Source organism: Actinoplanes sp. GCM10030250, assembly GCF_042666575.1.
Classification (GTDB): Bacteria; Actinomycetota; Actinomycetes; order Mycobacteriales; family Micromonosporaceae; genus Actinoplanes.
Map to the genome: position 1 here is coordinate 1 of NZ_JBHTDO010000054.1, position 57,671 is coordinate 57,671.

General features: G+C 70.0%; 46 protein-coding genes (1 of these 46 running past the window's edge). 24 read left to right on the forward strand and 22 right to left on the reverse strand.

Features of this window, described 5'->3' with window-relative positions:
- Positions 1–206 precede the first annotated feature (206 nt).
- The 5 genes from ACFQV6_RS41040 to ACFQV6_RS41060 all read right to left on the reverse strand — a co-directional run bounded on the left by ACFQV6_RS41040 (position 207) and on the right by ACFQV6_RS41060 (position 12,011).
- Positions 207–8,180: a hypothetical protein gene (locus ACFQV6_RS41040; protein WP_378033134.1), complete on the reverse strand. Its 7,974-nt coding sequence runs from the start codon at positions 8,178–8,180 to the stop codon at positions 207–209.
- A gap of 106 nt (positions 8,181–8,286) precedes the next feature.
- Complete coding sequence (locus ACFQV6_RS41045) at positions 8,287–8,850, reverse strand: dihydrofolate reductase family protein (RefSeq protein ID WP_378033135.1); 564 nt, start codon at positions 8,848–8,850, stop codon at positions 8,287–8,289.
- Between the two features lie 101 nt (positions 8,851–8,951).
- Positions 8,952–9,305, reverse strand: a complete 354-nt coding sequence (locus tag ACFQV6_RS41050) for an STAS domain-containing protein (RefSeq protein WP_378033136.1) — start codon at positions 9,303–9,305, stop codon at positions 8,952–8,954.
- A 216-nt stretch (positions 9,306–9,521) separates the two neighbouring features.
- Complete coding sequence (locus tag ACFQV6_RS41055; protein WP_378033137.1) at positions 9,522–10,745, reverse strand: cellulose-binding domain-containing protein; 1,224 nt, start codon at positions 10,743–10,745, stop codon at positions 9,522–9,524.
- An 81-nt stretch (positions 10,746–10,826) separates the two neighbouring features.
- Complete coding sequence (locus tag ACFQV6_RS41060) at positions 10,827–12,011, reverse strand: spore photoproduct lyase family protein (protein ID WP_378033138.1); 1,185 nt, start codon at positions 12,009–12,011, stop codon at positions 10,827–10,829.
- Between the two features lie 79 nt (positions 12,012–12,090).
- Between ACFQV6_RS41060 and ACFQV6_RS41065 the strand changes: the two genes are divergently transcribed.
- From ACFQV6_RS41065 to ACFQV6_RS41075, 3 genes are all read left to right on the forward strand, one after another.
- On the forward strand, positions 12,091–12,375 hold the full coding sequence (locus tag ACFQV6_RS41065; RefSeq protein ID WP_378033139.1) for a hypothetical protein: 285 nt from the start codon (positions 12,091–12,093) through the stop codon (positions 12,373–12,375).
- Positions 12,376–12,448: 73 nt separating this feature from the next.
- The gene (locus tag ACFQV6_RS41070; protein WP_378033140.1) at positions 12,449–13,378 is read left to right on the forward strand and encodes a MerR family transcriptional regulator; all 930 of its coding nucleotides are present in this window, start codon (positions 12,449–12,451) and stop codon (positions 13,376–13,378) included.
- Positions 13,360–14,013, forward strand: a complete 654-nt coding sequence (locus tag ACFQV6_RS41075) for an alpha/beta fold hydrolase (RefSeq protein ID WP_378033141.1) — start codon at positions 13,360–13,362, stop codon at positions 14,011–14,013. Before ACFQV6_RS41070 ends, ACFQV6_RS41075 begins: the two co-directional genes overlap by 19 nt.
- A gap of 99 nt (positions 14,014–14,112) precedes the next feature.
- On the opposite strand, the gene ACFQV6_RS41080 is transcribed toward ACFQV6_RS41075, so the two are convergent.
- Both ACFQV6_RS41080 and ACFQV6_RS41085 read right to left on the reverse strand, forming a co-directional pair.
- Complete coding sequence (locus tag ACFQV6_RS41080; protein WP_378033142.1) at positions 14,113–14,952, reverse strand: NAD(P)-dependent oxidoreductase; 840 nt, start codon at positions 14,950–14,952, stop codon at positions 14,113–14,115.
- A 10-nt stretch (positions 14,953–14,962) separates the two neighbouring features.
- Positions 14,963–16,222, reverse strand: coding sequence for a saccharopine dehydrogenase family protein (locus ACFQV6_RS41085; protein WP_378033143.1), 1,260 nt, complete (start codon positions 16,220–16,222; stop codon positions 14,963–14,965).
- A 54-nt stretch (positions 16,223–16,276) separates the two neighbouring features.
- On the opposite strand from ACFQV6_RS41085, the gene ACFQV6_RS41090 reads away from it, so the two are divergent.
- Positions 16,277–16,975, forward strand: a complete 699-nt coding sequence (locus ACFQV6_RS41090) for a TetR/AcrR family transcriptional regulator (RefSeq protein ID WP_378033144.1) — start codon at positions 16,277–16,279, stop codon at positions 16,973–16,975.
- A gap of 6 nt (positions 16,976–16,981) precedes the next feature.
- Positions 16,982–17,683, forward strand: a complete 702-nt coding sequence (locus tag ACFQV6_RS41095) for a hypothetical protein (protein WP_378033145.1) — start codon at positions 16,982–16,984, stop codon at positions 17,681–17,683.
- A 142-nt stretch (positions 17,684–17,825) separates the two neighbouring features.
- Here the strand turns inward: ACFQV6_RS41095 and ACFQV6_RS41100 are convergent, their stop codons facing one another.
- Entirely contained in the window at positions 17,826–19,172 is a 1,347-nt protein-coding gene (locus tag ACFQV6_RS41100) for a beta-xylosidase (RefSeq protein ID WP_378033146.1), read from the reverse strand.
- A gap of 39 nt (positions 19,173–19,211) precedes the next feature.
- Positions 19,212–20,225, reverse strand: a complete 1,014-nt coding sequence (locus tag ACFQV6_RS41105; protein ID WP_378033147.1) for a LacI family DNA-binding transcriptional regulator — start codon at positions 20,223–20,225, stop codon at positions 19,212–19,214.
- 131 nt (positions 20,226–20,356) lie between these two features.
- Between ACFQV6_RS41105 and ACFQV6_RS41110 the strand changes: the two genes are divergently transcribed.
- From ACFQV6_RS41110 to ACFQV6_RS41120, 3 genes are all read left to right on the forward strand, one after another.
- A complete protein-coding gene (locus ACFQV6_RS41110) occupies positions 20,357–22,060 on the forward strand; it encodes an amylo-alpha-1,6-glucosidase (protein ID WP_378033148.1) in 1,704 nt (567 codons plus the stop codon).
- Positions 22,061–22,560: 500 nt separating this feature from the next.
- Positions 22,561–23,406, forward strand: a complete 846-nt coding sequence (locus ACFQV6_RS41115) for an NAD-dependent epimerase/dehydratase family protein (protein ID WP_378033149.1) — start codon at positions 22,561–22,563, stop codon at positions 23,404–23,406.
- Between the two features lie 469 nt (positions 23,407–23,875).
- Positions 23,876–24,346, forward strand: coding sequence for a hypothetical protein (locus tag ACFQV6_RS41120; protein WP_378033150.1), 471 nt, complete (start codon positions 23,876–23,878; stop codon positions 24,344–24,346).
- 114 nt (positions 24,347–24,460) lie between these two features.
- On the opposite strand, the gene ACFQV6_RS41125 is transcribed toward ACFQV6_RS41120, so the two are convergent.
- Positions 24,461–25,837, reverse strand: coding sequence for a BNR-4 repeat-containing protein (locus ACFQV6_RS41125; protein WP_378033151.1), 1,377 nt, complete (start codon positions 25,835–25,837; stop codon positions 24,461–24,463).
- A gap of 128 nt (positions 25,838–25,965) precedes the next feature.
- Between ACFQV6_RS41125 and ACFQV6_RS41130 the strand changes: the two genes are divergently transcribed.
- The gene (locus tag ACFQV6_RS41130) at positions 25,966–26,775 is read left to right on the forward strand and encodes an NAD-dependent epimerase/dehydratase family protein (RefSeq protein ID WP_378033152.1); all 810 of its coding nucleotides are present in this window, start codon (positions 25,966–25,968) and stop codon (positions 26,773–26,775) included.
- A gap of 3 nt (positions 26,776–26,778) precedes the next feature.
- Here the strand turns inward: ACFQV6_RS41130 and ACFQV6_RS41135 are convergent, their stop codons facing one another.
- A complete protein-coding gene (locus ACFQV6_RS41135; RefSeq protein WP_378033153.1) occupies positions 26,779–27,603 on the reverse strand; it encodes an IclR family transcriptional regulator in 825 nt (274 codons plus the stop codon).
- Between the two features lie 123 nt (positions 27,604–27,726).
- On the opposite strand from ACFQV6_RS41135, the gene ACFQV6_RS41140 reads away from it, so the two are divergent.
- Genes ACFQV6_RS41140 through ACFQV6_RS41165 form a run of 6 tightly spaced genes read left to right on the forward strand, consistent with a single transcriptional unit; the run spans position 27,727 to position 34,184 of the window.
- Entirely contained in the window at positions 27,727–29,064 is a 1,338-nt protein-coding gene (locus tag ACFQV6_RS41140; RefSeq protein WP_378033154.1) for a sugar ABC transporter substrate-binding protein, read from the forward strand.
- On the forward strand, positions 29,061–30,011 hold the full coding sequence (locus ACFQV6_RS41145) for a carbohydrate ABC transporter permease (RefSeq protein WP_378033155.1): 951 nt from the start codon (positions 29,061–29,063) through the stop codon (positions 30,009–30,011). The genes ACFQV6_RS41140 and ACFQV6_RS41145 overlap by 4 nt, the downstream gene beginning before the upstream one ends.
- A complete protein-coding gene (locus ACFQV6_RS41150; RefSeq protein ID WP_378033156.1) occupies positions 30,011–30,886 on the forward strand; it encodes a carbohydrate ABC transporter permease in 876 nt (291 codons plus the stop codon). Before ACFQV6_RS41145 ends, ACFQV6_RS41150 begins: the two co-directional genes overlap by 1 nt.
- Before the next feature lie 45 nt (positions 30,887–30,931).
- Positions 30,932–31,882 carry a 5-dehydro-4-deoxyglucarate dehydratase gene (locus ACFQV6_RS41155; protein ID WP_378033157.1) on the forward strand — a complete coding sequence of 317 codons (951 nt, stop codon included), beginning with the start codon at positions 30,932–30,934 and terminating at the stop codon, positions 31,880–31,882.
- Entirely contained in the window at positions 31,879–33,105 is a 1,227-nt protein-coding gene (locus ACFQV6_RS41160; RefSeq protein ID WP_378033158.1) for a glucarate dehydratase family protein, read from the forward strand. The genes ACFQV6_RS41155 and ACFQV6_RS41160 overlap by 4 nt, the downstream gene beginning before the upstream one ends.
- Positions 33,099–34,184, forward strand: a complete 1,086-nt coding sequence (locus tag ACFQV6_RS41165) for a hypothetical protein (protein WP_378033159.1) — start codon at positions 33,099–33,101, stop codon at positions 34,182–34,184. Before ACFQV6_RS41160 ends, ACFQV6_RS41165 begins: the two co-directional genes overlap by 7 nt.
- Positions 34,185–34,323: 139 nt before the next feature.
- Here the strand turns inward: ACFQV6_RS41165 and ACFQV6_RS41170 are convergent, their stop codons facing one another.
- Complete coding sequence (locus ACFQV6_RS41170; RefSeq protein ID WP_378033160.1) at positions 34,324–35,769, reverse strand: cellulase family glycosylhydrolase; 1,446 nt, start codon at positions 35,767–35,769, stop codon at positions 34,324–34,326.
- 178 nt (positions 35,770–35,947) lie between these two features.
- Here ACFQV6_RS41170 and ACFQV6_RS41175 point away from each other — a divergent pair, with 178 nt between their 5' ends.
- Positions 35,948–37,417: a hypothetical protein gene (locus tag ACFQV6_RS41175; protein WP_378033161.1), complete on the forward strand. Its 1,470-nt coding sequence runs from the start codon at positions 35,948–35,950 to the stop codon at positions 37,415–37,417.
- 28 nt (positions 37,418–37,445) lie between these two features.
- Here the strand turns inward: ACFQV6_RS41175 and ACFQV6_RS41180 are convergent, their stop codons facing one another.
- From ACFQV6_RS41180 to ACFQV6_RS41190, 3 genes are all read right to left on the reverse strand, one after another.
- Complete coding sequence (locus tag ACFQV6_RS41180; protein WP_378033162.1) at positions 37,446–38,768, reverse strand: lipase family protein; 1,323 nt, start codon at positions 38,766–38,768, stop codon at positions 37,446–37,448.
- Between the two features lie 436 nt (positions 38,769–39,204).
- Positions 39,205–39,630 carry a type II toxin-antitoxin system VapC family toxin gene (locus ACFQV6_RS41185; RefSeq protein WP_378033163.1) on the reverse strand — a complete coding sequence of 142 codons (426 nt, stop codon included), beginning with the start codon at positions 39,628–39,630 and terminating at the stop codon, positions 39,205–39,207.
- Positions 39,630–39,878, reverse strand: a complete 249-nt coding sequence (locus ACFQV6_RS41190; protein WP_378033164.1) for an Arc family DNA-binding protein — start codon at positions 39,876–39,878, stop codon at positions 39,630–39,632. Before ACFQV6_RS41190 ends, ACFQV6_RS41185 begins: the two co-directional genes overlap by 1 nt.
- Positions 39,879–40,091: 213 nt before the next feature.
- Between ACFQV6_RS41190 and ACFQV6_RS41195 the strand changes: the two genes are divergently transcribed.
- Positions 40,092–40,796: an energy-coupling factor ABC transporter permease gene (locus tag ACFQV6_RS41195; RefSeq protein WP_378033165.1), complete on the forward strand. Its 705-nt coding sequence runs from the start codon at positions 40,092–40,094 to the stop codon at positions 40,794–40,796.
- A 150-nt stretch (positions 40,797–40,946) separates the two neighbouring features.
- Positions 40,947–41,333 (forward strand): PDGLE domain-containing protein, encoded by a 387-nt coding sequence (locus ACFQV6_RS41200; protein ID WP_378033166.1) that lies wholly within the window; start codon positions 40,947–40,949, stop codon positions 41,331–41,333.
- Positions 41,334–41,355: 22 nt separating this feature from the next.
- Here the strand turns inward: ACFQV6_RS41200 and ACFQV6_RS41205 are convergent, their stop codons facing one another.
- From ACFQV6_RS41205 to ACFQV6_RS41225, 5 genes are all read right to left on the reverse strand, one after another.
- Complete coding sequence (locus ACFQV6_RS41205) at positions 41,356–42,342, reverse strand: aldo/keto reductase (protein WP_378033167.1); 987 nt, start codon at positions 42,340–42,342, stop codon at positions 41,356–41,358.
- Positions 42,343–42,420: 78 nt separating this feature from the next.
- Positions 42,421–42,861, reverse strand: coding sequence for a Fur family transcriptional regulator (locus ACFQV6_RS41210; protein ID WP_378033168.1), 441 nt, complete (start codon positions 42,859–42,861; stop codon positions 42,421–42,423).
- Positions 42,862–43,035: 174 nt separating this feature from the next.
- Positions 43,036–44,385: an endo-1,4-beta-xylanase gene (locus ACFQV6_RS41215; protein WP_378033169.1), complete on the reverse strand. Its 1,350-nt coding sequence runs from the start codon at positions 44,383–44,385 to the stop codon at positions 43,036–43,038.
- A gap of 121 nt (positions 44,386–44,506) precedes the next feature.
- Complete coding sequence (locus ACFQV6_RS41220; RefSeq protein ID WP_378033170.1) at positions 44,507–46,840, reverse strand: beta-L-arabinofuranosidase domain-containing protein; 2,334 nt, start codon at positions 46,838–46,840, stop codon at positions 44,507–44,509.
- A 67-nt stretch (positions 46,841–46,907) separates the two neighbouring features.
- Positions 46,908–48,983 (reverse strand): family 43 glycosylhydrolase, encoded by a 2,076-nt coding sequence (locus ACFQV6_RS41225; RefSeq protein ID WP_378033171.1) that lies wholly within the window; start codon positions 48,981–48,983, stop codon positions 46,908–46,910.
- 339 nt (positions 48,984–49,322) lie between these two features.
- On the opposite strand from ACFQV6_RS41225, the gene ACFQV6_RS41230 reads away from it, so the two are divergent.
- From ACFQV6_RS41230 to chrA, 5 genes are all read left to right on the forward strand, one after another.
- Positions 49,323–50,717: a glycoside hydrolase family 43 protein gene (locus tag ACFQV6_RS41230; protein WP_378033172.1), complete on the forward strand. Its 1,395-nt coding sequence runs from the start codon at positions 49,323–49,325 to the stop codon at positions 50,715–50,717.
- Between the two features lie 122 nt (positions 50,718–50,839).
- Positions 50,840–52,453, forward strand: a complete 1,614-nt coding sequence (locus ACFQV6_RS41235) for a sigma-70 family RNA polymerase sigma factor (protein ID WP_378033173.1) — start codon at positions 50,840–50,842, stop codon at positions 52,451–52,453.
- Between the two features lie 172 nt (positions 52,454–52,625).
- Positions 52,626–53,195: a Chromate resistance protein ChrB gene (locus ACFQV6_RS41240; RefSeq protein WP_378033174.1), complete on the forward strand. Its 570-nt coding sequence runs from the start codon at positions 52,626–52,628 to the stop codon at positions 53,193–53,195.
- On the forward strand, positions 53,192–53,623 hold the full coding sequence (locus ACFQV6_RS41245) for a chromate resistance protein ChrB domain-containing protein (protein WP_378033175.1): 432 nt from the start codon (positions 53,192–53,194) through the stop codon (positions 53,621–53,623). Before ACFQV6_RS41240 ends, ACFQV6_RS41245 begins: the two co-directional genes overlap by 4 nt.
- A 10-nt stretch (positions 53,624–53,633) precedes the next feature.
- Complete coding sequence (gene chrA, locus ACFQV6_RS41250; RefSeq protein WP_378033176.1) at positions 53,634–55,031, forward strand: chromate efflux transporter; 1,398 nt, start codon at positions 53,634–53,636, stop codon at positions 55,029–55,031.
- Positions 55,032–55,283: 252 nt separating this feature from the next.
- Here the strand turns inward: chrA and ACFQV6_RS41255 are convergent, their stop codons facing one another.
- Positions 55,284–56,201: a manganese catalase family protein gene (locus ACFQV6_RS41255; RefSeq protein WP_378033177.1), complete on the reverse strand. Its 918-nt coding sequence runs from the start codon at positions 56,199–56,201 to the stop codon at positions 55,284–55,286.
- A 113-nt stretch (positions 56,202–56,314) separates the two neighbouring features.
- On the opposite strand from ACFQV6_RS41255, the gene ACFQV6_RS41260 reads away from it, so the two are divergent.
- Positions 56,315–57,556 carry an Nramp family divalent metal transporter gene (locus tag ACFQV6_RS41260; protein WP_378033178.1) on the forward strand — a complete coding sequence of 414 codons (1,242 nt, stop codon included), beginning with the start codon at positions 56,315–56,317 and terminating at the stop codon, positions 57,554–57,556.
- Between the two features lie 86 nt (positions 57,557–57,642).
- Here ACFQV6_RS41260 and ACFQV6_RS41265 read toward each other — a convergent pair whose 3' ends face one another.
- Positions 57,643–57,671, reverse strand: the 3' end of a protein-coding gene (locus tag ACFQV6_RS41265; protein ID WP_378033179.1) for a response regulator. The gene runs 595 nt beyond the window's last position; only the last 29 of its 624 coding nucleotides appear in the window; its start codon lies beyond the right edge, outside the window — the gene reads right to left on this strand; its stop codon occupies positions 57,643–57,645.

A 57,671-nucleotide genomic window follows, 5' to 3' on the forward strand; every position in this document is an offset into this window, starting at 1 on the left:
CATCCACCAATGATCTCAAACATGCATAAAAGTATCTATACGCCTGAACCCGCCGAAACCAAAAAGCAACAGGCTCCAGGGGCCATGTCACAGCGCACGCAACCCCAACATGTGCGGTTACCAACGCCAGAACCGGGCCCGCGCGGTGGTTGAGCGGGGCTGGTCGGTGGGGAGGGCGTCATGCGCGGCGGTGGGTGGGAGGGGTGTCATGCGCGGCGGTGGGCGCCACCGGAGCGGCGACGGGTGAGCAGGAGGAGGACCATGCCCGCGGCTAGAAGGCCGGCGCCGCCGAGGACCATGCCGGCGATGTTGCTGCCGGTGGTGGGCAACGGGGAGGCGCCGTCGGAGCCGCCGGGGCCAGGCGTCGAGGTAGCGGTGTCGCTGGGAGCAGGCGTGACGGAGAAGGTGGGGTCGGCGGTGGGAGTCGAGGGGCCGCCGGTGGGAGCTGAGGGGGCCGAAGTGGGTGCGCCGGTGGCGGTGCTGGTCGGGGTGGCGGTTGCGGAGCGGGTGGAGGTGGGTGTGCCGGTCGCGGTTGCTGAGGAGGTCGGTGCGGGCGCCACGATCGTCGCCGGTGCCCTTCCCTGGACTTGGGGCCCGGCCTGCGTACTGCCGGTGACGGTGGCCTCGTTGCGGTGCACGCCCTCGGCGATCTGAGCGGCCGTCAGGTGGTACGGCAGGGACACGCACGTCGCCCGCTCACCCGGCGCGAGCACGGTGGGGGAGCAGGTCACATCGGCGGGCAGGCCGGCGACGGTCAGCGCGCGGACGGTCACGTTGCCGGTGTTGACCACGACCAGGGTGGAGGTGATGACGTCGGCCGGGCCGAGGATGCCGTCGCCGTCCATGTCCTGCCAGACGGCGTTCTGCTCGGCGGTGAGCTTCGGCGCGGGCGGGGTCAGCGGGACGCTCGCCGAGTGGGGCGCGAACGACGCCGGAGCGGTGGCGCCGGGCCGGACGCCGGTGGCCGCCGCGGTGCGCTGCAGTGCCAGGCCGGCGTCGAGGTCGGCCTGGGTGACCAGGTAGGTGCGGGTGGCGGTGCAGGTCATCGAGGCACCGACGGCCAGGGTGGTGGCCGGGCACTCGACGTCGCCGCCGAACGCGTCGGCCACGGCCACGCTGCGCATGGTGACGTTGCCGTCGTTGGTGACCACGTACTCATAGGTGACCCGGTCACCGACCACCGCGGCGTTCCGGTGTGCGGCCGGGGTGACCAGCGGGTTCACCTTGACGGCCAGGTCGGGTGCGGCGGCGACGACGGGGGTGTCGGTGCGCGTCGGGCCGTACGTCTGCGGTGCGCTGCCGCCCGTCGGCACGCCGGTGACCGTGGCCGAGCGGGGCAGCGCCAGGCCGGCGTCGATGTCGGCCTGGGTGACCGGCCGCGAACCCACCGAGGTGCAGTTCATCGAGTCACCGACCCCGAGCGTGGTGGCCGGGCAGTCGACCGCCGGCGCGGCGGTTTTGATCTTGCGGGACGCTGCGGAGACGAGAGATGCGCCAGTGGTGTCGTTGACGACGATGTCGTTCATCGGCCGAGTGCCGTTGTTGGTGACCAGGTAGCGATAGGAGACCCGGTCACCCGCCTGCACGGCATTCTGGTGCTCGGCCGGTGAGACCACCGGGAAGATGAGCACGGTCAGCGACGGCGACCCCTGCACCACGGCAACCGCGGCGCTGAACGGCCCGAACCGCTCCGGCGTGGACGAACCGGCGGGACGGCCCTGTGCGTGCGCGTCGTTGCGGATCAGCTCTCCGGACTCCACATCGGCGGCGCTGACCCGGTAGCCGGTCGGTGAGACACAGGTGACCGAGGCACCGGCGGCCAGGGTGGTGACCGGGCAGTTCGCCGCGCCGACCCGGGCGTCGCCCACGCCGACCCCGGTCATCGTGACGTTTCCGGTGTTGGTGACGACGTACTCGTACGAGATGGTGTCACCGGCCTCGGCGGCACCCTGGTGGGACGCCGGGCCGACCACCGGGTGGACGGTGACGGTCAGCTCCGGCGCGGCGGCGGCGACAGTGACGCTGGTCGTGACCGGCGCGAACGTGGTGGCGGTGACCACGCCCGGCTTGCGCCCGGCCGCCGTCGCGGTCCCGGTCAGCGGCGCCGCGGCGTCGACGTCGGCCGGGGTGACCCGGTACGCGCCACCCGACACACAAGTCACCGACACTCCCACGGCCAGCACCGTGACCGGGCAGGACGCGGCACCCGTACGGCTGTCCTGAACACCGACCCCGCTCATCGTGACGTTCCCGGTGTTGATGACCCGGTACGAGTAACCGAGCTGATCCCCGGCCCGCAGCCCACCCGGGATCGACGCGGTGACGGCGAGGCTGAGCCGCTCGGCAGCCGCCACGACGCCGGTGCCACCACTGGCCACCGGCGATGCGGTGGGCAGCACGGCACCCGGGGCGTACGCCTCAGCGGTCGCGCTCCGGCTGATCCGCTGTCCGGCGTCCACATCGCTCTGGCCGACCTCGTGTGCCAGCGTCGAGGTGCAGGTGACCGTGGCGCCGACCCGCAGCACACCGGTGGGGCAGGTGACAGCGGCACCGGCCGAGTCGGTCACGCCGACCGTACGCATGCTGACGTTGCCTGTGTTCGTGACCAGGTATCGGTAGGCCACGGTGTCGCCGTGCTCAGCGGCGTCCTGATGCGCGGCCGGAGCAACGACCGCCTCGACCGCGACGGTCAGGGCCGGACCGGTGGCCACGACCGGCACATCGGCGGTCACCGGGCCGAACGTGGTGCCACCCGGTGCGCCCGGCGCCCGGCCGGTCGCCCAGGCGGTCTCCTCCACCGGCCGCCCGGCGTCCACATCCTCCTGGGTGACCACGTGTGGCTGGGCCGCGGTGCAGGTCGCCGACCCGGCGGCAGCCAGCGACGTCTGCGGGCACATGACGGTGCCACCGAGTCCGGCGTCGACAGTGATCGCGCTCATCGTGACGTTGCCGGTGTTGGTGATGACGTACTGGTAGTCGATGGAGTCACCGACCGCGACCGGCCCCGCCACCGACGGCGTGATCGTGATGTTCAGCGCCGGTGCGGCCGCGGCGACCGCGGTGCCGGTCGTGAACGGGCCGAAGCTGCGGGCGACGGCCGAGCCGGGGATGCGGCCGGTGGCGTAGGCCGAGCCCGCGATCGGCAGCTGGGCGTCGATGTCGGCGCCGGTGACCAGGTAGGTGCCGGTCGAGGTGCAGGTCATCGAGGCACCCACGGCCAGCGGTCCCGCCGGGCAGATGGCCGCACCTGTCGACGCCTCACCGACAGTGATGGTGTTCATCGTGACGTTGCCGGTGTTGGTGACCGCGTACTGGTAACCGATGGTGTTCCCGGCCGCGACCGGACCGGACCGGGTCGAGGTGACGACCACGTTCAGCTGCCCGGTGGCCGGGGCGATCGACACCACGCCGGTGAATGGGCCGAACGAGGTGGTGCCGCCCGCGTTGGGCTCCCGGCCGGCGGCGGTCGCACTCTCCGTGATCGGGGCGCCGGCGTCCAGGTCGGCCTGGGTGATCGTGTAGGTCTGCGCTCCGGTGCAGGTCACCGCCGCTCCGACGGCCAGGGGTGCGGCCGGGCAGCTGGCGGTGCCGCCGTGGCTGCCGGTGACGCCGACCTGAACCATCGTCACGTTGCCGTTGTTGGTGACCGCATAGGTGTAGGTGACGACGTCGCCGATGGCGGCGGCGTTCTGGTGCGCGGCGGGCGCGACGGCCGGGTGGACGATCACGCTGAGTGCGGCGGCGCCGATCGCCAGCGGGACGCTGCCGGTGGCGGGCAGCGACGTGGTCACGCCGAGGGCGCCCGGCGCCATGCCTGAGGCAGATCCGGTACGGGCGATCGCCTGCCCACCGTCGATGTCGCTCTGCAGCACGGTGTGCACCTGGGTGGAGGTGCAGGTCATCGTGGCACCGATGGCGAGCGACGTCGCTGGGCAGGTGACCGGCGCGCCGGCCGAGTCGGTGACCGCCACGCCGGTCATCGTGACGTTGCCGTTGTTGGTCACCGAGTACCGGAAGGTGATCGTGTCGCCGACGTCGGCCGCGCTCTGGTGCGAGCTCGGCGTGACCGACGGGGTGACGGCCACGATCAGCGACGGGACCGCGTGTGCCACCGCGACAGCGGCGCTACCGGTGCCGAAGGTGCTGGTCACGCCGGTGGGCGTGGTACCGGTGGGCGCGGCGGTCTCGGTGATCGGCGAGCCGGCGTCGATGTGGGCCTGAGTGACCGGGTACGCCGTGGTGCGGACGCAGGTCATCGAGGCGCCGACGGCCAGGGTGGTCGCCGGGCAGGTGAGGGTCCCGCCCAGCGAACCGCTGACGCCGATGGTGTTCATCGAGACGTTGCCGCTGTTGGTGACGACGTACTCGTAGCCGATGGTGTCACCGGCCTCGGCGGCGCCCTGGTGCACGGCCGGTGCGACGGCCGGCTTGACCGTGACGGTCAGGGCCGCGGCGGCGCCGGCGAGCACGACCGAGCTGGTGCCGGTCCCGGTGGCCGTGGTGCTGCCGGGGCCGTGCGCGGTGGCGGTGGCCGTGTCGGCGAGCGGCTGACCGGCGTCCACCTCGCCCTGGGTGACCTGGTAGGGCTGTCCGGTACAGGTGGTCCCGGCGCCGGCCGCGAGAGGGCCGGCGGGGCAGGTCGCGGTGCCGCCACGGGTGCCGTCGACCGCGACGGCGGTCAGCGTGACGTTGCCGGTGTTGGTGACCCGGTAGTGCGCGGTGACGGTGTCACCGGTCTCGGCGGCGTTCTGGTGTGCCGCCGGTGCGACGACCGGGTCGACCACGACGGTGACGGCGGGGGCCGGTGCGGCGACCGGCACGGAGGCCAGGGTCGGCCCGAAACTCGAGGCGCTTGTCGCGCCGGGCGCGAACCCGGAGGCGAAGACCGTATCGGAGACCGGTTGCGCGGCGTCGATGTCGGCCTGGCGGATCAGGTACGGCGTACCGGAGGTGCACGTCATCCGATCGTCGGCGGCCAGGGAGCTCTGCGGGCACGAGACGGTGCCGCCGAGCCCGGCCGTGACGGCGATCGTCGACATGGTGACGTTGCCGGTGTTGCGCACCAGGTAGGCGAAGCTGACCGCGTCGCCGGCCTCGGCGGCGCCCTGGTGCGCGGCCGGGGACACCGTCGCGGTGACGGTGACGGCCAGGGACGTGGCGGACGGGTCGATGGTGACAGTGCGTACGGCGGTGTCGTTCGAGCTGTCCGGGTCGGTGCTGTCGGCGGAGAGCACCTGCACGGTGTTGCTGCCGGTCCCGGCGGTCTGCGCGACCCCGCTCAGCGTCAGGGTGGCGGTGGCGCCGGCCGCGAGCACCGGGATCTGCCAGCGGCGCTGGGCGTCGTCGTAGGTGCCGGTGCTCGGTGTGCCGCCGCTGATCGCCAGGCTGCTCTGCGGCTGCTCCCGCACGATGACACCGGTCGCGTCGGACGGGCCGTCGTTGCGGATGGTGACCTGGAACTGGACCGGGCTCGACTGGATCACCTGCGGGGTGCTGGTGGTCTGGGTCAGGGCCAGGTCGGCGACGTGGGCGACCGGGGTATTGGCCGTCACCGAGTTGTCCGAGCTGTCGGAGTCCGGTGACGACGAGGTCAGGACTGCCGTACGAGAGAAGGTGTTGCCGTTGAAGTTCGCCGGGAGGTGTCCGGTGAAGGTGATCTGCCAGCTGGACTGGTCGGCGAGGGCGGAGAGCGTGCAGATGAAGTTGCCGCCGTCCGGGGTGATCGTGCCGGCGGCTCCGGTGCCGAGGAAGTCGCAGTGCCCGGCCCCGGCCGAGACCGACGGTACGATCGCGCCGGCCGGGATGGACTGGCGCAGGACCAGGCCCTCGGCGCGGGTCGGGCCGTCGTTGGCGACCGTGATCTGCTCCCGCATCCGCTCGCCGGCGACCGCACCGCCCGGGTGGTCGAGGTTGGTGAGCGTCTCGGCGACGCGCAGGCCGGCGTCGAGCAGGATCGTCAGGTGGACGGTGTCGGTGTCGTTCGCACTGACGTTGTCGGTGGTGGGCGACACGACGGTGGTGCTCGTCGAGCCGGGCCCGGAGGCCGCGCCGGCCTCGATCCGTGCCTTGCCGGTGATGACCACGGTGCTGCTCGGATGCGGCGCGGGAGGCAGCGCCGGAATGGTGCAGCCGGAGGTGGTGCAGATCGAGCTGGGCGTGCGCAGGATGGTGACACCCGGCGGGACGACGGTGTTGAACGAGACGTTGCGGGCCACCGACGGGCCGTGGTTCGTCACGGTGAGCGTGTAGTCGACGAGGTCGCCGGGCTTGGCGGTGGCGTCGGTGATGTTCAGGTCCACGCCGACGTCGGCGATCTCGGTGCCCGCGGTGCTCACCGAGGCGTTGTTGTTCGCGATGACCGGGTCGGGCGTCGACGAGGCGATCGAGACCGCGTTGTTGATCGCGCCGCCGGCCGGCAGCTGGAACCTGACGGTGACCGTGCTGGTGGCGCCCGGTGCGAGGTTCGGCAGTGCGCAGTCGAGGGTGCGGGCGCCGGTGACGTAGACGCAGGTTCCGCCGGTCACCGTGGCGGCCGGGTCGGGCGCGCCGGCGTCGAGCGTGGGCACCGGGTTGGCCAGCGTGATGCCGCGGGCGGTCGACGGGCCGTTGTTGGTGACGACGGCCTGGTAGGTCGCCATCGCCCCGGCGACCGGGGCGGCCGGCGGGGTCAGCGTGACGGCGAGGTCGGCGCTGGTGGTGACCGCGTTGCTCAGCGACGTCGTGTTGTCGACGCTGTTCAGCTCGAAGGTCGGTGAGGCGACGGCGGCGGAGAGCTGGTACTGGGCGCCGGGGGTGGCGGCGGCCGGTGCCGTGCCGGTGATCGTCATGGCCCGGTTGGTGCCGGTGGCCACCGACGGGTAGGTGCACTGCGCTGTGGTTCCGCCGACCGTGCAGGTGCCGCCGGGGGAGGTGGCGGTCACGCCGGTGAGCCCGGACGGGACGTCCCCGGTCAGCTGGACGGCCGACGCGCTGCTGGGGCCGTTGTTGGTGCCGGTGACCGTGTAGGTGACCGGGCTGCCCGCCACCACCGCCGAGCCGGACAGGGCGGCCGTGACGACCAGGTCCGCGGCCGGGTTGACGGTCGTACTGACCTCGTTGGAGGTGGACGTCCTGGCGGCCCCGGCCAGCGGGTCGGTGTAGGTGCTCACGGCGTCGTGGACGATCGCCGTACCGGCGGCCGCAGTGTTCACCCTGACCTGGTACGACATCGTGCGGGACTCGCCGGGCAGCAGGGTGCCGCCGGTGGCCGGGGACGCGCCGGTGCCGACACGTACCTTCACGGTGCGCCCGGCGGCGTCGTACTCGCCGGTGTCGTCGCCGGCGGCATCCGTCGGCTTGACCGTGGTGGATCCATTCACCGATTTGAGCGAGCCGGGCACATAGGTGGTGCCGGCCGGCAGGACGTCGGCCATGCTGCTGACGTTGGCCGGGTTGCCGCCGTCGTTACGGGCGGTGACCGTGTAGGTGAGGACGTCGCCCGGGTTGGCGGTGGCCGCGCCGGCGCCGTTGGCCACGGCGGTGGTGGTGACCAGGCAGGCCGCCGTACCGAACGAGATGGTGTCGAGGAAGTTGCCGAAAGTCGGGTCGCCGTTCGCCGACGCGATCGACTTGAACGCGAAGCGGGTGGTGGTCTGCCCGGCCGGCACGATGTAGATGCCGGAGTAGGAGCCCCACGCGGTGTTGCCGTCCAGCATGTTCGCACCCTGCTGGACCAGCGTGCCCGTGGGCTTGCCGATCTGCAGGGACATCGTGTCGACGCCGGTGCGGCCGCGGTGCTTCAGCTCCCACCGCAGGACCTGGTTGCTCGCCGTGGGCAGGTCCTGGTAGAGCGTGGAGACCTGGTTGGCGTTCAGCTCGGCGTGCTGGCTGCCGGTGGCGGACGGCGTGTTGTTGTAACCGCGCCAGAGTTCGATCTTGGCATCGGTCGCTGTGGTGAGCCAGCCGGGTACCGACGCCTGCGGCATGATGTTGACGGTGCCGTTGGCGATCACCGGTGTCTCGAAGTCGCCGTTGGCCAGGCTCACCATGTTGTTACAGGCCGACTGCGTCGCACTCGCCGTGGTGGACAGCATCGGGACGGCCACCCCGGCAGTGCCCACCAGGGCGGCGACCACCGCGGCACGGACTCCCTTGACGAGTCCGCTGGTGCGGCGGCGGTGCGTGCCCCTGGTGCGCAGCATGTGGTTCCCGACCCTCCCGAGGCGCGCTTGCACGCCTGCCTGAGCGGGATGATCGGCAGTTGGGGATCGGATCCGAGAGTTCCGGCCGCCACCGGACTCCGGCGTGCTACGCGGCCGCGGGCCGGTACCGCACGTCCAGCTCGGCCGTCGGGTCGCCGGCTCCGACGCGGTGCAGGTAGACCGGGCGGCCGCCGGTGTGGTCATAGAGCCGGATGCCGTCACCCAGCAGCACCGGCGCGATGTGCAGGTCGATCTCGTCGATCAGTCCCCGCTCGAGAAGCTGGCGGCCGATGTCCGGCGACAGCACCTCCACGTTCTTGCCACCGGCTGCCGCCAGCGCGATCCGCACCGCCTCTGCCACGTCGCAGTCGAGGAACGTGACCCGCTCGGCGGGCTTGGCGTCCTCGGGGTGGTGGGTCAGCACGAAGACCTGCCCGGTCCAGGCACCGCCGTAGACGGTGCCGGCGTCGGGGAACCGGTCCCAGCCACGCCTGCCGCCGAGGACGGCGCCCGTGGTCTCGACGTACTGGTCGATGAAGCCGGGCCGCTCGGAGATGCCGGTGCTCATCCAGTCCATGTCGTGGTCGGGACCCGCCACGAACCCGTCCAGTGACATGGTGAAGTGCCACAGGACCTTGCCGTTCGCGGTTTGCGGTTCGAAGTCGCTCATGCCGTCCTCCCGGTGCGCTGATTCGCTCGTACCAGGATGAGACGGCGCCCGCGACGAAAACTCATCGGTCGAGGGACCCGGACAGCCACGCTGAAGGGCGTCTAAAGGTCGGGCGGGAGGTGGAACACGCCGAGCAGGTTGGTGATCGAGAGGACCTGCTGCACGTGGCGGTGCGCCTTGCTGATCTTCAGCTGGGTGCCGAGCTCCATGGCGGTGCGGCGGCAGATCAGCAGTGCACGGATACCGGAGGAGTCCAGGAAGGTCACCTCGGACATGTCCAGGCTGACGTCGCGGCCCGGATGGCGATGAAGGGTGTCCGTGACGGCGAGGACCATCTCGGAGCAGTTCTCCCTGTCGATGTCACCGCTGAGCGCGATGACGATCGAGTCCGGTGATGTCGGCGGCGGTGCCTGCACCAGCAGGTCCGCGCGGTCGAGCGGATTTCGGGAAGACATGATGGATCACCCTCGGCCTTCGGCGCATGGAGGTCGTTGTCGCTTCGTGCTGATCGCCCGTGTCAGTGGACGATGCCGAGGAGAGGACCCTTGCGCTGGGGAAGGCCGGCCACCCGACGTTGTGCCGTTGAGGGTGACCCTACTCTTGTCGGGCGTGCTCGGCTCGACTCTCCGCCAGGGCGATCAACGCGCCGCGAGAGCCGAGCCGCACCAGGATCAGCAGCCGTTGCGCGCGCCGCTGACCGCCACGTCGTCGTACCAGAGGGTGTCGGCGCCCTCGCCGTAGCTTTCCCAGCCGAGCCGCAGGTCGGTGAGCGCGGGCCGCCAGGTCCGGTTGAGCCACTGGCCGTCGATGTCGTGAGTGGGCACGCCGTCCTCCAGCAGCCCGGGGACCGACGTGCCGTTCAGCCAGGTCTGGATCGTGCCGTCCCGGCCGTCGACCTTGAACTCGACGCAGTTCCAGGTGTTCACCGGCAGCGGGGCGGACAGGGCGACACCGGCGGGGCTCTGCTCGGGCAGGGTCGCGTCGTCCGAGGCCCGGTTGAACTGGAGGGCGCCGTTCTGGCCGCCGAAGCGCAGGTCTCGGTTGCCGTCGGCGGAGTCGCGCATGGCCACTGTGGTGATGTGCGAGGTGGGCAGGGCTGTGGTGTGCCGTACCCAGTAGCGGACGTACCAGACCGAGCCGGCGGTGCCGAGGATCCTGCTGTTGCCGGCGAAGACGTGGTTGCAGTAGCCGGCCGCACCGTTGATCCGCAGGGACGTGCTGCCACTGCGCGCGACAGTACGGTCGATGGCCGCGCTGCCGGTGCCGGAGCAGTCGGGGTTGGTGACCGCCCAGTCACCGCCCGGCACGGAGCCGGCCTGCGTCTCGAAGCCGTCGCAGATCGCGGTCGGCACGCATCCCGGCTGCGGCGGCGTCGAGGTGGAGGCCGACGGCGACGCGGAAGCGGACGCGGACGGTGACGTGGATGCGGACGGTGACGTGGATGCGGACGGTGACGACGACGGCGACGTGACCGACGGGCTGGGGCTGGGGGTGTCACCGCTGCACGAGACGCCGTTGAAGGTGAAGGCGGACGGTTTTGTGTTGGTGCCGGAGTAGGTCGCCTGGAAGCCGAACCGGGTGGAGGCGCCGGTGGCGAGCGTGCCGTTCCAGCCGAGGCTCGCGGCGGTGACGACGTTGCCGGTCTGGGTCACCGTGGCGTTCCAGCCGTTGACCAGGCGCTGGTCGCCCGCGAAGGTCCAGGACAGCGCCCAGGAGGTGACCGGGGCGCCGCCGTTGGTGACCTGGACCTCGGCGGTGAAGCCGGTGGCCCACTGGTTGGCGGTCCAGTCGACGGTGCACGCCGGAGCGGCGGTGGCGGCCGGGCTGTGAAGGAGCGCAAGACCGGTGCCGGCCAGCACCGCTGTCACCGCTGACGCAAGAAGTTGCCGCTGCACCGTGTTGCCTCCTACTGTGGCCCTGGCGCCTGGGAGCGCTCCCATGCATCGATGACTGTAACTCCATGGCAACGGCGGGCGCTAGGTCCAGTAGAGGATGCGGCAGGACGGGAGGCGCTCGGCGAGCTCGGTGTGGAACCAGGTGCGCAGCTCGGCCATCGTGCCGGGCGGGTAGACGTACTTCACCGCGCCGAACTTGCCGTGCTTGCGGGTGCGCGCCGCCTCGTCCATCTCCAGCTTCGTGCCGGGATACCAGCCCAGCAGCACCTCCTTGCTGCCCGGGGTGAACCGGTGGGTGATCAGCTCGGCGGTCAGATCCAGGTCCGGTACGTCGCGGACCGCGCCGGCGATGCCGTCCAGCAGCTCGCCGTAGTGGGTCCGCCAGTCCGGGACCGCGATGATCGGCGCGATCGTGACGCCGACCGGATAACCGTCCAGGGCCAGCCGCCGCAGTGCGCCGAGGCGATCCTCCAGGCGGCTGGTGCCGCCTTCGACCCGGGTGGTCACCGGGCGGTTGTTGACACTCAAACGCACTCGGGTACGTCTGGAGTGCGCCAGACCCACGAAACTGTCCACGTCGTCGAACTTCGTCGTCCAGCGCAGCTGCACCGCGGCGTCCCACTCGCCGAAGTGCTCGACGGCCCGCCGCCAGCTGCCGGTGAGATGCTCCAGCGCGAGCGGATCGGTGTAGCACGACGCCTCGAAGGTGGTCCCCTCGTCCCGCCGGGCCTCCCGGCGGCTGGTGATCGTTCCCCGGCCCTCGTAGTCACGCAGCCCGGCGAGGATGTCGTCGACGTCGGCGTAGACCCGGGTCACCGGCGGCCCGGACAGCGAACCCGCCAGATAGCAGTACTGGCAGTGCGCCGGGCAGCCCTCGGCCAGGTCGAACCGCCAGTCGGCGCTCGGCGCGATCGGCTGCAACTTCCGGCGGGACGGCGGGCTGACCACGATCGCCATGGTCGACTTGGCCCTGGCGTACGTCTCCCGGTCGTTCTCCCCGCGCACCCCGGTCAGCCGGTTGCCGCGCAGCCGCTCCACCTCGATGCCCCGCGCCTCGACGAGCGCCATGATCCGCAGCCCGTGCGCGTGGTCGTACGCCGCCGGCGTGGCCACCACCCGCTTCGGCGTCCACCGCCGCGCGGGCCGTGGCGGCGGCGCCACCGCACCGAGGTCATGGGTCTCGACCGCTTCCCCGCTGGCACTGTGCGGTGCGGGCGGTGTGGCCGGTGCCAGCGGTTGCGTCACGTCGATCGAAGGGAGCGTCACCCTCGGGACGTACCCCGAGCGGCTCGAATCATCCGGCGTTTTCCGGGCATATGCGGCTTCCCGAGACCAGGAGGCACCCGTGCCCGGCAGCTCCACCCCTGTCACCGACCCTTCCGCCGGCCCTGTAACCGACCCGCATGCCGCCACCGCTGATCAGGCGCGGGCCGCCTATGTCGCGGCGCATCCCGAGCCCGCTTTCGAGGACTTCACCTGCCCGCGGTGCAAAGCAGGCCGGGGCAAACGCTGCATCCTGCGGCGGGCCCGCCCCGCTCCCGCGCACGGCTGCCACGCACCCCGCTACGACAAGTGGCGCCGTGCACACGACAGGTGGACGCGGGACGCTGACAACGCGGGCCGGCTCTGAGGCGTACATCTGCTGTGTCTTGAAATGAAAGCCGGGTTGACTCTCCAGCGGCTGGAGCGTCCAGGATCTCCCCATGGACGACGACAGCGACCTCCTCACCATCGGCCGGCTGGCGCAGCGCACCGGGCTCACCGTGCGCACCCTGCGCTTCTGGTCCGACGAGGGAGCGATCCCGCCGGTGGCACGCTCGGCCGGCGGCTACCGGCTCTACGACGCCGGCTCGGTGGCCCGCGTTGAACTGGTGCGCACCCTGCGTGAGCTGGGCCTCGGCCTCGACGACGTGTGCCGGGTACTCGACGGCCGGGCCTCGATAGCCGAGATCGCCGACGCCCACGTGGCCGCTCTCGACGCCCGGATCCGGTCGCTGAGGACCAGCCGGGCGGTGCTGTCCACCGTGTCGAAACGTGGTTCCACAGCAGAGGAGACAGCACTGATGAACCGGCTGGCGCGGCTTTCGGCTGCCGAGCGCGTACAGATCATCGATGATTTCAAGCGCGACCTGATCGGCGGCCTCGACCTCGATCCACGCCTGCGTGACCGCCTGCGCGACCTGCGCATCGACCTGCCCGAAGATCCCACGCCGGAGCAGGTGGACGCCTGGATCGAGCTGGCGGAACTGGTACGGGACCCCGGTTTCCGCGCCCGGATGCGCGCCTTCCTGGAGCTCAGCACACCGCCGCCGGGCGTCTCCGGCAAGACGCTGCCGGGGGCGAACATCTTCTGGGCCCGGCAGGTCGTGAACACGGTCGCGGAGGCCAGGGAGCGCGGGATCGAACCCGGCACGCCCGCCGCGGCCGAGGTGATCGCCCAGATGTTCCGCGATGCCGACCTGGTCGCCGTGCTGAGGTGCCTGGAGGCCGGGATCGAGGCCGGTGCGGAGCAATATCGGGTGCTTGTCGGCCGGGTGCGCGGTCAGCGGAGTGCGCCGGACGCCACCATGGAGTTGAATTGGCTGGCGCGAGCCCTACGGGAGGAGGCCGGGGAGTGTCCACGTTCGTCCTGATCCACGGTGCCGGCGATGTCGGCTGGTACTGGCACCTTGTCGAGGCGGAACTCCGTGCGCGAGGCCATGACACCGTCGCGCCGGACCTGCCCTGCGACGACGACGCGGCGGGCTTGCCGGAGTATGCGGACACTGTTGCCCGCGCGGCCGGCGATCGCAGCGATCTCGTGGTGGTGGCGCAGTCGTCCGGGGGCCTGACCGTTCCCCTCGTCTGCGATCGGCTGACGGTGCGGCTGATCGTCCTGGTCGCGCCGATCATTCCGGCGCCGGGGGAGGCACCCGCCGACTACTGGGCCAACACCCGGTACGGCGAGGAGGAGCGGGAAGAGGTCAGCGACACGATCGGCCTGTTCTATCAGGACGTCCCGCCGGAGCTGGCGGCTGAGGCGCTGAAGCGGGGACGCGACCAGTCCGAGGCCGGAATGGCGGAACCGGTGCCGTTCCGGGCCTGGCCCGCCGTTCCGACCCGGGTTCTGCTCTGCCGGGACGACCGGCTGTTCCCGCCGGCGTACCTGCGCCGGGTCGCCCAGGAGCGACTCGGCATCACACCCGACGAGATCGATGGTGGGCATACGCCGGCTCTGAGCCGGCCGGGGGAGTTGGCGGAGCGGCTCGTGTCCTACGCCGCTCGCTGAAGTCGCCTTGCTTGCGGCCGTCTCGCTCGCGGCCGTCTCACCTTGCGGCCGTCTCGCTCGCGGCCGTCTCACCTTCTCGCGCGGCACCGCAGTCGGCGATCACCGGGAGCGGGCCTCGAACGCCCGCACCACCGCCGCCATGTCCTCCTCGCCGTGCCCGGCCGCCACCGTCTCCGCGAACAGCTCCCGGCACACCGCCAGCAGCGGCGACTCGACGCCCGCCTGGACGATCAGCTCCGCGTTGTAGAGCACGTCCCGCGCCGCCGCCTGCACCTCGAAATCCCGGTCGGCCAGCTTGCGCCCCTTCACCCCGGACACCGCGCTGGCCATCGGCCCCGCGTCCAGCGCCGCCAGCAGCACCTCCCGATCGAGCCCGTGCCGGTCCGCGAAGTGGAACGCCTCCGCCAGCCCGGTCACCATGCTGATCAGAAACGTGTTGACCGCCAGCTTCATCCGCAGGGCGCCCGGAACCGGTCCGCATCTCACGACCGACGAGCACATCGGCTTCAGCAGCGGCGCCACCCGGGAGACCGCCGCATCGTCCCCGGCGAGCATCACGACCAGCTGCCCCGCGGCCGCCGGCCCTCGCGATCCTGAGACGGGCGCCTCGACATAATCCCCGCCGGCCGCCGTGATCCGGGCCGCCAGCCCTGCCGAGTACGACGGGGCCGCGGTACCCATGTTCACCACCACGCGGCCGGCGACGTCGCAGCCGTCGAGGACCGAGTCGGTGACACGGTCGTTGGCGAGCATCATGATCACGGTTGAGGCGGCGGCGAACACGGCGGCGGGGGAGTCGGCGACGACCGCACCGTCAGCGGCCAGCGCATCGAGAGACGACGGGGAGCGGTTCCAGACGATCAGGTCGGTGCCGGCGCGGGCGAGGTTGCGGGCCATCGGCTGACCCATCACTCCGAGGCCGAGGAATCCGGTGGTCACCGGCCCGACGTTACGCAGCGGCGGGTGGTGCCACCGCGTCCAATAGCGCGGAATTGGCTTGCTCCCGCAAGCCCCAGGGCGAGCCGTACGCGGTGAGCAGGTCCAGGAACGGCCGGGGCGGGAACGCCTCCGGGCCGAGCACACCCGTTCCCGACCAGGCGCCGGTGGCGAGCAGTTCGAGGGCCACCACGGGGTTGATCGCTGTCTGCCAGACGACCGCCTGACTGCCGTACTCCGCCATCGACCACTCGTTGTCGACGACGTGGTACAGGTAGACCTCCTTCTCGACGCCGGCGCGGGTTCCCCGTACCCAAGTGCCCGCACAGGTCTTGCCTCGCATGCGCTCGCCCAGCGTCGCCGGATCCGGCAGTGAGGCCGCGACCACGTCTCGCGGTGAGACCGCGACCGGACCGCGCGGCCCGGGCACGGTGACCGTTTTCGTACGGTCCAAACCCAGCTGGCGCAGCGTCTTGAGCGTCCCGATGAACTGCTCGCCCAGCCCGTACTTGAAGGTCACCCGCCGCGCGCCCACCCACCGGGGGATCAGCAGGACCTCCTCGTGCTCCACGTTCACGCACTCGACCGGCCCGATCCCCTCGGGGAACTCGAACACCTCCGGCTCGCTGAACGGCGCCGTGGTGAACCAGCCCCGCTCCTGCTCGTAGACGACCGGCGGGTTCAGGCACTCCTCGATCGTCGTCCAGATGTTGAACGACGGCGCGAAGTCGTAACCGTCGACGGTCAGGTTCGCGCCGTCCCGGATGCCGATCTCGTCGATCTCGTCGAACAGCTCGTCGGCGGCGTAGCGGGCGAACACGTCGGACAGGCCCGGCTCGACACCCATGCCGACCAGGGCGAGCAGGCCTGACCGTTCCCAATCAGCGGCCTGCTCGAACTGGGCGTCGCCCAGCTTGACACCGCACTGCTCATAGGGTGCCGAGGGGTGCGGGTGCGACAGTGACATCGCCATGTCCAGATAGGTCGCGCCCGCCTCGCGGGCCGCGGCGAACAACGGCATCACGAACCGCGGGTCGGTCGCGTTGAGCAGGGCGTCACAGTCGGACGAACGCAGGAACGCCGCTACCGACGCGCTGTCGCTCGCATCGAGCTGAACAGCCCGGAAGCGCCCGTCCCGCACGAATTCCACGGCAGCCGCCGCCCGCGCCAGGTCGTAGTCGGCGACCACCATCTCGTCGAAGAACGGGCGCCGGGCCGCGATCCGGGTGATCGCCGTGCCGACACCCCCAGCACCCACCAGAAGGATTCGCATGACCAGATGAAACGCGGCTTGCCGAACTAAGGTCAACTGTGTTGGCATAAGGGCGTGCCGAAGCCCGTGGTCCCCGAGGAGAAGCGCCGCCGGCGCCGGCCCACCCGCGGCGGCACCGTCCTGTCCGAGCAGCTCATCGTCGAGGCGGCACTGCGCCTGCTGCGCGAGCACGGCAGCGCCGGCCTCACCGCCCGCCGGCTCGGCCTCGCCCTCGACTGCGACCCGAGCAGCCTCTACCGCTACTTCCGCGGCATGGACGAGGTCATCCTCGCCATCGGTGACCAGCTCATCGGCCAGGCCCTGCGCGGCTGGTCACCCACCGGCGCGTGGCGCGACGACCTGCGCGCTCTCGGCCTGCGCATCCACGCCGCCTACACCGCGCACCCGCAGGCAGCCGTCCTCACCACCAGCCGGGTCACCGGCCGCCCCAACGAGCTCGCCGCCGACGAGGCCGTCCTCACCGTGTTGCACGGCGCCGGCCTGCCGGTTCCCGAGGCCGTCCGCGTCTACCACGCCTTCATCGACCAGACCCTGGCCTTCGCCGCGCTCGACGCCGCCTCCCTCGCGCTGCCGAACGCCGCCCTGCTCGCCGAGGAGGAGGTCTGGCGGTCCACCTACGCCCGTCTGCCCGCCAGCACCCACCCGCACGTCGCCGAGGTCGCACCGCTGCTGGCCGCCGAGATGGTCCGCAGCGCCTACCCCGCGGCGCTCGATCTTCTGCTCGACGGCATCGCTTGTCGTAGATCGTTATGATCAGCCGTGTCCCTCCGCGAGAACATGTTCCGCACCGTCGTCGGGTTCGCGGCCGTCAACCTGATCGTCGCCATGCTCTGGTGGGGCTTCTCGATCTTCTTCGTGGCGATCGGCCAGGAGGTCTTCGGCTCCCTGGGATGTCTGCTGCTGGTCGGCATCTTCGCCTTCTGGCCGATCAAGAACCTGCTCAGCCGCCGCAAACTGCACCGTTACGCCGCCACCGCCGGATGGCAGTCGGTCGATCCCGGCAGCCGGGACTGGCCGTGGGACAACGATCTGCACGCGGGCGACGAGGTCCGTTCGCGGGAGGCGAAGGGCAGCATCCGGGTCCGGTCCGCGTGGCACATGGAGGTCGACGGCGTCCCGGCCGTCGCCGGCGAGGTCACGTCGACCGGCACGATCCTCGAGGGCACGGTCGGCGCGGGCCATGGTTCGATAGTCTTCGTCCTGATTAACCTGCCACGCCCGATCGGCACGGTGGGAATGCGCACCCCATATCAGCACGTCGGCGAATCGGCCCGCTCCCAGCAGGTCAGCCTGAACGTCGCCTTCCTCAGCGGCGAGATCCCACCCTGGACAGCGCGCGGCTCCGAACTGTTCACCTTCCAGCGCCCCGAATCGGGCCTGACCGAGGCCGGCCTGCACGAAGCCGTGCGACGGACACTGCGCGTCGCTGAGGTGCTTGATACGGCGTCAGCTTCAAGCTGACGCAGACGTACGACCGGACGACAGCTCTGCCGGAGCCGCGCGAGCAGGTGCCCGCGCGCGCCCGGTGCCGCGACCGCCGGGCGGAGCTGCCTGGCTGAGCTACCACCTCTCGGCAGCACCGCCTCAGCGAGGAAACGCGCTGCTAGGTGCCGGAGGGCGGCAGCAGGGTGACGGTGAAGGTCTCGTCGGCGTTGGTGTGGGCGAGGTTGACGACGGTGGCGCCGCCGTTGAGCGTGACGATCGAGTTCCGGACGATGACGGGGCCGGCCACCGCGCCTCCTCCGTTGTGCGGGATGCGCTCAACGCGTACGCGAATCTGGTTGTTGGTCACTATGCCCGTGGTTGAGGCGAGCCCTCGGATGTTGACGGCGATGTCGCCGGTGGTCCCTCCGCCGCCCACCAGGATCTTGGCGTTGCCGGTGGCCTTGGTGGCGAAGGCGTCGTAGGCGGGGCTGGGAGTGACCGAGCAGATGGTGCCGGTCTGTGTGGCGTAGTAGCGGTAGACCCACCATTCTCCCTTGGGCAGGTGCTGCCCCGCGGAGTTGCGGACCAGCAGGTTGCCGAGGTCGTTGTGCAGGTTGCTGGTGCTGGCCCAGTTGGCTCGCAGGCCGTCGGCGCCGGCGCGTTCGAGGCGGGCGATGTACCACGATCCGTCGCCGGGGTTCTGCTCGTTCGAGGCGCCGTACTCGTTGATCTGGTAGGGGCGCGGGTGCGCGATGCCGCGGTTGCCGAGAGTCGTGTTGGCCGCCGCGACGTTGGCCACCGGGTCGCTGGGCAGACTGTGCCAGCTGAAGATGTCCGGGACGACGTTGTTGGCGCGGACGTTGTCGAGGTACTGGTTCCACCAGGTGCCGTTCGTGGTGGGTACCCCGGCGAAGCTCGGCCCGACGATCAGCGTGCCGGGCAGGTCGGCACGCAGCCGCTGGTAGGTGCGCCGCCACAGCTCGAAGTACTGGCTCTGCGACCGGTTCCAGAAGAGCCCGAGGTTGGGTTCGTTCCAGATGTCCCACTGCACGGTGACGCCGGTCGCGCGCACGTCGGCGATCAGGCGGGTGAGGAAGTTGTCGTAATCGGCCCAGTTGCCGTTGTCGCCGGGGAAGCGGCTGATCGGATAGCCGTCGGCACCCCACAGGTCGTGGGGCAGCAGGATGAAGGTGCCGCCGAGCGCGCGGGTCCGCAGGATCTGGGCGCGGGTGGCGTTCCAGCGGCGATCGTACTTGCCGGAGACCCAGCCGCCGGGCTGGTCGAGCTGGGCGCCACCGGCTCGCATCGCCCGGAACTTCACGTCGGTGTAGAAGTGGTCGGCCGGTCCGCTGCCGTTCTCGGTCATCCCGTAGATCCAGCCGGAAGCGCGATAGGCCGGCGTGCCACCGGCGACGGCGAAGTTGACGGTGATGCTCTCGTCGGCGGCTCGGGCGGGCGCGGGCAGCGCCACGACCGAGGTGGCCACCAGCGCGGCGGCCAGCAGCCGTACGGATCGGATCGCCATGATTTCTCCTGTTCCGGGGGAGCGGGGATGGCAGGGGAGTCAGCGGGAGGGTGCCGGTCCGGTGCTGGCGCGCAGCGAGATCGGCGGCGTCAGGAGCAGGTGCTTGGGTGTGGTGTCCGGTGTGGCGATGCGCTCCAGCAGCAGCTCGACGGCCCTGGTGCCCATCTCCAGGGTGGGGAAGTCGGCGGCGGTGAGCTGGGGGCGGAACTCCTCGGCCCAGTGACGGGCGGCGATGCCGGCGATCGACAGGTCACCGGGGATGCTGACGTTCGCGCGTTCCGCGCCGCGCTGGATGCCGGGCAGGGCGGCCTCGTTGATGGTGGCGATGGCGGTGATCTCGGGGTGCCGCTCCCGGAGAAGCTCGAAGCAGTCCTCGCCGGCCGCGGCGTCGTCACCGCACGGCAGCTCGATGCCGGCAAGGCGGCGCTGGGTGACCGCTTCGGTGAACCCGTCTCTCGCGCGGTGCGCCGGTCCGTATCCGGCGGCGACCAGCTCGGGGGAGCGGTTGATCAGGGCGAGGTGGCGGTGGCCGAGATCGGCGAGGTGGTGGACGCAGCGGGCGATGATCGCGGCGAAGTCGACGTCGACCCAGCACGTCCCGTGCGGGTGTGCGGTGTGGCCGATCGTGACGAACGGCAGGCCGGCCTGGTGGAGCCGGGAGACCCGCTCATCCTCGAGCCGGATCTCCATGAGGATGACGCCGTCCACCCGCCGCCCCGACACGATCCGTTCGAACGAGCGGTCGTGGTCGCCGCCGGAGGGTGACAGCAGCACGTCCAGGTCGGCGCGGGCCGCGGCCTCGACGACGCTGGCGACGAACCCGAGCTGCATGTCGGTCAGCCGCGCGCTGGCCGGCGGGATCACCAGGCCGACGGTGCGGGTGCGGCCCTCCTTGAGCGCCCGTGCGGCGGCGTTGGGCCGGTAGTCGAGCTCGTCGATCACCGCCTGAATGCGGCGCCGGGTCTCCTCGGACACCGTCCGCTTCCCGCTGAGCGCGTAGGACACCGTGCTGCGGGACACGCCGGCCCGCCGGGCAATCTCGCCGATGTTCATGCCGGCTCCTGTCGAATCGGTTCGCTGCGAACGATAGGCATCGAAGTTCATCGGTGTCAATGAAGCGGTCAAAGGTACGCTCAATCCAGCGAACCGATTCGACATACAGCTCGGAAAGCAGGCCGCCACCCATGCCCCTCGCTGCACAGGACCCCAGGTTTTCGGTCCAGGACATCCCCTTCAGCTATCGGGAGTCCTGGTTCGGCATCTCCCCGGTGATCGCCGAGAAGACGTCTGCCGATGACCTGCACCTGGTCTCGCACCAGACCGGCATGCACGCCGTGCTGCGCCTGGGGGCACCATCCGGAGCGACGGTCACCGCGACGCCGGCGATGCTGTCGTGGGAGCACAGCTCAGGGGTGATCGACCTCGCTTACGAGGACACCAGCACGATCCGGATCCGCAGCACCGGCGCCGCACTGCGGATCGCGGCGGCCACCACCAGCCTCACCCCGTTCGGCGGCAGCTACCTCTACCGCGATCCGGTGGACGGCTCACACGTCTTCACCTCGTACGAGACCGGACGGCGTTACCGGGTCACCGTCATCACCGGCACGCTGACCGCGGCCGGGGTGGAACGACTCGGCGACTTCCCACGCCACCTCGACCTGGCGGCCGGGGAACCGTGGGAGGTCGCCGTGGAGGAGTACGAGACGGCCCGCGAGCCGTACCGGGCGCGGGCGGCCTTCGACCAGGTCGCCTCGACCGCGCGGACGGCCTTCGAAGAGTTCGCCGACGCTGTCGCACCGTGGCGCGGCCCCGAGACTCCGGCAGCCGAGCTCGCCGCGTACGTGATCTGGTCGGCCACCGTCGCACCCGGCGGCTTCCTCGCGCGCCCGGCCGTGCTGATGTCCAAGCACTGGATGGACAAGGTATGGAGCTGGGACCACTGCTTCAACGCCCTCGCCCTGGCCGAGGGTGATCCGGAGCTGGCCTGGCACCAGTTCCAGCTGCCCTTCGACCACCAGGACCCCACCGGTGCCCTGCCCGACTCGGTGACCCACTCCGAGGTCCTCTACAACTTCGTCAAACCACCGATCCACGGCTGGGCTCTCAGCCGCCTCCGCCAGTTGCTGCCCGTGACACCGGAAGCGCTCGCTGACACGTATGAGCGGCTGGCCCACTGGACAGAATTCTGGCTGAACCGGCGTCGCGTGCCGGGCCACGATCTGCCGCACTACCAGCACGGCAACGACAGCGGCTGGGACAACGCCACCACCTTCGACAGCCATCGAACGCTGGAGACCGCCGACTTGGCCGGCTTCCTCATCCTGCAGCTGCGGGAGCTAGCCGCCGTCGCCACTGAACTGGGCCGCGCCGGCGAGGCGAACCGCTGGACCGCGATCGCTGAGGAAGTCCGCAGCGCCTTGCTGCGGGAGTTGTGGCGGGACGGACAGTTCGTCTCCCGCAACCCGGCCACCGGGCAGGAGAGCAGCAGCCGCAGCCTGCTCGACCTGATGGCAATCACCCTGGGCGACGATCTTCCGCCCGAGGTTCGGGACGCTCTGGCTGCCCGGCTGAGCGCTCACCTGACGCCGCACGGCCTCGCCACCGAGCCGGTCGACTCACCGGACTACTCGGCCGACGGCTACTGGCGGGGACCGATCTGGGCCCCGTCAACAGTCCTGATCGAGGACGGCCTGCGCCGCGGCGGCCACCCCGATCTCGCCGACGAGATCAGCCGCCGGTTCCGCGCCCTCTGCGAGAAGTCCGGCTTCGCGGAGAACTTCGACGCCGAGACGGGAGCAGGCCTCCGTGACCGCGCCTACACCTGGACCGCCGCCGCCTATTTGATCCTGGCCCGCGCCCACAAGGCCCGCACGTCCAGCGCCTGACCAGTCCAGCGGGGCGGTTGCGGCGCCACCGGGCGTTCCCAGGGCGACGCAGATCCTGGCAGCACCCGGCCGGAGCGCATCTGCTGATGTGAATGCGTGTGGCGCATGCTGGGAAAGTGTCAATCCGTGGAGAAAGAGCGCGCCAGATCAGCCCGTCGGGAGGCACTGCTGGGCCGGCTCGGTGGGCCGCCCGGTCCGTATGCTGCGGTATGCGTGATCCTGGCCGTGATGGCTCATCGTGGAGCGATTGTCGGCTTGGGCATCGGCGTGCCGTTCTTCGGAGGGCTCATCGCACTGTGCCTGAGGACCGGTCTATCGCACGCGTACGCAATAAGTTTCGGCGTCGTACTGGTAGTCACGGCTACGGTCGCGATCAGGAATCTACGGCGGCGGCGGCCCCTAGTATCAGCCTGATGGCGCCCAGTCCTCCCGCCGGGAAGGCGTCCCTGAGCCTGCGTAGACCCGAATCAGCAGGAGCGTCCTTACCCAGGGTGGCCGCGGTGACCGGAACCTCTGGCCGCGTGGGTAACGCCGTGGCGCGGGAACTCGAAGCCGTTGGATGGAGGATTCACGGCGTCGACCGGTCACCGGGCCGCCGCACCACCATCGTTGGAGACCTCCGAGACGCGACGGTGCGTCGGGCACTCGTCCAGGATGCCGACATCGTCGTCCATGCAGCGGCTCTGCATGCGCCACATGTCGGGCTCGTTGACGACGCGGAGTTCCGGGCGGTCAACATCGACGCCACGGCAGCCCTTCTTGACGATGCCGGGGCTGCCGGCGTGCGGCGTTTCGTATACATCAGCAGCACGAGCGTGTACGGGCACGCTTTGGTGCCGGCAGACCGAGCGGTCTGGGTTGACGAGGAGCTCCTGCCGCAGCCGCGCGACATCTACGACGAGACGAAGCTGGCCGCTGAGCAACTGGTCGCATCCAGCTCTATATCGTCCGCGATCCTGCGCATCGCCCGCTGCTTCCCGGAGCCATTGCCGGTGTGGGCCACCCGGCTGCTGCACCGATCCGTCAGCCTCACCGACGTCGCAACCGCAACGGCAGCCGCCGCGCTGCACAACGCTGTGACCGGCACTTTCAACATCGCCGGACGATACCCGTTCACGCGAGCCGATTGCGTCGCCCTGCACCAAGACGCAGCCGAAGTGATCGCCGAGCGCGCTCCACAGGTGGCAGCGGCATTCCACGACCGTGGCTGGCCGCTACCCCGGCGAATCGATCGCGTCTACGACTCGAGTGCCGCTACGAACGCATTCGGGTATCAACCCTCCGAGAGCGTTCTTCGGCTACTCCAGGAGCCCGAAGGCGAAGAAACTCTCAACTCGGCGGAGTAGAACACGCCCGCCGGCCGACATCCTCATCTGGTCGCAGCTGGAGCCGCGTCAGCCCGCCCGATCCACGCGGACGTCCACTCCGGGAGGCGTCGAGTGCCCGCAGTCACGCCCGCCGGGCGATCTCGGTTACCGCCGGGCGACGGCATGCGCTGTGCGCGCGGCGAGCTGCTGAGCGGCTCACCGCGCGCGGGCTCTCGCGGACTCCCGCGGGGATGAGCGGGTGGCGGGCGGCGCAAGCGACCGTGGGCGCGCACGCAACCCGGATCCGGCTGGTGGTGAGTGCTGTGCCGGGCGCCGCGAGGCAGCACCGGGAGCCGGCCACGGCGATCCAGCTGGACGTGAGTGCTGGTTTCGAGCGCTGAGTTCGCGGCGGCTCCTCGTGCGTTGTGCCTTGTCGCATGGCGGAGGTGCGTGCACCTGCCGATGACCGGTTGTCCGCGGGCGGCGTTGTCCGGCAGGATTCAGCCTTGTGACAGGCAGACCCGAGCCGGACGCCGTTGGCGAGACCGGCCCCCGGCGCGGGCCGCTGCGATCCTGGGCCGTCGCCAATCCGGCCGACGTGATCGATGTGTTCGTCTACGTGGTCGTTCTGAACCTCGCCGTTCAGTACGTCCCGGCGGTCATCAGCGAAACGTTCACCCTCTCGTTGCTGACGGCCGTCCTCCTCAAGGTCACGCTGGAGTTGGTGCTCCTTCTCAAGGGCGCCGTTCTGGCTCGGCTGCGCGGGGCAACGACACGGCTGGCAAAGACGACATCGGCCCTCATGCTCTGGGTGGTGGCGGCGGGGAGCAAGCTCGTCGTGCTCTGGCTGATCGACATCACGTTCGGTGGTTCGGTCAGTCTGGGCGGCTTCATACCCGTGACGCTCCTCGTCATCGCTCTGCTGGTGTCGCGGGCGACTGTCAGACGTCTGCTCCACAGCACGATCGACCAGGTATGAAAGACGGATCCGGCGATGCGCGGATTCGGCGCGTAGCGATCGTCACCTTCGTGCGGTGGGGAGCCGGCGCCCCGCGCTGGGGGAAACGGGGCGCCGGCGGCTTGGAGGAGCGGCTCAGCGACCCGCCCCGGCGACATAGATGTCGCCGTCGGCCACGTCGGCCGGGCGGGCGCTGCTCGCGCCGGAGACGATGATCCGGGCCGGGTCGCGGTAGCCGTCGATCACCTCGATGCGCTGGACGGCGCGCGGTACCGGGATCGTCGCCTCGCTCTGCCAGAACGCTCCGGCGTACAGCTTGAAGGTGGAGATCGCCGTGACCGCCGGATCGTTGGTGGTGGCGTACACGCGCCAGGTCAGCGCATCCACCCGCTCCATGTCGCGCACCCGGATGCCGGACGCCACCTCGCGGTTGCGCCAGCCGAGCGGGGTGAAGACCCCGGTGTACGTGTGCACCACCGCCGCCTCGTCCAGCTGCATCCACACCACGAACGGCGTGAACCCGCCGACCGTCGACCCGACCAGCTGGATGTAGTCGGGGGAGCGCGGGTTCACCGTCTGGAGCGGCGTCTCGGCGACCTTCAGGTGGCGCTCCTGGTCCGCGTCGTCGATCTTCACGCCGAGGTCGGCGCCGGCGGCCGACCGGAATTTGAGGTCGGCCGGGCTGAAGTAGGCGTGGTAGATGTTCTTGTGATACCTGTCGTGCAGGTGACCCTCCGGCCCGCCGCCGGCCAGTGTGTAGACGATCGAGACCCGCTCCGGGCGTCCGGGCGCGCCGGGTTCGTGCCGCAGCTGCCCGATGTAGACCTCGTTCATGTTGTCGGTACGCGTCTGCGGTGCGATGTTCCACCGCTCGCCGGTCAGCGTCTCCGAACTCTGCCAGGTGCGCCCGTTGTCGGTGGACCTGACGTATTTCATCGGCCGGAAGTCGGTCGGGTACTGCTTGTCGAGGTCGCCCGCGGTCTCCCGGACGAACACGAAGAGGTGGCCGGCCGTGGACTTGAAGACCATCGGGTAGGTGGCGCCGAGGCCCTCCGGGATCTGGGTGTCGGTCCAGGTCCCCTCGATGGAGTGCGGCCGCTCCGAGCGCGCGAACCACAGCTCGCGGTTGTGCATGCCGCGGAAGACGAGCAGGTGGCCGTCGCCGGCCTGGATCAGCGTCGGATAGTTGTGCGTGTCGTTGCCCCCGTCGGCCACTTTGACCGGTGCGGACCAGATTTTCGCCCGGTGGTCGTACGCCTGCACGTAGTTGTCCTCGAATTGACCCGCCCACGAGATGAACGTCTTCTGGGCGGTCCGGTCGTAGACGCCGCCGTTGGTGGGCCGGCGGTCGCTGCGCGCGGCGACGTTGGTGGCGACCGTGGTGAACGAGGTGGGTGCCGCGGATGGACCGGTTCTGGACACCGGCACGGCGGCACCGGCGTGACCCGGCACTGCCGCCGCTGCGACGAGCACAGCGGCGGCGCTGAGAGCGATGAGCGGGGCGCGGCGCATCGAGCCTCCTGAGTGAAAGAGTGTCCATATATGTGGATGCATCTCTACGGGTTGTTTATCGTTCATTGTTGAGGATGATGCCGGTACGATGCCCATCGATCAAGACCTATCGAGAACGGAGTCGGCGGATGGCGGAAGAGCGGATTCTGGTCACCGGGTCGTCGGGGCGGGTCGGCAGCCTGCTGCGCGCGCGGCTGGCCCGGCCCGGACGGGTGCTACGGCTCTTCGACCTCATAGAGCCGCCGGCGCTGCCGGGGACCGGGGCTGAGGAGGTCGTCACGGGATCGATCGACGACCTCGACGTCCTGGTGGCGGCGCTCAAAGGCGTGGACGCGGTGCTCCACCTCGGCGGGTACAGCCACGAGGCGAGCGCCGAGGAGGTGCTGCGGGTCAACGCGTACGGGACCTACTGCCTGCTCGAAGCCGCCCGCCGCACCGGCGTCAACCGGATCCTGCTCGGCTCCTCCAACCACGTGGCGGGCTTCCATCGCCGCGATGAGCAGCGGGGCGAGGTCCCGGGTGACGTCGAGGCGCGGCCGGACACCCTTTACGGCTGGAGCAAGGTGGCGGTCGAGTCGGCCGGCCGGCTGTTCCACGACCGGTTCGGCATGGACGTGATCTGCCTGCGGATCGGCCAGTGCTTCGCGACTCCGCGCGGCCATCGCGGCCTGGCGATGTGGCTGTCCCCCGACGACTGCGCGCGCCTGGTGGAGGCGGCGATCAGCGCGCCGGAGCCGGGTTTCCGGCAGGTGTGGGGAATCAGCCGTAACACCCGGCGATGGTTCTCGCTCGCCGAGGGCGAGGCGATCGGCTATCGGCCGGAGGATGACGCGGAGGCGTACGCCGAAAAGATTCTCGCCAACTGTGGTGAGCCTGACCCGGCGCAGAACCTGATCGGCGGCTCCTGGTGCGACCTGCCCCTGGGCGAACCGTTCTGACTCTCAGCGGATGCCCTCGCGGCGCAGTGCCGTCGCGAGGGACTGTGCCCGCGCCGTCACCGCGGCCGTGACCCGTTTGAGCTCGTTGCCCTTGGCCGCCTCGGCGGGCATCGAGCAGGAGATCGCGTCGGTGGCCGGAATGCGGTAGGCCACGGCGGCGGCCACGCACGCCACACCCTCGGTGCCCTGCTCGCGTTCGAAGGCCCAGCCCCGCTGGCGCACCGCGTCCAGCTCGTCGAGCAGGACCGCCCGGTCGGTGATCGTTTTCGGCGTGTAGCCGTCCAGGGTGGCCGGCAGCAGCGCCTTGACCTCGTCGGTGGTGAGGTCGGAGAGCAGGGCCTGGCCCAGCGCGGTCATGTGGGCCGGCAGCCGGCGCCCGACGCGGGACACCACGTGCACGCTGTCGCGGGACTCGCGACTGGCCAGGTAGAGCACGTGGTTCTCGTCGCGGCGGGCGTAGTGGATCGTGTAGCCCAGCTCGGCGCGCAGGTCTTCCAGGGCCTCGTAGGCGAAGATCAGGGCCGGATCGCGGTCGAGATAGGCGGTGCCGGCGAGCAGCGCGTGCGGGCCGACACCGAAGGCCGAGCCGGCGTCGTCAGTCTCCACCCATTTGAGTTCGCGCAGCGTGCGGACCAGCGCGTGCAGGCTCGACCGCGGATAGCCGGTGCGCTCGTGGAGCTGGGACAGCGTGAGGCGGGCCGGTGAGGCGGCGAGCGTCTCCAGGATCTTCACCGTCCGCTCGGCGGACTTGACCGGTGACATCTCCGCGGCGGCCGGTGCGACGTGAACGGCGGGGCGACCGCCGGGGCGGCGGCGGGTCTCTGGCATGCGTCCACCCTCAAGTTTGTCTATGTCCAAGTGTTGACCGTCATGCTACCGGACGCTAACTTGGCCCTGCTGTAAATACACATTACAGAAGACCATCCACATATATGGACAGGAGTCAGAAGCGTGATTCGCCGTTCCGCTCCCCACGGTCTCACCGCTCTGCTCACCCTCGCCCTTGTCGCCGGCGGCGCTGCCGCCTGTAGCGGCGACAGCGGCGGCGTGGAACAGGACGCGAAGGCACCACTGCAGATCTGGATCCGCAAGCCCCCGGGCTCCAACTCGGAGAAGACCGCCAAGGACCTGGCCGCCAAGTTCACCGCGGCAAGCGGCGTACCGGCTCAGGTGACCGCCCTGTTCGAGGACTTCGAGACGAAGCTTCAGCAGGCCGCGGCGCAGAAGGACCTGCCGGACATCGTCATCAACGACACCGCCCAGCTGGGCAGCCTGGTCAAACAGGGCCTGGTGCGCGAGGTCGACCAGGCCGCCCTGGCCGGCAGCGCCGACCTCGCGCCGGTCGCGTGGGAGGCCGCGAAGGGCGCGGACGGCAAGTTCCACGCGGCGCCGTTCTCCGTGCAGTCCTTCGCCCTGTTCATCCGCAAGGACTGGCGCGAGAAGGTCGGCGCCGGGACACCGGCGTCCTGGGCCGAGCTGGACGACCTGGCCAGGAAGTTCACCACCGGCGATCCGGACGGCAACGGCAAGGCCGACACGTACGGATGGGTGATCCCCGCTTCCACCAAGCGCGGCTACACCTCCTGGTACGCCACCAGCTTCCTGTGGTCCGCGGGCGGCGACTTCCTCACCGGGACGCCGGGCAAGTTCACCCCGGCGGTCAACACCCCGCAGTCGGCCGAAGCGGTCAACCACCTCAAGGCGCAGTTCTGCACCGACAAGACGGTGGTCCCGGGCGCGATCACGATGGAGACCGTCCAGGCGCACCAGGCGTTCGAGAGCGGCAAGGGCGGTATCTACTTCACCGGGCCGTACAACATGGCGCGTTTCGACAAGAACCTCGGCAAGGACAAGTACGAGATCCTGGCGCTGCCCGCGGGCCCGGGCGGCAAGGCGTCGTCGCTGGCCGAGGGCGAGAACGTCTATCTGATGGCCGGTTCGGACAACGAGGACGGCCAGCAGCGGTTCGCCGAGTTCGCGGTCTCCCCCGAGGGGCAGACCATCGGCATGGCCGGTGACACCGACGGCACCATCGTCCGGCTGCCGGTGAACACCAAGGTCCAGCTCGGCGCGGTCCGCAAGGACACCCGCTGGCAGGTCTTCGAGACCGTCTTCACGTCGGCCGGCCGGTTCACCCCGGCGGTGCCGGACTGGACCCCGTTCCGGCAGAGCGCCGCGGACACGTTCAACACGGTCTTCGCCGACTGCTCGACGGACACCCGGGCCGCGCTGGACAAGCTGGCGCAGACCTACACCGACGAGCTGACCAAGCAAGCGGTCAAGGGGTGACGTCCCTGACCGAGGCGTCGGCCCGCCGGGGTACGAGGAACCCCGGTGAGCCGGCGCGCCCCTCCCCGGCCGGCCGGCGCCGCGTCGCGCTGACCCGGTACCTGCTGCCCTGGCTCTTCCTGTTGCCGGCCCTGATCCTGTTCGCCGTGTTCAAGTTCGTCCCGATGGTGCGCGCCATCGAGATGAGCTTCCACGAGGTCCGGCCGTACCTGGGTGACCGGTGGGTGGGTTTCGACAACTACACCGCGGTGGTCACCGACGAGGCCTTCCGATCGGCCATCTGGCACACCGTCGTGCTGGCGGCCGGACAGACCGGCGGCTCGCTGCTGCTCGGTCTGGTGCTCGCGCTGCTGCTCGAGGGTACGGCTCGGCACCTGTGGTTCGTACGGACCGCGGTCTTCCTGCCGACGGTCGCCGCGATGGCGGTGGTGGCCGAGGTGTGGCGGGTCATCTACTACCCGGCACCGGAGGGGATCGCCAACTCGATCCTGGGCTGGGCCGGAATGGGCCCGTCGCCGTTCCTCAACTCCGAGGACACGTCACTGTGGTCGGTGATGGCGGTCGGCGTCTGGCGCGGCGCACCGTACGACATGATGATCTTCATCGCCGGCCTGGCCGGTGTCGACCGCACGCTGTACGAAGCCTCCGCCGCCGACGGCGCCGGACCGCTCCGCCGGCTCTGGCACGTCACCCTGCCCTCGCTGCGCCCGGTCTTCGCCATCCTGTTCACCCTGGCCGCGATCCGTGGCCTGCGCGTCTTCACCGAGATCTTCCTGCTCACCAACGGCGGGCCGAACGGCTCCACGGAGGTGCTGATGACCCTGATCTACAAGCTCGGCCTGGAACGCAACGAACTCGGCGTCGCCGCCGCCGGATCGATGGTCCTGCTCGGCGCGACGGTCGTGCTCACCCTCGCGGTCCAGGCCCTCCGCCGCCGGGAGGCGTGATGAGAACCCGCGCCGACCGTTTCGACTCCGCGCTCGGCTTCACCGCGCTGCGCGGGCCACTTGCCCGCGTCGTCCAGATCTTCCTGTACGCGGTTCTCGTCGCCGTTTTCGCCGGCCCCCTGGTGGCGCTGATGGTCGGCGCGTTCAGCCCGGTAGCCGATCCGAGCCGGCTCACCCTGTTGCCGGACAGCCTGACCCTCGACAACTTCACCGCCGCGTTCGACCGGGGCGTGCTGGGCTACCTGCTCAACTCGTTCGTCGTGGTCGGTGTCGGTCTGCTGCTGCAGATCCTGGTCAGCGTCTCCGCCGCCTACGCCCTGGCCCGCCACAAATTTCCCGGGCTGCGGCTGGTGATGCTGCTGATCCTGTCCACCATGATGCTGCCCGAGGAGATCCTGGCGATTCCGCTGTCGCTGGTCCTCGCCGATGTGCCGGTCGTGCACGTCAACCTGATCGGGACGCTGGCCGGCATGATCGTCCCGGTGGCCGCGTGGGCCTTCTCGATCCTCGTGATGACCGAGTTCATGCGGGAGATCCCGATGGAGCTGGAGGAGGCCGCGCGCATCGACGGCGCCGGTGACCTGCGGATCCTCATGACCATCGTGCTTCCCCTGGTGCGGCCGGCGCTCGGCGTGATCGGCATCTTCGGCTTCACGATGATCTGGGACCAGTACATGCTGCCCCTGCTGGTGGCGCGCGACGCCGGCCAGTTCACCCTGCCGCTGGCGTTGCGCACGCTGCGGACCGACGAACAGGCCGGCCTGGGTGTGCTGCTCGCCGCGGCCCTGCTCGCGCTGCTGCCGTCGGTGCTGGCCTTCCTCGCACTGCAACGGCAGTTCATGAAGGGCCTGACCTCCGGCGCCGTCAAGGGCTGACGCCCGCGAAAACCAAGACCCCGTTGAACCCAGACAAGGACGTCCATGCTGCTGCACGGCCTGCTCTCCTTCCCGCTCACCCCGTTCACCCCGGACGACGAGGTGGCCACCGGCGTGCTCGCCGACCACGTCGCCGAACAGGTGGCGGCCGGGCCCGCCGCGCTGTTCGTGGCGTGCGGCACCGGCGAGTTCACCGCGCTCGGCCGGGACGAGTACCGGACCGTGGTGCGGACCGCGGTCCGGGAGGCGGCCGGCCGGTTGCCGGTCTTCGCCGGGGCGGGCGGCGGTCCGCGTACGGCGAGCGAGTTCGCCAGGGCCGCCGCCGAGTGCGGTGCGGACGGTCTGCTGCTGCTCCCGCCGTACCTGGTGAGCTGCACGCCGGCCGGCCTGGTGCGGCACGTGGCCTACGTGGCGGGTGCCACCGGGCTGCCCGTGGTGGTCTACCAGCGGGCCAACGCGGTGCTCGACCCGGCCGCCGCGCTCGCGCTGCTCGACCTGCCGACGGTGGCCGGCGTCAAGGACGGTCGCGGCGACGTGGACGCGATGAACCGGCTGGTCACCACGGTAAGGGCCAGCGGACATCCCCGTGCTGCCGAGATGTGCTTCCTGAACGGCCTGCCCACCGCCGAGGTGTCCGCGGCGGCGTACCGGGCGATCGGGGTGCCCAGTTACTCCTCGGCCGCGCTGTGTTTCGTTCCGGAGCTGGCCACCGCGTTCCACCGCGCGATCGAGCACGGCGACGAGGCCGTCACGCGTACCCTGCTGACCGATTTCTACCTGCCGCTCGTGGCGCTCCGCGACCGGGTCGCCGGATACGCGGTGAGCCTGCCGAAGGCCGGTGCGACGTTGCGCGGCCTGCCGATGGGCTCGGTCCGCCCGCCGCTGGTGGACGTCTATCCGGAACACCTGGAGCAGCTCGCGGCGCTGATCGACAGTGGCCGCGCCGCCCTGCGCCGGGTCGGCGGCACCGTGGCCGTGCCGGACGTGGCCGCATGAGGACGCCGATCGCCGGGGTACGGGTCACCCCGATCGCCTTCCCGGACCCGCCGCTGCTCAACTCGGCCGGCATACACCAGCCGTGGGCGCTGCGCTCGATCATCGAGGTGACCACCGCGGACGGCTCGGTCGGCCTGGGGGAGACCTACGGCGACGCCGCACACCTGGAGCTGCTCGGCAGGGTGGCGCCCGCACTCGGCGGGCTGGACATCTTCGACCTGTCCGGCGCTCGCTCCCGTGCCGCGACCGCGATCGGCGCGGCCGGTTCGGCGAAGACCCTGGCCCGGGTGGTGTCGCCGTTCGAGGTGGCCCTGCTCGACCTCCAGGGGCAGGCCACCGGGCGGCCGGTGTGGGCGCTGCTCGGCGGCCTGGTCCGCGACCGCGTGCCGTTCTCCGGATACCTCTTCTACAAGTGGGCCGCCCATCCGGGCGAGGAACCGGACGTCTACGGCGAGGCTCTCGACGCGGCGGGCATCGTCGAGCAGGCCCGCCGGATGGTCGCTACGTACGGCTTCCGGTCGCTCAAGCTCAAGGGCGGAGTGCTGCCGCCGGACGAGGAGATCGGCGCCATCGAGGCACTGCGCGACGCCTTCCCGGACCACCCGCTGCGCCTCGACCCGAACTGCGCGTGGACGGTCGGTACCTCGCTGCGGGTCGCCCGCAAGACCGCGGGCCTGCTGGAGTACCTGGAGGATCCGACGCCCGGCCTGGCCGGGATGGCCGAGGTGGCGGCCGGCGCGTCGATGCCGCTCGCGACGAACATGTGCGTCGTGGAGTTCGGTGACCTGCCGGAGGCGGTACGCCGGGGATCCGTGCAGATCGTGCTGGCCGACCACCACTACTGGGGCGGGCTGACCGAGTCGGCGACCCTGGCGGCGATCTGCCGCACCTGGGGCCTCGGGCTGTCCATGCACTCCAACAGCCACCTGGGGATCAGCCTCGCCGCGATGGTGCATCTCAGTGCGGCCACCCCTCACCTCACGTACGACGTGGACACCCATACGCCGTGGCAGCTCGGTGCCGATGTGGTGACCGAGCCGCTGGTGTTCCACAACGGCTCGGTCGCCGTACCCCAGGGTCCTGGTCTTGGTGTGACCCTGGACCGGGACGCGCTCGCCCGGATGCATGCCGACTACCTCGCGTGTGGCATCCGTGAGCGTGACGACACCCGCTACCTTCAGCAGTTCCGGCCGGACCATCGCAAGCGCAGGCCGCGGTGGTGAGCGCGAGCGGGCACGCGTACGTCTGGGACGTCCTCGGCGATCCGGACTTCCCGGCGCGGGTCCGCGAGGCCGGCCTGGACATGGTCACGCTGGCGGCGGCCTACCACGGCACCAGGGCCGCGACCCCACTGCACCCGGCGCGACGGCTGGTCGACGCCCGGTACGCGGCGCTGTACCGCCCGGTCCGCGAGCAGGCCTGGGCCGGACAGCCGCTACGGGCGGCCGGGCCGGACTGGCTGACCGAAACGGACCCCTTCGGCGCGGCGGCACGGATCCTGCGCGACAGCGGATTGCGGGTCACCGCCTGGATCGTGCTGACCCACAACACCCGGCTCGGCACCGCCCATCCGGACGACACGGTGGTGAACTGTTTCGGCGAGCGATACCGGTACGCGCTCTGCCCCGCAAGCTCGCGGGTGCGCCGGTATGCCGCCACGCTCGCCGCCGAGGCGGTGCGCGGCGCCCCGGTCGACGCGGTCTCGCTGGAGGCCTGCGGGCAGATGGGCGTGGACCATCTCGGCCACCACGAGAAGACCGCCGGCGCCTGGAACGCGCACAGCCGGAAGGTGCTGTCGGTGTGCTGCTGCCGGTCCTGCCGCGCGGCGTGGCGCCGGGCCGGCGCCGACGACAACGAGGTGGTCCGGGGATTGCGCGCGGAGCGGATCCACGACGTCGTCCTGCCCACCCGGCAGGCGCACACCGACGCGTTGCGCGCCGAGGTCCTCGCGGCGATCCGCGCGGAGCTCCCGGATGCCCCGATCACGTTGCACGCCAGCCCGGATCCGTGGGCGACCGGGCCCTCGCCGGGGCTCACCCCCACGGCCGCCGGTGACGTCGACGCCCTACTGGTCCCGGCCTGGCCGCTGGACTCGGCCCCGCTGGTCACGGCCGCCGCCGCGCACGGCAAACCGGTCGGCGCCTACCTCACCGTGCTGTCCGGCGCCGCATCCGGTGAGGTGGTGCGGCACGCCCGTGGCCTGGTCGGTGCCGGCGCCACACACCTCGCGCTCTACCACCTCGGGCTCGCGACGGCCGAGCAGCAGGTTTTGCTGGCCGACGTCCTCACCGCCGTCCGATAGCGCGCCTGTCCGCCGCCGGGCCAGCAGCATGCCGAGCAGCTCGAGGCCGTTGGGGCTCTCCGGCACCCTCACCCACCCGCTGGTGAAACCCGTGCCCCGGTCGTGATGCCGGGGCACGGGAGTCGGCGGAATCGGTCGGTCAGGACGTCGGGAAGTTGTCCGCCGGGTTCTTGATGTGGTCGCGGATCCAGGTCCCCGCCGGCTTCAGCCGGGACGTGCCGGCGAACGGGCCGCCCGGGCAGGTGCCCGGGGTGAAGACCGCACCCGACCGGCTGTCGTCGGAGTAGTTCCAGTTGGTCCAGCTGATCTTCTTCTGGGCCATCAGATCGAGGTACTGCTGTGACCGGGTGAAGTTGTTCGCACCGTCACCGGAGGCCGTCTGGGTGCCGAACTCGGTGACGAACACCGGAATCCGGTCGGCGGCGCGGGACAGCGTGTTCAGGTATTCGGTGCCGTGCGAGCCGGCGTAGAAGTGGAACGTGTACATGACGTTCGTGGCGTTGACCGGGTTGTTGATGACGTCGGTCTCGCTGCCGCCGTCGGAGACACCCAGCGAACCCCAGCCGTGGGTGCCGAGCAGGATGAGCGCGTCCGGGTCGGCCGCGCGGATCGTCGGGATGATCGCCTCGTGGTACGCCTTGATCCGCGACCAGGCCGTTCCGTTCGGCTCGTTCGCGACGTCGTACAGGATGTTCGGCTTGTTCCCGTGCCGCTGCGCGATCTCGGCGAAGAAGGTCTTCGCGCGCTCCAGGTTGTGGTTCGGGTCGCCCGGTGTGAGCTGGTGCCAGTCCACGATGACGTACATGCCGCGGGCGCTCACCTGCTCGATCAGGCTGTGCATCCGGTCGGTGAACAGGCGGGGGTTGGTCTCGTAGCCACCCTCCTGGATGTACATCGACAGGCGCAGGTGGTCGGCCTGCCAGTCGCCGGCAAGTGCGTCGAGCGAGGCGTTGTTGACGCACTGCGGGTACCACTGCAGGCCGTGTGTGCTCATGCCGCGCAGCTGGATCTGCTTGCCGTACTGGTTGCAGAGCTTGACGCCGCAGACCCGCAGCTGGCCGTTGACGCCGACCGGGGTGCCGTTGGTGGGCGGCGGTGTGGTGGTGCCGTCGATGACGGTGAGCCGGTCCAGGTTCGGGCCGCCGGTCGCGGTGGTGGAGGTGGCCAGGACCGTGTTGGCGCCGGCCCGCAGGGTGGCCGTGACGGTGGCCTCCTGCCAGGTGGTCCAGGCGCCGGTGCCGGCGAAGGTGAGGGCGTTGCTGACCACGGCGCCGTTGACGGTGATCCGCATCGGACGGTTGTCGGCGGTGCCGTTGGCGAAGCGGAAGCGCAGGGTGGCGGTGCCGGCGACGGCCTGGGGGGACCATTGCACGGCGCTGCCGACCGCGTTGTCGGTGTTGACGAAGCCGGCACCGGTGAACCCGGCGTGGTTCGACTCGACGACACCGGCGGTGATGGTGGCGGATTCCGCCTCGTAGCTGGCCGTCGCGGCGTCAGCACTGGTGACGAACACCGTGAGGCCGGCACCGACCAGCCCGGCAGCGGCGAGGGTCGCGATCTGCGTACGGATTCTGGGTAGCTTCATGTCCGTCCCGGGGATAGTTAATTAAGCTTCCTAACTGATGGGTCTCGATATTAGGGAGGGTGCTGTCACGGGGTCAAGAGCTATCCACATACATGGACGGTCGACAGGTGAGGGTTTCGTATCCGAGTCCTGGGCGTTACGTTGTCAGCCATCGATGTCCCGGCCCCCTGGAGTAACCATGCGAACCCGCACAATCCGCTCGATCTGCGCCGCCGCCGCGGGCCTGGCGGTGGTCGCCACCGTCGGCCTCACCGCCAGTCCCGGCGCGGCAACCGCACCGGCGACGGCCACCATCGCGGTGGACCTCGCCCACCCGGGAGCCCGCCTGCCCGGCGACCTCGTCGGCCTGTCGTTCGAGATGCGTGAGCTGGGCATCGGCAACCTGGACGCCCGCAAGGGCAACATGGTCCAGCTGTTCAAGACCCTCGGCCGCAGCAACGTCCGGATCTCCGGCAACACCCTGGACCGGGACGGCATCTGGCTGCCCGAGGGTCAGGCCCTGCCCAGCCCGCAGCCGGACTGGCTGCAGCACGTGGTGACGCCGTCGGACATCAAGCGGCTCGACGAGTTCCTCGGCGCGACCGGATGGAAGGCGGAGGTGGGCATCAGCCTGGGCCGGTGGGACCCGGCCGCCGCCGCCGACCAGGCGCGGGTGATGACCAGGGTGCTCGGCAACAAGCTCGTCGCCGCCGAGTGCGGCAACGAGCCCGATCAGTGGGTGGGCAAGGGATTCCGGCCCGCCGGGTTCGCCTACGCCGACTACCGCGCCGACTTCCAGGCCTGCGCCGCGGCGGTCGGGCCGAACATCGCGCTGGCCGGTCCGGACGCCGCCTCACCCGGCTCGACCTGGGCGGCGAGCCTGGCCCGCGACGAGTCCCGGCTCGGCATGGTGATGCTCCACCAGTACGCGATGGACCCGACCGGCACGATGACCCGGCTGCTCTCCCCGGAGACCTACGCGAGCCAGCTGCGCTCCATCACGCCCAACCTGAACGCCGCCAAGGAGGCCGGCAAGCCGCTGCGCGTCGACGAGACCAACTCGGCCTGGGGCGGCGGCATCGACGGCGTCAGCAACAAACACGGTGCCGCGCTGTGGGCCCTCGACTACAGCCTTCAGCTCGGCCAGGCCGGCGTCGCGGGCCTCAACTTCCACGGCGGGCTCGGCGTCTGCGACCAGCCGATCTGGAACGGCAAGTGGCAGATCTACACCCCGATCTGCGCCGCGAGCAAGGCCGGTGAGCTGGCACAGATCTACCGGGTCACGCCGATCTACTACGGGCTGTGGATGGCCCGGCAGCTGGGCGCCGGCCGCTTCCTGCCGGTCACCCTGACCACCGATCAAAATCTGACTGCCTATTCCGTACGAGGTGACGACGGCAAACTGCGTCTCGCAGTCGTCAGCAAAGAGGAACCGGCGGCCGGCCCGGTCACCCTCGCCATCACCGTCGGCGGCCCGAACCGCGCGGCGGACGTGCTCACCATGACCGGCAGCAGCCTGACCGGCGTGGACACCGCCGTGCAGGGCGCAACTGTCGACGGCTCGGGCCGCCTCAACCCCGGCAAGCCGGCCCGGGCTCAGGTCCGCAACGGCACGCTGTCGCTGGACCTGGCCGCGGGCTCGGCTGCGGTGATCACGCTGGACCGCTGAGCTGCTCCACTGCTTTCAGGGCCTTTCCTTACGGCAGCACGGGCATCATCGCGCAGTTGGAGAGGGCGGGAAGGCCGGCGAGCCGGTTGGTGAGCCAGTCGACGGCGTTGCCCTGGTCGGTGAGCAGCGGTCCGAAATGGTTCAGCAGCGGGCTGACGGTGCCGACCAGGAGGATCGGGTCGTAGACGACCTTCCCGCCTCGCCGGCACCAGTCCGCGGCCATCGTGCGGGCCTGTCCGTGGCTGACGAGGTTGTCACTGACCCCGGTGGCCACCCGGACCACGCCCACCGGCTTGCGGGTGCCGATCAACTGGTCGCCGACGAAGGCCTTCAGGGCGGGCTCGGCCGTGATGACAGCGGCCAGCGACTGACCGTTCTTCGTCCACGCCGTACTGCGCTTGTTGGCGTAGGCGAAGAGCGCATCACCGACGCACATGGTGGACAGGTCGGCCAGCGCCGCCCGGCCCGCGTCGTTGAGATACTCGTCGACGAGCCCCCGCAGCGACGGCTCGGACTGCATGAAACCGTTGATCGACCAGCCCAGCGCACCGGCGAGCTCACTGCCGTCGATCGCCGCCGTGACATCGGCCAGGTTCGCCGGCGGCGCGCCCGCATAGGTCGCCTTGAGGCTGACATCCGGTGCGTACGACGGCTGAAGTTCAGCGGCCGCCGCAACCGCGCCCCCGCCCTGGCTGTAGCCGTAGAAGCCGACGGCGGAGGCCGCGGTGACCGAGGTGCCCGACAGCTTCTTGGCCGCGCGGGCGGCGTCGAGCACGGCGTGCCCGGAGTCGACGCGGTTGACGTAGGTGTGCAGCCTGTCGGTCGTACCCAGGCCCATGTAGTCGGTCGTCACGACGGCGATGCCCTTGGCGAGCAGCCGATAGATGGCCAGGACCTCGTAACCGATCGACAGTGTGGTCTGGTTGTCCTCGGTTCCCAGCACGAGCCCCTTCTGCAGGGCAAGGGACGTGGAACACTGGTCGCCCTGGCCCATGGTGCCGGGCGCCAGCACCGTCAGCGGCCGCGGCCCGGCGCCACGCCAGGACGCCGCCGGCTCGACATAGGCGCCGGTGACCGCGACGGGCCGGCCGTTGGAGTCAGTCGACTTGTACATGATCCGGGTGGCACGGCCGGGCAGGGTGCCGGTAATCCCGGGCAGGGACAGCGCGAGCGACAGCGGTTCGGTGCGGATCAGGGAGCCGTCAGCCGCGGGCAGATCAGCCGGCGGTGTGTAGAAGGCGGGGATCGTGACCCCTCGCGAGGTGGCGGCCTGCGCGGGGACTGCGGTGACGGTGATGGCTACGACCGTTGCGGCCAGGAGTACCGCGGACGTGCGGAAACCCAGGGACATGTGCCCTCCACTGACTCGGAATTCAGCGGTTTACGTCGATGGAACCGCCGTGTTACCGGAAGGTAACTTCACGTACCGAGACATTCCAGGGGGCGAATCCCTCACTCCTGGGCGCGGGGGCGGCGCTTGTCGCTCAGCGCCGCCCGCTATCACCGGAGTTCGCCCCTGTGCCATGAAGCCGACACGGGTTCAGCCCACCGGTTTGCATTGAGCCTTTTTCAACGTGGCGAGGGCCTCGGCCGCCGGCGCCGGACAACGGCCCGGCAGCTTCAGGCCCGATGCCAGGTTGAAAATTGCTCATTGTGTTCTTGAATCGCTGCGTGACAGCGTTGGCCGGAGCGGCGCCCAGCTTCCAGCGGCCAGTCGCGCACATACCGTCGCGGAGCGGATCGCGGCCCAGCTACAGTCGGCTCGATCGCCGATCGAGCCGGCGATGTCAGGTGGTCGCCGGCTGCCACGGGTCGATGATCGAGATTCCGATGTCGGTGAAGTCTTTGGTGTTACGCGTGGCGAGCGTCGCGGCCCGCGACCGGCAGATGGCGGCGATCTGGGCATCGAATCCGCTGATCGGGCTGCCATCTCGCTCTCGGCCGGCGACCACGTCCGCGTAGGCGGTGGCGGCGGCGAGGTCGAACGGTAGAACCTGACGGGGGAAAGCCGCGAAGATTTCGTTGGCGGCCTGATGCAAGTCGTGTTTGCGGCGGCCGTCCGGTAGTCGGGCGATGCCGTAGCGGATCTCCGCGACTGTGACCGAGGTTGTATAGAGGCCGGTGCTGGATGTCTGCTGAAGCCATGCGAGCACCATCGGGGCCGGGGCGGCGCGCATGAGTTCGGAGACAACGTTGGTGTCGAGGACGATCATCAGTCGTCGAAGTCCGTCGCGCGGGGCGGGGTGTCCCGGGCCGGAAGCTCAAGGTCGAGTCCGCCAAGTTGCGCGAATCGAGCTGTCAGCGCGCTGAACAGGTCAGTTCGCGAGCCTTCTTCCTCGGTGGCGGCCGCGGTGAGGATCAGGCGAATCTCCGCCTCCATGGAGCGGCCGTGCCGGGCGGCTCTGAGACGTAGCTTTTCTTTCACGGCGTCATCCAGATCTCGGATACTGAGGGCCGCCATTGCCTCATCTCCCCGTCGCTCGCAGCTGATAGCAATGCTAGCGCACGAACGTCGCCACGCCCGAGGGTCACGCACCGCGGTGAACTTGCTGGGTCGCCCGACTTCGCTCAGTGCGGCGTATCCGACAGTTGCAAGGTGTTGGCAATAGCCTACTGCTGTCAATATGCTCCGGGGAGCTGAGCCGACGGCCCGGCCCGCTCCGGGAGGCATGTTATGGACGTGGTGGCGATGCACATCGCCAACGGGATCATCAATGGTCCCGTGTCGATGTTGTTCCTGGTGATAGCCGTTGCGGGGCTGGCCGTCTGCGTGTGGCGGGCCAAAGCCGACCTCGACGACCGGCTGGCACCCATGGCGGGTCTGGTCGCGGCGTTCATCTTCGCCGTGCAGATGCTCAACTTCCAGGTTCTGCCCGGTGTCTCCGGTCACCTGCTGGGCGGCACCCTGGCCGTCATCCTGGTCGGCCCGTGGGTGGGCGCGCTCTGTGTCGCGACGGTGCTGATCGTGCAGTGCCTGCTCTTCGCCGACGGCGGCGTCACCGCGATCGGCCTCAACATCACCAACATGGCCCTGATCGGTACGGCCGCCGCCTACCTGCTTGTCGCCCTGCTCCTGCGGGTCCTGCCGAAGAACGCCAGGGGCCTGGGCGCCACCGCGTTCATCGCCTCGGTCATCGGTGTCGTCCTGGCCTCGCAGGGCTTCGTCCTGCAGTACGCGCTCGGCGGCACCACCGACCTCTCCCTGGCCGGTGTCGCCGGAACCCTGGCCGGCGTGCACGTGCTGATCGGTATCGGCGAGGGCCTGATCGCCGCCACCACCGTCGTCACCGTCGCCCGCGTCCGCCCGGACCTGGTCTACGCCCTGCGCCACTTCCGCCGCAGTTCCAACCCCGTCTACAAGGCAAAGGTGGCGGCATGAGTGAGCTTGCGAGCGAATCATCAAACTCAGTTGTCAGCTCATGGCGACGCCGGAGCGCAGCGGAGGTGGCGGTATGAGTGAGCTTGCGAGCGAATCATCAGGCTCAGTTATCAGCTCATGGCGACGCCGGAGCGCAGCGGAGGTGGCGGCATGAGCCGGAAGCTCGGATGGTTTCTGGCCGGCGGCCTGCTGGTGGCCCTGCTGCTGGCCGGCGTGGTGAGCAGCTTCGCCTCCGGCAGCCCCGACGGCCTCGACTACGCCGCCCGCGAGGGCTGCACCTTCAACGCCGACGACGAGATCACCGGCGGCACCTGCATGCTCCAGCAGGAGGGCGAGCACCAGCTCGGCGACAGCCCGCTCGCGGACTACGGCATCCGCGGCATCAACAACGAGTTCCTCTCCACCGGCCTTTCCGGCGTCCTGGGCGTCCTGATCACCTTCGCGATCGGCGGCGGCCTCTTCTGGGTGCTGCGCCGCCGCGACCAGATCCCGCAGGACGCCCCGGCCGCCGACGATCCGGCAGCCGGGGCGCCCTGAGCGTCGGTCTCACGCGATCCGGTCAGCGGTCGATCAGTTTCTGGAGATGCGCGGGGTAGCGGTCACCCTCGACCGTGATCTTCTCGGCGGCGCTGTCGATCTCGGCGAGGTCGGCGGCGGTCAGGTCCAGGTCGGCCGCGGCGACGTTCTCGGTGAGGCGCTGGACGTTGCGGGTGCCGGGAATCGGTACGATCCACGGCTTCTGCGCGAGCAGCCAGGCCAGTGCGACCTGGGCCGCAGTGGCGTCCTTGCGGGCGGCCACCGTGCCGAGCAGGTCCACGAGGGCCTGGTTGGCCTGGCGTGCCCCGGCGCTGAACCGGGGGATGGTCCCGCGGATGTCACCGGTGGCGAACGTGGTGGTCTCGTCGATCTTGCCGGTCAGGAAGCCCTTGCCGAGCGGGCTGAACGGCACGAAGCCGATGCCCAGTTCCTCCAGCGCCGGCAGGATCTCGGCCTCGGGCTCGCGCCACCACAGCGAGTACTCGCTCTGCAGGGCGGTCACCGGCTGGACGGCGTGGGCGCGGCGGATGGTCTGTACGCCCGCCTCGGACAGACCGAAGTGCTTGACCTTGCCGGCCTCGATGAGCTCCTTGACCGCGCCGGCGACGTCCTCAATCGGTACGCTGGGGTCGACCCGGTGCTGGTAGAACAGGTCGAGGCGGTCGACACCGAGCCGCCGCAGTGAGGTGTCGGCGACCTGCCGGATGTGCTCGGGGCGGCTGTCCAGGCCGGTCTGCTTGTCGTCGGCGTCGAAGCCGAAGCCGAACTTGGTGGCGATGACGACCCGGTCGCGGAACGGCGCGAGGGCCTCGCCGACGACCTCCTCGTTGACGAACGGGCCGTACACCTCGGCGGTGTCGAAGAACGTGACGCCGGCCTCGACCGCGGCGCGGATGACCGCGATGCCGTCGGACCGGTCGGCGGCGGGGCCGAGGCCGTGGCTGATGCCCATGCAGCCGAATCCGAGGGCGGAAACCTCGAGCCCGCTGCCCAGTGTGCGCGAATGCATGGAAGGACTCCTGTCGTCGAAGGACCTACCCCACGCTATGTCGCCGGTACCGGGTCAGGGGGGCACTGGCATAACCCCTCACGATGCCGCGCGGCAGGTTTCGCAGAGGCCGGTGAGCGTGATGCTGCCGGTGTCGAAGCTGAAGCCGGTGGCCGCCGCGGCCGCGGTGAGTGCCGGCGCGACGGCGGTGGACGGGATCTCCGCCTCCTGGCCGCAGCGGGCGCAGACGGCGTGGTGGTGCGGCTGATCGGCCATGCCGTACCGGGCCTCGCCCTGCTTGCCGAGGACGTGGACGACGTGCTCCTCGGCGAGGGTGAGCAGGACCCGGTGCACGGTCGAGCGGTCGATCTGCGGGAAGCGGGTGGTGACCCGGTCGTGGACCTGCTGCACGGACAGGTGACAGTCGGTGCTGATCAGGGCCTCCACGATCGCGCCCTTGGCGACGGTCCAGCGCCGGCCGTGTGAGCGCACGTGTTCCCGGACGGCGTCCAGCCTGCTGCGTTGCTGTGTCCGCGTCACGGCGAGCCTCTCCCGGGTTCCGGTTGTCCGCACGGAAGCCCGGCTTGAAGGTCCGTACGGAAACGGTCACTGTATCGGGCCCGGCCGCCCCGGGGACGAACGATGTAAAGGCCGGGGCGCCGGCTGGATGCCGGCGCCCCGCCCACCGGAGAGTGAAGCCGAAAGGTGCGGGCGTCAGCCCGCCTGGCACACCGGAGTTGCGGCAGGCCCGTTGCCGGTGCCCTGGAAGCCGAACTCGGTGCTGCCCGCGGCCGCGATCCCGCCGTTGTATGAGACGTTGCGGAAGGCGACGCTGCCGGTGGTTCCGGTGTTCGTCGCGCTCCAGGCGCTGGTCACCGCGCTGCCGGACGGCAGGCTCACCGTCACCGTCCAGCCGTTGACCGGTGCGGAGCCCGCGGTGACCTTGACGGTGGCGACGAACCCGCCGGTCCAGGAGTTGAGCGAGACGGTGGCGGTGCAGCCGCCGCCGGGCTGCGGGTTGCTGGACGTGCTGGTGCTGGGTGACGGCGAGGGCGGCGGGCTGGACGGGCCACCGGCGTTCAGCTCGTTGAGGACCGCGGTGTAGGCCTGCTTCTTGTTGCCGTTGCTGTCGAACAGCAGCGGGTTCTCGTCGCGGCGCCACGAGTCGGAGTCCCGGACGCCCCACACGGTGATGCCGTTGCAGCGGCTGACCGCGATGCAGGCGCGGGTCACGGTGGCGTAGATGTTCGCCTGGTTGGAGCCCTGCGCCACGTCCAGTTCGGTGATCTGCACGTCCACGCCGAGGTCGGCGAAGCGCTGGAGGTTGCGCTGGTAGTCCGACGCGATGCCGGTCCCGAGGTGGGACTGGAAGCCGACGCAGTCGATCGGTACGCCGCGGGACTTGAAGTCGCGCACCATGGTGTAGATGCCCGTCGACTTCGCGTTGACGCCGTCGGTGTTGTAGTCGTTGTAGCAGAGCTTGGCGCCGGGGTCGGCGGCCCGGGCGGCCCGGAAGGCGGCTTCGATCCAGTCGTTGCCGGTGCGCTGCAGGTTCGAGTCGCGGCGGCCTCCACCGCCGCCGTCGGCGAACGCCTCGTTCACCACGTCCCACGAGTGGATCTTGCCGCGGAAGTGTGCCGCGACCTGCGTGACGTGGTTGATCGCGGCCGAGCGCAGCGCGGAGCCGGACAGGCCCTGCGCCCAGGACGGCTGCTGCGCGTGCCAGAGCAGTGCGTGGCCTCGCACGGTCATGCCGTTGGCCTGGGCGTGGCTGACCAGGCGGTCGCCGTTGGTGAAGGAGAACCGGCCCTGCTGCGGCTCGGTGGCGTCCCATTTCATGTCGTTCTCGGCGACGAGGGAGCTGAATTCACGATTGATGATCGAGGCGTACGCGGAGTCGGAAAGCCTGGACGTGGCGACTGCCGTGCCGAAGTAGCGGCCTTTCTCGGCGGCGGCAGCGCGCAATGTCGTACCGGCGCTGGCCGAGGGCATGACCGCTACGGCGCCCGCGACGGCAAGCAGGCCGCTGCAAAGGGCGATAAGACGGGTTCTCTTCACGGACATGGCCTTTCAAAACGGGAGGAGGGGAATTGGGAGCGCTCCCATATAAAAAGGTTGCCAGGAAATAGGGCGGGATTCAACGAGGATCGACCCCGACGAATCCCGCCCTATTTCCGTAACACTTTTATGTCACCGGAGTCAGCCGCCACCGGTTGTCGGCGCTCCCGTTGTCCTGGTCCTGGACGACCTGTGCTCCCGCCGACGCCGAGCCGTTGAGGATGGCGAGCAGCTTCTGGCTGTTGCCGTTGCGGATCCGGTAGGTGCCGTCGCCGGCGGCGAGCAGCGTCCACCGGTGGTCCGCGGTGCCGGTGTCGGACCACTGCAGGACGCGGGCGTTGTCGGCGGTCGACATGTTCTCCACGCCGAGCACCTTGCCGCTGTTCACGTTGCGGATCTTGGACGTGCCGTCGCCGTTGGCGACCACGGTCCACCGGTGGTCGGCGGTCCCGGTGTCGTTCCACTGCACGGCCAGGCCGCCGTCGGCGGTGGACATGTTCTGGACGCCCAGCACGAGCCCGGTGCCGACGTTGACGAGCTTGTAGACCGTGGCGGCGGCACCGGTGTTCCAGTAGACGTTGTAGTTGAAGCCGTGCGCGTCGTGGAACGGGCCGAGGTTGACGGTGGCGCCGCCCGCGGTGGCGGTGAAGGCCAGCGCGGTGCTGCTGGTACGCGTGATCGAGCCGGTCGACAGCGTCGGCGGGGCGGACAGCGCCGTGCTGCCGTAGTTGCCGCAGAGCACCGCGGGCCCGTACGTGATGGCCTGGATCGTGGGATTGTCACCGGCGGCCTGCATGATCACCCGCATCGGCAGGCGCACGGAGACGGTGTCCCCGGAGGCCCAGGTGCGGGTGACGGTGGCGTAGGAGCCGGGTGTGGCGGTGACGTTCTGGGTGGTGCCGTTGACCGTGATGGTGGCGCCGCTGGTCCAGGACGGGATGCGGATCCGGATGCTCCACGAGCCGCTCATCGTGCCGGACAGCGCGAGGGTGGTGGTGTCGGCGGCCGGGATGCCCGTGGTCTGCGTGACGGTGATGCCGCGCTGCGTCCAGTTCAGCACCGACGGCGTGAACAGGTTGACCGTCAGCGTGGTGCCGTCGCGGAAGTAGATCGAGTCCATCAGCCTCGTGTTGACCTCGATGCCGGTGCCCTGGCAGCACCAGAAGGTGGTGTAGTCGGTGCTCCAGGTGCCGCCGCCCCAGGCCGGCCCGACGCCGCGGCGCCCGCCCGGCCGCAGCGGGGTGAAATAGGTGATGTGCCCGTGGCTGTCGGCCGGGTTCTGCGCGCCGATCACGTGGTTGAGCAGGGCGCGTTCGTAGAAGTCGAAGTACGCCGCCCGATCAGGTTCGAGCACCCACAGCTCTCGGGTCAACTTCAACATGTTGTACGTGTTGCAGTGCTCGCAGGTGTCGTTGGTCAGGTACCCGGCGATGGCGTTCGGCGGGCGGAAGTGCTCGGCCTGGCTGTTGCCGCCGATGGCGTACGTGTGGGTGCCGGTCGTGATCCGCCAGGCGTTGCTCGCGATGTCGCGGTACCGGGTGGTACCGGTCGCCTTGTACTCGCGGGCGGCGCCGATCCACTTGGGCACCTGCGTGTTGGCGTGCAGCCCGTTGAGCTGGTCCTGGCCGGAGGCGAGCGGGTTGAACACGGCGGCGTGGTCGAAGCGCTGGGCGACGGTGAGCCACCTGCTGTCGCCGGTCTGCTGGTAGACGTCGGCAAGGACCTCGTTCATGCCGCCGAACTCGGTGCCGAGCATGGCTTGCATCTGAGCGGCCGTGAGCCGGGCGGTACGGGTGTCCACCCAGCCGGCGAGCCGCAGCAGCACGTCGCGGGCCTGGGTGTTGCCGGTCAGCCGCCACACGTCGAGCAACCCGGCGAGCGTCTTGTGCACGCAGTAGTAGGGCACGTTGCCGTTGCTGAGCGTGCGTGCCTCCAGCGCGGCGAAATCGGACTCCGGGAACCCGGACAGGTAGCCGGCGGTGAACCCGGCAGCGCTGTTGTTGGCCTGGCACTTCGCGAGCTCGGCCACCATCTGGTCGGCCTTGGAGCGGCAGGTGGTGTCGCCGAGGACGGCGTAGGCCTGCGCCCAGGCGGTCAGGAAATGGCCCTGCATGTGAGTGCGGAACGGGAAGCTGGGCGCGTCCCAGCCACCGTTCGACGCCGCGCCGCCGGTCGACAGGCGGTGGTTGGCGCGGAAGTTGTAGAGCAGCCGGTCGACGTCGACGAAGCGCAGGTAGTTCAGCGTCCGGTTCTGGTTGTCGAGCCACCGGCCGGCGGTCAGCCGGACCTGGCCGGGGTCGAACGGCTGGGCCGCGACGCCGATGTCCGCGCGGGCGGGCGGGACGATGGCGGCGCGCGCCGGGGTGGCGGCGCCGAGGACGGCGCCGCCGGTCGCGGAGACGACGGTGCCGGCCCCGACGGCTTGCAACAGGTGCCGGCGGCTCAGCGGAAGAGAGGACATGGCAGCGCTCCAGGGGGAAGTGGCCGGTCCGGCGTAGAGCCGGACCGGCCGGGGATGACAGGGGCGATCAGGGAGTGGACATCTCGAACCGTTTGACCGTCACCGAGCCGCCGAGCGCCTGGGTGGCGTAGTTGAACATCGCGTAGCGGTATCCGGGGTAGAACTGCCAGGCGTTGTTCAGCGTGAACGCCGGTCCGAGCGTGGTGAAGTTCGTGCCGTCGGTGCTGTAGGAGAAGGTCGCCTGCCGCCCGCTTCCGGGCCGGACGTCGGCACGGGCCCGCAACCAGATCCGCCCGCCGGAGACCGCGGCGCCGGCTGCCTCGCTGCCCGTCCCGGTGGTGGTCCAGCCGCTGCCCATGGTCAGCCCGTTGGTCATCACGACCCTGGTCTGGCCGTTGTCGCGCTTGACGCCGATCCACGCCGAGGAGTCGCGCAGCATGGCCAGGCCGGAGCGGTCACCGTCGCGCATCGTGCTGTGGTCGAGCTCGATGGTCGCCGTCGAACTCGGTCCCTGAATGCGGTGGGTGAGGGTGTTGCGGGCGTTGTAGAGGTCGTTCGTCACCGTGGCGGTCTCCAGCCGCAGGCCACTGCTGAGCGACCACCGGCTGTTGTCCGGGTTGTGGTTCCACTCCCACCGCGGGCCGAGCTTGGTGCCGCCGAACGTGTCGGCGCCGGTCATCGGCTGCACGGTCTTCGTCGTGGAGATGTTCGGCTTCGGGTAGGAGGCGCCCCAGCCGCCGTTGACGGTCTGGATGGCCGGCCAGCCGTCGCTGCTCCAGGTGATCGGGGCCAGGGCGGGCACGCGGCCGCCGGGGAACGCGTCGACGAACGACATGTAGTACCAGTCGCCGTTCTGCGTCTGCACCAGGCCGCCCTGGTGCGGCACCCCGCCGCCGGAGATCGGGCCGGGCATGTTGAGCAGGACCTGGCGCATCTCGTACGGGCCGAACGGGCTGGTCGAGCGCAGCACGTACTGACCGTTGGCCGGGCGGGTCAGCCAGATGTAGTAGTAGCCGTTGCGCTTGTAGAAGCGGGCCCCTTCGAGGGTGCCGACGCTGGACGGGGTCTGGAACACCTGCTGGGCGCGGACCTGGCTCAGGCCGTCGGCCGACAGCTGGGCGACGCTGATCGTGCTGTTGCCGTAGGCCACGTACATCGTGTCGTTGTCGTCGATGAGCAGACCGGCGTCGTAGTAGCAGCCGTTGATCCGCGCGCGTTTCGTCCACGTCCCGTCGACGGCGGACGCCGTGTAGACATAGGTCCGGTTGTACTCGATGCACCCGATCCAGTAATAGGTGCTGTTACTGCGGCGGAAATTCAAGGTCGAGGCGAAGACCCCTTTGACGTACGCCCGGGAGCTGCCCAGATCGTAGGCTGCCGAGTCGAAGTCCAGGCGTGGCACCGAGTGGCCCGCGTACTCCCAGTTGACCAGGTCGTAGGACCGTAGGATCGGCGCTCCGGGGGAGTAGTGCATGTTCGACGCCGAGTAGTAGTAGGTGTCACCGACCCGGATGATGTCGCCGTCGGCGAAGTCCTGCCAGACGACCGGGTTGGTGAACGTGCCGGTCGGCGGCGGGGTGGTCGGTGTCGACCCGCCGATGCGGACGAGCTGCCACTGCTGGTTGGCGCCACCCCAGTCGTCGTACTGGACGATGTTGCCGCCGTCGGCGGTCGCGGCGTTCTGGACCTCGACAGCTTTGCTGCTGTGGCGGGCGATCAGCCGGACCTGGCCGCCGTCGGAGTCGGCGAGGCGGAACTGCTGGTTGGTGGCGTTGGTGTCGGTGCGCTGGGTGACGGCGGCGCCGTTGGCGGTCCCGGTGATGTCGAGGACCTTGCCGGAGTGGCGTGACTTCAGCCGGTACCAGCCGCCGCCGGAGTCGGTGAACTGCCACTGCTGCTGGTTGCCGTCGTTGCGCGTCCACTGGGTGATGCGGGCGCCGTCGGTGGTGGCGAGGTTGTAGACGTCGAGGGCCTTGCCACTGTTGCGGTTGACCAGCACATACCAGGCGGACGTGTCGACGGTGGCGGCGGAGGCGCTCGGCGCCCCGGCCGCGACCGCGGTCACCGCCAGCGTGGTGGCGACCAGGGCGATCAGGCTCAGACGCAGCCGGCTGCGCGAGGTGCGCCGCGGGGGATCGGTCATGGTGGACGCTCCGTGTCTTGTTAGCGATAACAACTTGCGCCGGGCTGACAATGTTGCCAGAAGATTTCGGGTCACTCAAGTGGTGTCCGTCGATGCGGTCGGGGACTGCTTCCGGGCGGCCCCCGTAACACTTCCGGCGTACCGGAGAAAGCTCTTGATCTGAAGCATGTGTTGGGGAAGCATTTTCGAAAATCGTTATGCTGGCTACCTTCGCCGAGTCGCCTTTCGGCGCCTGCCGTGCGTGCATTGCGAAATGTCGTGGAAACCTTGCGAGCGGCGGCGGCATTCTGTAATCCTTCAGCGACATTGCCCCTGTTAACGCTCACATGGAGTGTGCCGATGAGATCTCTCAGCCGCCGCGGCGGACTCGCGGCGAACGCTCGACTCGCGCTGATCCCCGTCCTCGCTGTGCTGGCGGCAATGCTGCCCGGCACCGCCCGGCAGGCCCGAGCCGACAACCCGATCGTCCAGACGATCTACACCGCCGACCCCGCGCCGCTGGTCCACAACGGCCGCGTCTACGTCTACACCGGGCACGACGAGGACGGCTCGACCTACTTCACGATGCGCGACTGGCGCGTCTACTCGACGACCGACATGGCGAACTGGACGGACCACGGTTCCCCGATGAACCTGGCCACCTTCAGTTGGGCCAGCAGCGACGCGTGGGCGGGCCACGTGATCGAGCGCAACGGCCGTTTCTACTGGTACGTGCCGGTCAACAACCGTGCCACCGGCCGTAAGGCCATCGGCGTCGCCGTCGCGAACAGCCCCACCGGCCCGTTCGTCGACGCGATCGGCCGGCCCCTCGTGGAGAACGGCGAAATCGACCCCAACGTCTTCCTCGACGACGACGGTCAGGCCTATCTGTACTGGGGCAATCCGAATCTCTGGTACGTCCGGCTGAACACCGACATGATCTCCTACTCCGGCGCCGCCACCCGGATCCCACTGACCACCGCCGGATTCGGAACCCGCACCGGCAACACGAGCCGGCCCACCCTGTACGAAGAAGGCCCGTGGGTCTACAAGCGCAACGGCCTGTATTACAACGTATTCGCGGCCGAATGCTGTTCGGAGTTCATCGGCTATTCGACGGCACCCGGACCGACCGGTCCGTGGACCTATCGAGGCACCGTCATGCCGCGCCAGGGAAGCAGTTTCACCAATCACGCCGGCGTCATCGACTTCAACGGCGGCTCGTACTTCTTCTACCACAACGGCGCCCTGCCCGGCGGCGGGGGCTTCACCCGTTCGGTCGCCGTGGAACGGTTCACCTACCGCTCCGACGGGACCATCCCGACGATCAACATGAGCACCGCGGGACCGCCCCAGGTCGGCACCCTGAACCCCTTCGTGCGGCAGGAGGCGGAGACGGCGGCGTGGTCCTCCGGTGTCGAGACCGAGCCCGCGGCATCCGGCGGGATGAACGTCGGCTACGTCAACAACGGTGACTATCTCAAGGTCAGGGGAGTGGCGTTCGGGGGCGGAGCCCGCTCGTTCAGCGCCCGGGTGGCATCCGGCACGACCGGTGGCCGCATCGAACTGCGGCTCGGCGGCCCCACCGGAACCCTCGCCGGCACCTGCACCGCCGGTGCCACCGGCGGCTGGCAGTCGTGGGCCACGGTCTCCTGTCCGGTGACCGGTGCGACAGGCACCCAGGATCTGTATCTGCGATTCACCGGAGGCAGTGGATATCTGCTCAATGTGGACTGGTGGCAGTTCACCCAATGAGCCTTTCTTCCCGCGGTTAGGCGGCCTTTCGCGGCGCATTGAACCGCGATGATCAACACGGACAATTCCCGGTATCATCAGCCGTCACCGAAATGGGCAGGGCCGGGCGCGTGGAGGCGTGAGTGTCGACAACTGGCAGCGGAGCCGGGCGCCACGCCCGTCTGGGAGGCGGCGGGCGGGGTGACGCCGTAACAGAAAGCGGCGACATCACCTCCATGGTGCTCGCCGCCCGCGCCGGCGACCGCCAGGCCGCCGAGGCGCTGATCGCCGCTCACCTCCCCCTCCTGTACCGCGTCGTCGGCCGCGCCCTCGGCAGCCATGCCGACGTCGACGACGTGGTGCAGGAGACTGTGCTGCGAGCACACCGTGATCTCCCGTCGCTGCGGGCGCCGGAGAGCTTCCGGTCCTGGCTGATCGCCATCGCCATGCGCCAGATCAGCACCCGGCTCCGCCAGTGGCAGCACGACCGTGACCGGTCCGCGTCCCTCGAGGACGCGACGCAGGTCGCCGATCCGGACGCCGAGTTCGCCGACGCCACCCTGCTGCGCCTGGACGTGTCCGCCCAGCGCCGCCAGGTCGCCCAGGCGGCCCGCTGGCTCGACACCGACGACCAGGAACTGGCCACCCTGTGGTGGCAGGAGGCGGCCGGCGCACTGACCCGCGCCGAGGTGGTCGCGGCGCTCGGCATCAGCTCGGCACACGCCCGGGTCCGCATTCAGCGCATGCGCCACCAGCTGGAGTTGAGCCGCCATGTGGTCGCCGCCCTGGAGGCCGACCCGCGCTGCCCGCGGCTGACCGCGGTGGCGGACGGCTGGGACGGAGCCCCCGGCACCCGGTGGCGCAAACGCTTCGCTCGCCATCTACGCGAATGCGATCAATGTGGTGCTGTCAGCAGCGGTTTCATTCAGCTCGAACGCCTAATCATCGGGGCGTCGCTGACGCTCCTGCCGGCGGCCATCGGTAGCTTGGCGGCGGCCGGCCTGCTGTCGGGCGGCTCTTCATCGGCCGGCTTCTTGTCGGCCGGTTCTTTGTCCGGCTCTATTTCCGGCGTTGCTGCCACCGGTGGTGCGACTGCGGCGTCGGCGGGAAAGACGGTGGGCGGCGGGGTCGCGGCGTGGTTCGGCCAGTTCGCCGGCGCGAAGGCAGTCACCGCGGTCGTGGTCAGCGTGACCGTCTCCGGCGGGGTCTACCTCGCCCTGCCCGAAGACCCACCCCGGCCACCTCGCGCCATCGCCCCCGCCCCGGTGCCCACCCAGTCCACCAAGTCCTTCCGGACCACCCGGCCCTCCGCCACACCGTCTCGCCCGGCGGCCTCACCCAGCCCGGCCGGGCTCGTCCCGCGCGGTCAGGTGCTGATCCGCCCGGCGGGACAACCCGGCACCGTCGTGGCCCTGGACGGAAACTTCATGGTCCTGGGCGCCGGTCCCGGGGTCGTGGTCACCGTGAGCCCGGGGATCACCGACCCGAAGTGCATCACGATGCGCTCCGCCGACGGGCGGTACGTCCGGCACGCCTCCTTCCAGATCCAGCTCAACGAGGACGAGGGCCGGCAACTGTTCCGCGAGGACGCCACCTTCTGCCCCCATCCCGGCCCCGCCGCAGGCACCATCCGGCTGACGTCGTTCAACTACCCCGACCGGTTCGTACGGGTCCTGGACGGCAGGCTCCGCCTGGATCCCGGCGAGAAGACCGACGCCTACATCGAGCAGTCCACCTTCACCCTGACCCGGCCGTAGCGCCGCTCGTTCCCGGGGCTCGCGGATCCCGCGCCCGCTGGATCGAGGGCTGAGCGGCACTTTGTTGGGACGGGGCCGGGCGTGCGTGCTGTTTCGCAGGTGGTGAGCCAGCACCGGGAGCCGGCTGGTGGGGTGGCTTTTCTTGGATGGTAACCGTGGTTACAGTGTCGGGGTGGAGGGTGCGAGGGGGACAGGGCGGTGGGTGCTGTTGTCGTATCGGATTCCGCGGGAGCCGTCGCAGCCGCGGATCGCGGTGTGGCGCAAGCTGGAGCGGCTCGGTGTGGCTCGGCTCGGTGACGGGCTTGTCGCGCTGCCCGCCGACGACCGGACCCGGGAGCAGCTCGACTGGGTTGCGGAGGAGGTTGTCGACAACGGGGGCACCGCGACCCTGTGGATCGCCGAACCCGGTGGTGCTGAGCAGGAGCGGGCCGTCGTTGAGGGATTGCGGGTGGCGCGGGCGGCCGAGTACCGGGCGGTCAGCGAGGAAGCCCGCGCGGCGCTGACCGTGGAGAGCGAGCGTGTCCGGGTGGTGCGCCGGCTTCGGGGTGAGCTGCGGCGTATCGCCGCACGTGACTACTTTCCACCGCCCGAGCGGGAGGTTGCCCGGCTCGCGGTGCGGGAGCTCGCCGAGCCGGCGCCCACGTCGGCCGAGCCGGCGCCCACGTCGGCCGAGCCGGCGTCGACGACTGTGCGGGAGAAGGCATCTGTGCGGGAGAAGGCATCTGTGCGGGAGAAGGCATGAGGTGGGCGACGCGGGCCGGGGTGCACATCGACCGGGCGGCCTGTGCCTGGCTGATCCACCGGCACATCGACGCGGAGGCGGAGTTCGTCTTCGTCGGCGATCTCACCGCGGTGCCGGGTGACGCGACGCCGTTCGACATGCGGGGCGTTGAGCTGGGTCATCACCGGGGAGACTGCTCGTTCGAGACGATTCTGCGCCGGTACGAGTTGCATGATCCGGTGCTGTGGAAGATCGCCGAGATCGTGCACGAGGCGGACCTGGCCGACGAGCGGTACGACGCGCCGGAGGGGCCCGGGTTCGACGTGATCCTGCGGGGCCTTTCGATGATCTGCGACGACGAGCGTGTCCTGGCTCTGACCGGGCCACTCTTCGACGGCCTCTACGAATATCAGCGCCGAGCCGTGCTGCTGAACCGCACTCCTGGTTGAGGAATCCACAGTGACAACGACCGAGCCCGACAGCCCCGTACCGACCGCGACGGCGGGCGATGTCATCCCCTTCCGGCAGGCCGTGCGTGCCTGGTTCACCATCTCGCTGCAGACGTTCGGCGGGCCCGCCGGGCAGATCGCCGTCATGCAGCGGCATCTTGTCGACGAGCACCGCTGGATCGGGCAGCGCCGGTTCCTGCACGCTCTCAACTACTGCATGCTGTTGCCGGGTCCGGAGGCTCAGCAGCTTGCCATCTACGTCGGGTGGCTGCTGAACGGTATCCGGGGTGGTCTGGTCGCCGGGACGCTTTTTGTTCTGCCGGGCGTAGTGGCCTTGCTTGCATTGTCGATCGTCTATGTGCGGTTCGGCGACACCACGGTTGTCAACGCGATTTTCGCCGGTCTCGCGCCGGCTGTGGTGGCGATCGTGGTGCAGGCGGTGTGGCGGGTCGCGGGGCGTGCGCTCGTGAACCGTACACTCGTCGCCTTTGCTGTTGTGGCATTTGTTGCTCTTGCCATTTTTGGATTGCCGTTTCCGGTCGTGGTGGCCGGCGCGGCATTGGCGGGGTGGGCGTTGCACCGGTGGCGGCCTGCCCTGGTGGAGTCGGCCGGAGGGCATGGCGCGGCCTCGGACGGCCCGCAGCCGTTGATTTCCGACGACGCGTTGCATCATGAGGGGCCGTCGGGGCGCCGGACCGCGATGATCCTCGGTATCGGAATGGTGGCCTGGTTCTTCCCGGTCGTGCTGTTTGCCGCTTTCACCGGCCGGGACAGCGTTTATACGCAGCAGGGGCTGTTCTTTTCCGGTACGGCGGTGGTGACGTTCGGCGGGGCCTATGCCGTGCTGGCTTTCGTGGCGCAGCGCGCGGTTGAGCATTACGCGTGGCTGTCCGCCGGGGACATGGTTCGTGGGCTCGCTCTCGCCGAGAGCACCCCTGGGCCGCTGATCATGGTGGTGCAGTTCGTGGCGTTCCTCGGCGCGTACGGTAATCCCGGCAGCCTCGATCCGTGGGTCGCCGGTGTGGTGGCGTCTTTGCTGACCACCTGGGTGACGTTTGTGCCGTGCTTCCTGTTCATCCTGCTCGGAGCGCCCTATGTCGAGCGGCTGCGGGGTAATCGCTCGCTGTCGGCGGCATTGACGGGCATCACGGCGGCGGTGGTGGGTGTCATCGCCAATCTCGGGCTGTACTTCGCGGTTCACACCCTTTTCGAGGATCTGCGCGAGGTGGAGGCCGGGCCGTTGCACCTGACGCTGCCCGATCTCGCATCGGTGCGCCCGGCACCGCTGGCCATCGCGGTCGTCGCGGCCGTCCTGATCTTCTGGCGGTCGTGGTCGGTGCTGCGGGTGCTGGGGGTCTGCGCCGCGCTCGGCCTGATCGCGGGCCTCTTCGGCCTGCCCGGCACCTGACCTAACACCCCGGCTGGCTGTCAGAGGTGCTTTTCGGGCTCGGAGGCACCCCTCACGGCCAGCTGGTTCGCTCGGCTGGTTGTCAGAGGTGCCTTGGGGCCGCGGAGGCACCCCTCACGGCCAGCTGGTTCGCTCGGCTGGTTGTCAGAGGTGCTTCGGGGGCGCGGAGGCACCCCTCACGGCCAGCTGGGCGTGAGGGGCTGGCTGTCAGGGGGCCGGACGTGTCGAACGTCCGGCCCCCTGCGAAACGCCTCAGTCCAGGGCGCCCTTGATCTTGTTGACCACGTTGGCGACTCCCTGCGCGTGGGCCCCGGCGCCCGTACCCGGCTTGCCCTTGCCCATCGAGCCGTCGTAGGTGACGTAGAGCTTCGGGTCCGGTGCCGGCCCGAGCGGCCGGTCGTCAGTGAGCGGCTGCGCGTCCGGCACATAGACGATCTCGTCCTTGCCGTTCAGCGTCGGCCCGTGCGCCCACCGGCCCTCCCCGGCGGTGCTCTCCGGGTCGAAGCTGTAGAACGTGTGGTTGGCCTCGGGGTGCTCGAACTCGGCGTTGGAGTCCTCGATGCCGCTCTCGGTGAACCCGTCGGCGATCAGCTGCTCGATGCCGAGCAACCACTGCTGCTGGTGGTACGTGTCGCGGGCCAGGTTGAACTGGAGCATGTCCTTGACCCCGCGGTCGTCGGTCATGTTGTAGACCCGGCTGGTCATCAGCCGGCTCTGCGCCTCGGCGGCAACATTGGACCGGAAGTCGCTGAGCAGGTTGCCGCTGGCGACGATGTATCCGGTGTTCCACGGCGTGCCCTCGGAGTCGCGGGGGAGCGCGCCGCCGCCGCTGACGATGGCGTGCTGCGGGCTCATCCCGCCGATCACCGCGGCGAGCAGGGGGTTCGCGGCCGCGGCCTTCTCGGTGGCCTCGCCGGGCGCGCCTTCGAGGAGGCGGGCCAGCATGGTCGTGAGCATTTCGACGTGACCGATCTCCTCGGTCGCGATGTCCATGATCATGTCTTTGTACTTGCCGGGCACCCGGCACGACCAGCCCTGCCACAGGTACTGCATCATCACGGTCATCTCACCGAACTGGCCACCCACCAGCTCCTGCATCTTCCTCGCGAGCAGCGCGTCCGGCTTTTCCGGCTTGGCCTGGAACTGCAGGTAGTCGACGTGCTTGAACATCTGAGTGCTCCTCTCGGTGGGGGTGTTGCACGTAGATCCGGCTACCCGTGGAATTGACCTGTTGAGGTCAGCCGAGGCCCGATCGGGCCGACGTGGCGGGGCAAACCGGCGCCATGGTGGTTCTGGACCTCGCTGCGCCGTTGAAGAAGAAGGTCGCCCGTGTGGCGCCGTGGTTCGGCCCCGCTTTCGTGGCCGCGATCGCGTACGCCGACCCCGGCAACTTCGCCACCAACTTCACCGCGGGAGCGACGTACGGCTACCTGCTCGTCTGGGTGATCGTGGGCGCCAACCTGATGGCGATGCTGATCCAGTCACTGTCCGCAAAGCTGGGCCTGGTCACCGGCCGTGACCTGCCCGAGTTGTGCCGCGCCCATCTGCCCCGTCCGGTGTCACGCGGCCTCTGGGTGCAGGCCGAGCTGGTGGCGATGGCCACCGACCTCGCCGAGATAGTCGGCGGCGCCCTTGCCCTCTACCTGCTCTTCGGCATGCCGCTACCGCTCGGCGGCCTGGTCACCTGTGTGGTGGCGTTCGCGCTGCTGGAGCTTCACCGGCGCGGTGTCCGCCGGTTCGAGGCGGTGATCGGCGCGCTGCTCGGGGTGATCCTCGTCGGCTTCCTCTACACCGCCCTGCGCGCCGGCGGTGACGGTGCCGCCTTCGCCTCCGGGATGATGCCGTCGTTCGCCGGCACCGACAGCCTGCTGCTGGCCACGGGCATCCTCGGTGCCACAGTGATGCCGCACGTGATCTACCTGCACTCGTCGCTGACCAAGTCCCGCGCCGCGGCGGCTTCCGGCCCGGCCCGGCTCCGTAAGGCGCTGCGTTACCAGCGTGTCGACACCCTCGTCGCCCTCGGCGCGGCCGGCCTGGTCAACCTCGCGATGCTGGTGATCGCGGCGCAGCTCTTCTTCGGCTCCTCGATCCCCGGGACCGATACCCTGGAGGGCATCCACCGGGGGCTCGCGACAGTTCTGGACGGGCACGCCGCGCTGGCCTTCGGTATCGCGCTGCTCGCCTCCGGTCTCGCCTCCTCCGGCGTTGGCACCTATGCGGGCCAGGTGGTGATGCAGGGCTTCATCCAGCGCAGCATCCCGCTGATCGCCCGCCGGCTGATCACGATGGCTCCGGCGATGGTGGTCCTGCTGATCGGCGTCGATCCGACGAGCGCCCTGGTCTGGTCGCAGGTGGTGCTCTCGTTCGGTGTGCCGTTCGCGCTGGTGCCGCTGATCTGGCTGACCCGCCGCCGGGACGTCCTCGGTGACCAGGTCAACCATCCGATCACGACAGTCGTCGCCGCGGGCGTGGCGGCGCTGATCATCGCCCTGAACGCCTTCCTGCTGGTCAGAATGCTTGGTTGAGCGCTGGTCAGAATGCTTGGTTGAGCGCTGGTGAGAACGCTTGGTTGAGCGCAACTTAAAGGGGAATCCGGCCCCGCATGGTTGCCCTACAGCAGACCGGCGCTGCCGGCCAGAG

Excerpts from the sequence above, each read along its gene's own strand:
- ACFQV6_RS41040 (WP_378033134.1), bottom strand. The coding sequence starts at position 8,180 with ATGCTGCGCACCAGGGGCACGCACCGCCGCCGCACCAGCGGACTCGTC.
- ACFQV6_RS41045 (WP_378033135.1), bottom strand. The coding sequence starts at position 8,850 with ATGAGCGACTTCGAACCGCAAACCGCGAACGGCAAGGTCCTGTGGCAC.
- ACFQV6_RS41050 (WP_378033136.1), bottom strand. The coding sequence starts at position 9,305 with ATGTCTTCCCGAAATCCGCTCGACCGCGCGGACCTGCTGGTGCAGGCA.
- ACFQV6_RS41070 (WP_378033140.1), top strand. The coding sequence starts at position 12,449 with ATGGACGACGACAGCGACCTCCTCACCATCGGCCGGCTGGCGCAGCGC.
- ACFQV6_RS41085 (WP_378033143.1), bottom strand. The coding sequence starts at position 16,222 with ATGCGAATCCTTCTGGTGGGTGCTGGGGGTGTCGGCACGGCGATCACC.
- ACFQV6_RS41100 (WP_378033146.1), bottom strand. The coding sequence starts at position 19,172 with ATGGCGATCCGATCCGTACGGCTGCTGGCCGCCGCGCTGGTGGCCACC.
- ACFQV6_RS41105 (WP_378033147.1), bottom strand. The coding sequence starts at position 20,225 with ATGAACATCGGCGAGATTGCCCGGCGGGCCGGCGTGTCCCGCAGCACG.
- ACFQV6_RS41110 (WP_378033148.1), top strand. The coding sequence starts at position 20,357 with ATGCCCCTCGCTGCACAGGACCCCAGGTTTTCGGTCCAGGACATCCCC.
- ACFQV6_RS41125 (WP_378033151.1), bottom strand. The coding sequence starts at position 25,837 with ATGCGCCGCGCCCCGCTCATCGCTCTCAGCGCCGCCGCTGTGCTCGTC.
- ACFQV6_RS41130 (WP_378033152.1), top strand. The coding sequence starts at position 25,966 with ATGGCGGAAGAGCGGATTCTGGTCACCGGGTCGTCGGGGCGGGTCGGC.
- ACFQV6_RS41135 (WP_378033153.1), bottom strand. The coding sequence starts at position 27,603 with ATGCCAGAGACCCGCCGCCGCCCCGGCGGTCGCCCCGCCGTTCACGTC.
- ACFQV6_RS41150 (WP_378033156.1), top strand. The coding sequence starts at position 30,011 with ATGAGAACCCGCGCCGACCGTTTCGACTCCGCGCTCGGCTTCACCGCG.
- ACFQV6_RS41155 (WP_378033157.1), top strand. The coding sequence starts at position 30,932 with ATGCTGCTGCACGGCCTGCTCTCCTTCCCGCTCACCCCGTTCACCCCG.
- ACFQV6_RS41160 (WP_378033158.1), top strand. The coding sequence starts at position 31,879 with ATGAGGACGCCGATCGCCGGGGTACGGGTCACCCCGATCGCCTTCCCG.
- ACFQV6_RS41170 (WP_378033160.1), bottom strand. The coding sequence starts at position 35,769 with ATGAAGCTACCCAGAATCCGTACGCAGATCGCGACCCTCGCCGCTGCC.
- ACFQV6_RS41175 (WP_378033161.1), top strand. The coding sequence starts at position 35,948 with ATGCGAACCCGCACAATCCGCTCGATCTGCGCCGCCGCCGCGGGCCTG.
- ACFQV6_RS41180 (WP_378033162.1), bottom strand. The coding sequence starts at position 38,768 with ATGTCCCTGGGTTTCCGCACGTCCGCGGTACTCCTGGCCGCAACGGTC.
- ACFQV6_RS41185 (WP_378033163.1), bottom strand. The coding sequence starts at position 39,630 with ATGATCGTCCTCGACACCAACGTTGTCTCCGAACTCATGCGCGCCGCC.
- ACFQV6_RS41190 (WP_378033164.1), bottom strand. The coding sequence starts at position 39,878 with ATGGCGGCCCTCAGTATCCGAGATCTGGATGACGCCGTGAAAGAAAAG.
- ACFQV6_RS41195 (WP_378033165.1), top strand. The coding sequence starts at position 40,092 with ATGGACGTGGTGGCGATGCACATCGCCAACGGGATCATCAATGGTCCC.
- ACFQV6_RS41200 (WP_378033166.1), top strand. The coding sequence starts at position 40,947 with ATGAGCCGGAAGCTCGGATGGTTTCTGGCCGGCGGCCTGCTGGTGGCC.
- ACFQV6_RS41205 (WP_378033167.1), bottom strand. The coding sequence starts at position 42,342 with ATGCATTCGCGCACACTGGGCAGCGGGCTCGAGGTTTCCGCCCTCGGA.
- ACFQV6_RS41215 (WP_378033169.1), bottom strand. The coding sequence starts at position 44,385 with ATGTCCGTGAAGAGAACCCGTCTTATCGCCCTTTGCAGCGGCCTGCTT.
- ACFQV6_RS41220 (WP_378033170.1), bottom strand. The coding sequence starts at position 46,840 with ATGTCCTCTCTTCCGCTGAGCCGCCGGCACCTGTTGCAAGCCGTCGGG.
- ACFQV6_RS41225 (WP_378033171.1), bottom strand. The coding sequence starts at position 48,983 with ATGACCGATCCCCCGCGGCGCACCTCGCGCAGCCGGCTGCGTCTGAGC.
- ACFQV6_RS41230 (WP_378033172.1), top strand. The coding sequence starts at position 49,323 with ATGAGATCTCTCAGCCGCCGCGGCGGACTCGCGGCGAACGCTCGACTC.
- ACFQV6_RS41245 (WP_378033175.1), top strand. The coding sequence starts at position 53,192 with ATGAGGTGGGCGACGCGGGCCGGGGTGCACATCGACCGGGCGGCCTGT.
- ACFQV6_RS41255 (WP_378033177.1), bottom strand. The coding sequence starts at position 56,201 with ATGTTCAAGCACGTCGACTACCTGCAGTTCCAGGCCAAGCCGGAAAAG.
- ACFQV6_RS41260 (WP_378033178.1), top strand. The coding sequence starts at position 56,315 with ATGGTGGTTCTGGACCTCGCTGCGCCGTTGAAGAAGAAGGTCGCCCGT.